This window comes from Mycobacterium sp. IDUB_24 (genome assembly GCF_055419385.1).
The window spans coordinates 1-57,424 of sequence record NZ_JBVAXO010000010.1; the positions used below are offsets into that span (position 1 = coordinate 1).

Sequence of the window (57,424 nt, forward strand, 5' to 3'; positions counted from 1 at the left end):
CCGCCAACAAACCCACACCCAACGCATCAACACCGAACGCCGACTCAACACCGAACAAGACAAACCCCCGCCCTACTGATCGAACCGGCAAAGCGCGACAATCGGCAGCCCACTCCAGTGCTGGCCGACGCGGCGCAACGCCGGAGCCCCCTAGGCTCGTCGGTATGCCTGACGCACAACCCACAGACCCGCGGCCCACCAACTGGGCAGCCGGCCGCTACGAGGCCGTCGCCGAACGCATCGCCGTGATCGCCGGTGAAGTCGTCGCCGCGGCCGACGCGCTGCGGCCGATCCGTGACACCGCGCTGGTCGATCTGGCCTGTGGCACCGGAAGCGCCGCGTTGGCCGCCGCCGACGCCGGGGCACGCGTCACCGGAGTGGACCTCACCGCCGAGCTGATCGCCATCGCCTCCGCGCGGCCCGGAGCCGACGCGGTGCAGTGGGTGGTCGCCGACGCCGCCCGCACCGGCCTGCCCGACAGCGGATTCGGTACCGCGGTGTCGAACATGGGCATCATCTTCGTCGAGCCCACGAGCCTGGTCGCCGAGGTGACGCGGCTGCTGGCCCCGGGCGGGGTGCTCGCGTTCTCCACCTGGGTCCGCGACGAGGCGGGCAGCCCGTTCTTCACCCCCGTCATCGACACCCTGGGGCAGCCGCCTGCCGGTGCCTACTCTCCCGACCAGTGGGGCGATCTCGATGTCGTGCACTCACGCCTCAGTACCGGATTCGAGCAGATCAGCACCAAGACCGGTTCGCATACTTGGCAATTCGAGTCAGTCGAGTCTGCGGTGCGCTTCATCTCCGACGAGTCACCGATGCATGTCCACCTGTTGAGCCAGCTGGACGAGGCGACGCGGGACCGCCTGCTCGACGCCTTCACGGCCGCACTGGGCGCACGGGCCGACAGCACCGGGCAGGTTGCCTTCGAGGCGCCTTATGCGGTGGTGACGGCATCCCGCCGGGCATGAGAAGGAACGTCTAGCGCGGACGCGTCCCGCCGGACAGCATGGTCTCGACGCTGTCGGCGAAAGCCGCTGTGGTGAAACACGTCGGCTCGGCGAACTCTTCGAGCATGAGCGCGTCGTTCCAGCTGGCGTCGGCCGCGGCACGCAACAGGGGTTTGGTCATCGCGACCGCGTGCGGCGGCAACGCTGCCACCCGCGAACACCATTCGTCGGCGGTTGCGAGCAGCTGCTCGTGGACGACGACCTCGTGCACCAGGCCCAGCCGCTGCGCGGTTTGGGCGTCGATGTGTTCGCCTTTCAGGTAATAGGCCAGCGCGCCCTGATAGCCGAGGCGCCGGGTCAGCGCCCAGCTGGTGCCGACCTCCGGGATCAGTCCGAGGCGGGCGAAGGCAGGCACGATGACGGCCCTCTCGCTGGCGATGGCCAGATCGCAGGTGAGCGCCCAGGCCAGCCCGACACCGGCGGCTGGACCGTTGAGCGCAGCCACGAAGACGGTGTCCGAACCCGCGATGAGTCGGGCGATACCTCCGAATTCGCGTCGTATCCAGCGCCATACGTCCGCGGTTCCCTCGGCCTGGTACCGATTTTCGATGGCCGCACGCATCATGCGCAGGTCGCCGCCTGCGCTGAAGCCCGGATCGGCGCCCGTCAACACCACGGCACGAATGTCGTTGTCCGCCACCAGATCCTCCAGCGCCCGGCGCAATTGCCGGACCAGCGGTGCGGACAGGACGTTCAGCCGGTCGGGTTCGTCAAGAGTCACCACCGCGCGATCGCCGCTGCGGTCGACGAGAATCCGTTGTGGAGCAGCCGGGTCGTCGCCCTCGGCGACCATGCTGCGATACAAGGGCTCATCCATCAGAAATCCTCCTCAATTGGTTTGGCATGCAATACGTTCCAGGCCGCGTCGGCAAATATCTCGACGACCTCACTGTCCATCTCGGCGACAGCGCCGGCCGCCCAGTGGCGGGCGTACTCTTGCGCCGGGCCGAACCACAGGGCGGCCGTGACGCCGGGCTTGATGGCCACCAGCACGCCGTAGGCGTGGTGTGGACGCCACCAGTCCGCGATCCCTGCAACGAAGTCCTGGTTGGCCGCCCGCAACGCGTCGCTGTCGAACCGGTCGCCCAGCAGGAGCGTGGCCTCGCCGCGGTGCGTTGCGATCCAGTTCAAGTGATGCCGGACCCCACCGCGGATCCCGTCCTCGGCAGTGGCCTGGTCCCGCAGCATCGCCAGGAAGCCCGCCTGATACTCGGCCATCACCTGTGCATAGACCGCGGCCGCCAATGCCGGCTTGTCCGGGAAGTGGTGATAGAGCGATCCGACGCTGACCTCGGCCTCACGCCGCATCTCGTCGAGCGTCGGAGCGATGGTCCCCTCCGCGGCGAACCGTCGTCGCGCGACCGTCAGCAATCGGTCCCGCGCGCCCCTACCCTTTGACGGAGTCACGAGGATTACTCTAGCAAAACCGAGCAATCCTCTAAAGAGTCGTCATTCGGCCTGATAGAGGATTCCGCGGCCGATGGCCTCCCGCACCTCGGGCAGCGCAGCCTGCGCCAGCGCGTCGGCATCCACTCCGTGATGAGTGGCCAACAGCTGGATCAAGGTGCCCAACGGCACTTCGCCGCGGCAGCCGGCCAGCAGCGCGCGCAGTACCTCGTCGACCCCGATGACTGCCGCCGGACCACCCGGGCGGCGCACCGCGGCCCCGACCTCCTGCCAACCCTCCGGTCCGGGAAGAGACTGCGCCTCAAGGAATACCGGCGCGGTGGAGAGTCGGGCCGCCAGCAGCGCGTCGTCGGAGGTGTCGCGCAGATAGGCCTGCCGGGCGAAGAACGCGTCCACCTCGGCTCCGGTGAGCGCCTCGTCGGCACCGGTGATCACCTCAAGGATCCGCTCGGGCGCTTCGCCGGCGCGCGGCACCCGCAGCGAGATCATGCCCATGCCGATACCGGCGATATCTTCCTCGGCGAACCAGTCGAGCCATTGCCCACCGCGCTGCGCCTGCCGTTCGAGGTCCTCCCCGGCGTCGGCCAGCCACAGCGACACGTAGCTGACCGGGTCGGCCAGTTCGCGCTGCACCACCCAGGCGTGCAGGCCGGTGCCCGCCAGCCAGCCGCGGACGCGGTCCCGCCAATCTCGGCCGTCACGCACGATCCAATTCGCCATCACGTGTGCGGTGCCGCCCGGCAGCAGATGATCACCCACCTGCTCGATAAGGCTCTGGCACAACGCATCTCCGGCCAAGCCAGAGTCGCGATAGATGTAGTCCCGGGCACCTGAGCCCACCACGAACGGCGGATTGGAGACGATCAGATCGAAACGTTCACCAGCGACCGGCTCGAACAGGCTGCCGCGCCGCAGATCCCATGACATGCCGCCCAGCCGCGCCGTCATCGCGGCCAGCGCCAGCGCCCGCTCGTTCGTGTCGGTCGCGACGATCTCGTCGCAGTGGGCGTCCAGATGCAGTGCCTGGATCCCGCATCCGGTTCCGAGATCGAGGGCGCGGCCGACGTGGTTGCGCGTGACGGCGCGCGCCAATGACACCGACGCCCCGCCGATCCCGAGCACGTGATCGTGGCGCAACGGCCCGCGGCGCACCGCGGCATCCTGATCGGATACCACGTAAAAATCTCGCGTGCCGTCGCTGTGCGGGCGGATGTCGAGGGCGGCCCGAACCTTGTCGGCGGTGAATTCGAGAACGCCGTTGGCCGCGAGCGTCTGCAGGCCGGACGACGGGAACGCCGCCTCGACCGACTCCGGTGATTCCTCCGTGCCCAGCAACAGCAGACGCACCAACACACCCAGGCGCTGACGGTCGGCCGGAGCAGCGTGGGTGGCCCGCAGCGCCGGCCACCACACGCCACGGCCCAACGCGGCATTGGCGTCGGCGCCCAGAAGCTCGGCCACCCCGTCGGTGGTGAATCCGGCCGAACGCAGGTCGGTACCGATCGCGTCGACGAGACCGGTGTCGACGGCAGCCCCCTCGACGCCGGTCAAAACAGCCCCGGCTCTTCCGCCTCGTCCGCCTCGGCCGGCTCGATGAGCTCCGGACCGTTGTTGCGGACGCTGTTGACCAGTCGCGACACCTCACGAACGGCGATCCGGTCCAGGTCACCGTGGCCCCGCAGCAGTCCCTCGTCGATGGGGGCGTCGGGATCCATCCAGCGGTCCCAGTCCGGAGCGCTGATGGTCAGCGGCATCCGATCGTGGATCTCGGCGAGCGGACCGGCCGCGTCGGTGGTGATGATGGTGCAACTGAGCAGCGGCGACGCATCTTTGGGTGCGCCCTGTGGTCGCCACGTGGTCCACAGCCCCGCCATGAACAGCAGCTCACCGTCGGCACCGTACATGTAGAAGGGGGTTTTCTCGCCCTTCAGGCCCTTCCACTCGTACCAGCCGTCCATCGGGATCAGACAGCGCTTGTTCTTGGCGGAGTTGCGGAATGCCGGTGAGCTGGTGACCTTGTCGGCGCGGGCGTTGATCAGCAACGGGCCCTTGGTGTCCGGGCCGCCGCCCTCGGCCGTCTTCACCCACGGGGGGATCAGACCCCAGCGCATCGACCTGACCCGGCGCGTCGACTCGTCCTCGGGGTCGGTGTGCCGTTTGACGACGCTGGAGATGGTCGTCGTGGGAGCCACGTTGTAATTGGCCGCCGGAGCATCTTTGGCTGCGCTCTCATCGAGCGCCTGGATTTTCTGCGCAAGCAGGGCCGGATCGGTGGTCACCGCGAAACGTCCACACATAGTGCCCATGGTTGCAGAGTCCGCGGACAAGGCAGGATGTAGTGCGTGAGCGCACGTGAGGAGCAGATGACACATTGGCCGGCTCCGTCGGCCACGACCCCCGTTGACGCCACCGTGACGGTGCCCGGTTCGAAGTCTCTGACCAACCGTGCGCTCGTGCTGGCCGCTCTGGCCACCGCACAGGGTCCCTCCACGATCCGCGGCGCGCTGCGCAGCCGCGACACCGACCTGATGATCGACGCCATCCGCACCCTGGGCGTGACCGTAGACGACGAGGACGGCGACGGCACCGACCTCACCGTCAGCGGTCGCATCGCGCCGGCCCCGGGTGCGCGGGTCGACTGCGGACTGGCCGGCACCGTGTTGCGGTTCGTGCCTCCGGTGGCCGCATTGGGCACCGCGTCGGTCATATTCGACGGAGACGAGCAGGCCCGGGCCCGGCCGATCTCGCCGCTGCTCGATGGGCTACGCGGGTTGGGAGTCGACGTCGACGGAGATGCGCTGCCTTTCGCCGTGCGCGGCCGCGGCGTGGTGGCCGGCGGCACCGTCGAGATCGACGCGTCGGGGTCCTCGCAGTTCGTCTCCGGGCTGTTGTTGTCCGGTGCGACATTCACCGACGGGCTCACCATCGTGCACACCGGAGCCTCGGTGCCCTCGGCCCCGCATGTGGCGATGACGGTGGCGATGCTGCGCGACGCCGGGGTACAGATCGATGATTCGGCCCCCAATCGCTGGCGGGTCTCCCCCAGCCCGATCGCCGCGCGGGTGTGGGACATCGAGCCGGACCTGTCGAATTCGACGCCTTTTCTGGCCGCTGCGATCGTCACCGGTGGAACGGTGCGAATCGCCGGCTGGCCGTCGGACAGCATCCAGCCCGCCGACACCATCCTCGATCTGCTGACAAAGGTGAATGCGACTGTCCACCAGCGTGATTCACATTTGGAGGTCAGCGGCGCCCAAAGTTACGGCGGTTTTGACGCCGACCTGCACGACGTCGGCGAACTGGCTCCGACGGTGGCCGCACTGGCCGCACTGGCAACTGACGGCTCGACGTCACGGCTACGGGGCATCGCCCATCTGCGCGGACACGAGACCGACCGGCTGGCCGCGCTGACCACCGAGATCAACGCGCTCGGCGGCGAATGCGCCGAAACCGAGGACGGCCTGCTGATCACCGCACGTCCGTTGCACGGCGGGACCTGGCGGTCCTATGCCGACCACCGGATGGCCACCGCGGGCGCGATCATCGGCCTGAGGGTGCCCGGAGTGGCTGTGGAGAACATCGCAACCACCGCGAAGACCCTGCCCGATTTCCCGCTGATGTGGGTACAGATGCTGGCGGGCGACCCGCCCGCACGGGGGAAGTAAACCACCTTGGGAGCGCGGGAATACGACGAGTCCGACGTCCGGATCAGACCGGGCAAGGGTTCGCGTCCGCGCACCAAGACCCGGCCGGACCATGCCGATGCCCAGTCCGCGATGGTGGTGACCGTCGACCGCGGACGCTGGGGCTGCGCACTGGAGGGCGACCCGCATCACCGCGTGGTCGCGATGCGGGCCCGCGAACTCGGCCGCACCCCGATAGTCGTCGGCGACGACGTCGACATCGTCGGCGACCTGTCCGGACGGCCCGACACCCTGGCCCGGATCGTCCGCCGGGGTGAACGCCGAACAGTGTTGCGCCGCACCGCCGATGACACGGATCCGACCGAACGCGTCGTAGTGGCCAACGCCGATCAGCTGTTGATCGTGGTGGCGCTGGCCGACCCGCCGCCGCGCACCGGGTTCGTCGAGCGCGCATTGATCGCCGCCTATGCCGGTGGGCTGACGCCGGTGTTGTGTCTGACCAAATCCGATCTGGCAGCGCCCGAACCGTTCGCCGCGCAGTTCGCCGGTCTGGACCTGACCATCGTCACCGCGGGCCGCGAAGATCCACTCGACGTGGTCACGCCCCTGCTCACCGACCAGGTCACCGTGTTCCTCGGGCATTCGGGCGTAGGCAAATCCACCTTGGTGAATCGTCTTGTCCCGGAGGCAGATCGGGCCACCGGCGAGGTTTCCGGAGTGGGCAAGGGTAAGCACACCTCCACCCAGTCGGTGGCAATCTCCCTCGATGGCCAGGGCTGGGTGATCGATACCCCCGGGATCAGGTCCTTCGGGCTGGCGCACATTCAACCGGACGACGTCATCAGGGCGTTCTCGGATCTGGCCGACAGCATCGAGGACTGTCCGCGCGGCTGCGGCCACATGGGCCCGCCCGCCGATCCCGAGTGTGCGCTGGACACCCTCACCGGGCCGGCGGCGGGCCGCGTCGCGGCGGCCCGACACCTGTTGACCGCCCTACGGGAAGCCTGACCTGCCCCGACATCTCAGCGACTATGGTCGCTGAGCATGGCTACTTACGTTCTCACCGGCAGCGCCTCAGGGCTTGGGGCGGCGACCAAGAAACGGCTGGAATCCGACGGGCATCGGGTGATCGGCGTCGACCTGCGCAGTGCTGACGTGAACGTGGACCTGAGCACCGCCGACGGGCGCGCGGAGGCGATCGCCAAGGTCACCGAGCTGGCCGACGGCGGTATCGACGGTTTCGTCCCGTTCGCCGGCCTGGCCGCAGCAACCGGCCGTCCGGCGCATCTGCTCATCGCCGTCAACTACTTCGGCGCGATCGAGCTGCTCGAAGGCCTGCGCCCGCTGCTGGCCGGCCGCGAGAACGCGTCGGTGGTGCTGATCAGCTCGAATTCGGCTACCAGCCAACCTAATTGGCCGGTCGAGCTGGCCGACGCCTGCCTGGCCGGTGATGAGGTGGGCGCCAATACCGTCGCCTCCACCTTCGGCGATTTCGCGGCATTGCAGGCCTACCCCGCCACCAAGGCCGCGCTGGCGTATTACGCCCGCACCAAGTCCGCGGAGTACATCGCCGACGGCATCCGGCTCAACGCGATCGCACCGGGGCTCATCGACACCCCGATGACCAAGGAGGGGCGCACGGACCCGCTCACCGGTGAGGGGATGGAGCAGTTCCTCAAGACCATCCCCGCCGGGCGCGGCGGGCGGCCCGAAGAGGTGGCCGCTCTGGTGGCGTTCCTGCTGAGCCCCGAGGCGAGTTACTTCGTCGGGTCCGTCATCTTCGTCGACGGCGGTATCGACGCCGTGCTCCGCGGCAAGGACTGGCCGAAGGTGTGGGAACTCAACATGTGACGCAGAACGGGGTCAGGCTTTGGGCTTGGCCTGGTCGGCCGCTGCCTGCTGCTGCTCCTGCTCGGCCTGCTGCTTGGCCGCCGCAATAGCTGCGCGCCCTTCGGGGCTGGCCGCCGAGTTGCCCGGGGTCTTGGCCGTGGCCACCCCGGCGTTGCAGTTCAGGTCCAGCAGCACGGTGTCGGTGACCGGTGCGAAATCGTCACCCTTGTGCCAGTGCGCCTTCTCCGAGTGGGTCACCACGCAGTCGTCGTCGGCCTCCGAATCGCCCGATCGGGCGGCGACCACACCCTTCATCCCGGCGTCGGACAGCGCTGACTGCACGTCGGAGTATTTCTGCCCCGCGTAGTCGTCGGCCGCGGCGATACCGGTGGCCACTACACCAACGGGGACGGCCGAGGCGCCGAGCACCATCGCAGCCGCGAGCATCTTCTTCACGAGCGAAGAATATGAGCGCGGGCTGCCAGCAACCTGGGAATACGTGGGGCGGTTGCTTGGAATCCGAGCGTTCGAGCAGATCAGCGGCGGCGCCAGCCCCGCACGGTCTCGATGGCCGTCTTCAGGCCACGTCGACGCCCGGTCGCCGGGTCGGTGACACCGAACCCCTCGAGCTCGCTGAACATCCGCTCGCTGCGGGTTTCCGGCGCATTGTCGGCGGTGTCACGCAAGAACCGGTCCGGCAACGACAGTTTGGCGATGGTGCGCCAGGTCTTGCCGTACTGCACCAGGAAGGGCCCCGTCGTGTAGGGCAGGTCGTACTTGTCGCACAGCGCCCGCACCCGGATCGCGACCTCGGCGTAGCGGTTGCTCGGCAGATCCGGGAACAGGTGGTGCTCGATCTGGTAGCTCAGGTTGCCGCTCATGAAGGCCAGCGCCGGGCCCGAGTTGAAGTTGGCACTCCCCAGCATCTGCCGCAGATACCACTGACCGCGCGACTCGCCCACCATGTCGGTCTTGGTGAATTTCTCTGCGCCATCGGGGAAATGGCCGCAGAAGATCACCGCGTTGGCCCACACGTTGCGGATGACGTTGGCCACCGCATTGGCCTTCAGAGTCGACGTGAAGGTCGCGCCGGGCGACAGTGCGGTCAGCGCGGGCCAGACGACGTAGTCCTTGGCGAGCTGGTTGGCGGCCTTCACTCCGAACTCGCGAACCCGGACCAGCGTCGCCTTCCGGTCGTCGCGACCCTTGGAGATCTTTCCGAGCTCCAGGTGCTGCAACCCGACTCCCCACTCGAAGCCGATGGCAAGCAGGGTGTTGAACAGCAGGTTGCCGACGAGGTTGAACGGCTTCCACCTCGCATCGCGCGTCACGCGGATGACGCCGTAGCCCACGTCGTCGTCCATGCCGAGAATGTTGGTGTACTTGTGGTGCATGAAATTGTGGGTGAAGCGCCAGTGCTTGGACGCCCCGCTCATGTCCCACTCCCACGTCGAGGAGTGAATCTCGGGATCGTTCATCCAGTCCCACTGGCCGTGCATGACGTTGTGGCCGATCTCCATGTTCTCGATGATCTTGGCCACGCCCAGGGTCGCGGTGCCCGCCCACCATGCCGAGCGGCGCGAACTCGCCGCCAGCAGCAGCCGCCCGGTCAGCTCGAGGGCACGCTGCGCGGCGATGGTGCGACGGATGTAGCGCGCATCGCGCTCACCGCGGGAATCTTCGATGTCCTGACGGATCGCATCTAGCTCGATGCCCAGATTTTCGATGTCGGCATCGGTGAGATGCGTGAACTCGGGAACGTCGGTAATTGCCATCGTCGGCCTCCTCTCGCTTACCTACGGTAGCGTAACCTACGATGCCGTAGGTTACTAGCCGGTAAAGGCTAAACGTCCAGAGTGCAGTCGCCGGACGCCGCCGAAACGCACGTCTGAATCCGGGTGCCGGGCTCATGCTCGACACCGGTGCGCAGATCGCGCACATGCCCGTCGACCAGACTCACCACGCACGACTGACAGATACCCATCCGGCAGCCGAACGGCATCTGGATACCCACCTGCTCGCCGGCGTCCATCAACGGCGTCGCGCCGTCGATGGTGGCCTCCTTGCCGCTGCGCTCGAACGTCACCGTGCCCCCGGCGCCGTGCGGGGCAGCCCGCGACACCGCGAACCGTTCCAGGTGCAGATGCTCGGCGATACCAGCGGCCGCCCACACCCGTTCGGCATCGTTGAGCATGCCTTCGGGCCCGCACGCCCACGCTTGACGGTCACGCCAATCGGGAACCACGTCGCCGATCTGCGCCAGATCGAGCCTGCCCTCGGCCCGGGTGCTGCGCAACAGCAACTGATAACCGGGATGCTCATCGTGCAGCGCGGCCAACTCCGAACCGAACATCACGTCGGATTCCGTTGGCGCGGAATGCACATGCACGATGTCGGTGATCTGGTCACGGCGCGCGAGGGTGCGCAACATCGACATCACGGGGGTGATGCCAGAACCCGCGGTCACGAACAACACCGTGGCCGGCGTCGGATCGGGCATCACGAAGTTGCCCTGCGGTGCGGCCAACCGAACCACGGTTCCCGGTTGCAGGCCATCGACCAGGTGGGCTGACAAGAACCCCTCGGGCATCGCCTTGACCGTGATCGTGATGGTGCGCGCACCCACCCCGGAAGCGGTTGTCTCCGGCGTCGAGGTGAGCGAATACGAGCGCCAGCGCCAGCGCCCGTCCATCAGCACGCCGATACCGACATACTGACCGGGCTGATAGTCGAACGAGAATCCCCAGCCCGGTTTGATCACCAATGTCGCGGAATCGGCAGTTTCCCGCCGCACCTCGACCACTCGGCCGCGCAACTCCCGCGCCGACCACAACGGGTTGGCCAACTTGAGGTAATCGTCGGGCAGCAGCGGCGTGGTCACCTGCCCGACGATGCGACGCAGGGCGTTCCAGCCGGGACGTCGCTCGGCACCGGCAATGGTCGGGCGGACCGTATCGGCCACATTGGCCGAGACCTTGATCGAGTTCTTGGCCATGAACCTACGGTACCGTAGGTTACTGCCCCGTAGCTAGTCGTACGACGGCCATCGCACGTCAGGACACCAAAGTGTTCTTGTACGTTTTCCCGTCCTTCATGATCACTTTGAAGTTGCGCTCCGGGTCGGCGACCAGGTCCAGGCGCGCCAGCGGGTCGCCGTCGACCAGCAGCAGATCCGCCAGGGCACCCTCCTGCACCACGCCCAGCTTGCCCGCATACGGACTGCGCTTGCCCGACATCGCCAGCAGTTCGGCGTTGGTTGCGGTGGCCATCGTCAACGTCTCGGCGGGCGAGAACCACTTGCCCAGCCCCGCCAACAGCGCCCCTTGCCTCGGCGCCAACTGCGGCGAGAACAGGATGTCGGTGCCGAAGGCGGTCTTGAGCTTGTACTTGCGGGCCAGCTGGTAGACGTTGCTGACACCGTCGACGATCTCCTTGGCCTTGGCGGCCTCGTCGGAACCCGGCGGGAACGCACCGACCATCTCGGCCGGGATGGGCTGCGTGCTCAGCCAGATGTTCTTGTCCGCCATCTCCTTCGCCGTTGCCTCGTCCATCAGATGCGCATGCTCGATGCAGGTGACGCCGGCGCGGATCGCCTGCGCGATGGTCTGCGGGGTGTAGGCGTGGACTGTCACATAGGTGCCCCAGTTGCCTGCCGCTTCGGTGGCCGCCCGCAGTTCGGGTTCGGTGAAGGTGGTGACGTCGAGCGGGCTGTGCGGTGAGGACACGCCGCCGCCGGCAGTCAGCTTGATCTGCGACGCGCCCTGGAACAACTGCTCGCGTGCGCGCATCCGCACCTCGTCAGGGCTGTCGGCCACCATGCTCGCCCCCAGCGCCTCCTGCTGTGACGGCGGGCCACCGGGGCGGCGCGGGAGATCGTGGCCGGTACGGAAGTCACCATGGCCACTGGTGACGGTGATGATCGCGCCCGACGGGTAGATGCGCGGGCCGTCGATGACGCCTTCGTCGATGGCCTGTTTGAGACCGAAGCTCGGGCCACCGAGATCGCGGACCGTGGTGAACCCGCGCATCAAGGTGTCGCCGGCCTCGGCACCGGCCAACAAATTGAGGTATCCCGGATCCAAGGTCGTCAACTGCGTCACCGGTGGCCGCACGAGCATCGTGTGCCAGTGGTTGTCGATCAGGCCCGGCATCAGCGTGCGGCCACCCCCGTCGATCACCGTGGCAGCCGGATCGGCCGGCAGCTCCGCTGTGGAGATCCGTTCGATCCGGTTGCCCTTGACCCGCACATTCGACGGTGCCGACAGCCGATCACTATGGCCGTCAAAGATTTTGACGTTGCGGAAGTCGGTCGTGGCCATGTTGCTGCCCGGGCCCGGCGGCGTCGGAGGCTGCCGTGACTCTGCCGGAGCGGCCGGCTCGGTCGAGCCTGCCGGCGGGTCACCACCGCCGTCTGAGCACGCTGTACTCGCCAAGACCACGGCCAGCACCGCCAACAGCCCGAATGCACGCATCAAATCCCCCGTCTAGTCGGTCAGAGCAGTTCGAGCAGGAACGGCAACTCCTGCGGGGCGTACCACGCCAGGTCGTGATCCTGAGCGTCTCCCACCGTGAGTTCGGCGTCCTCGTCCCCCATGTCCGCCTCGTCGATGACGTCGACGGCGGCCAGCACCGCCGACTCCGCATCGGCATTGTCGACGTACACCGCGACCACGGCGTCGATGGGCAACGGTCCGGACAACCGCACCACGGCGTCGTCGAGGTCGGGACGGATCGTGACGTCCCCGTCCTCCCCCGTATCGGCCACCACCACCGCGCGGCGCGGTGGCAGCCCCGAATCGGACGGCCCGCCGGCGAGCAACCGCAAGGACGCCAGCGCGGCTTCGCGCAGGGCCACCTCGGCGAGTTCGTCGTCGTCGCCCTCGGCGTAGGCCTCCCGCAGCGTCGGGGTGACCGCGAAGGCCGTTCCGTTCACGACGAGCAGGTGACGGTCGGCGACGAGCTGCTGCAGGGCGACCAGGGTCGTCGGGATGTAGACGCGCACACCGCGAGGTTAATCGTCCGCGGCGTCTACGCGGTCGTCGGCTTGCGGGTCCTTCTCCACCGAGATCACGAAATCGTCGCCGTGCTGGGTGACACCGGCGACCACCGCGTCGTTGACGGCTTCGAGCGCGTACTCGCGGCGTACTACCAACGGATCCTGCCGCAGGTCCCGGACCAGCGACACCGCGAGCCCGATCATCACCAGGACGAACGGTACCGCGACGATGATCGTGATCGACTGCAGACCGTTCAGCGCGTCGGCACCGCCGACCAGCAGCATGACCGCCGCCACCGCACCGGTGGCGACGCCCCAGAAGATCACCGTGGGGCGGGTGGGTTTGATGGTGCCCCGCTCGGACAGCGAACCCATCACGATCGACGCGGCGTCGGCGCCGGACACGAAGAAGATGGCGACCAGCACCATCACCACCACGCTGGTGACCGTCGCGATCGGATACTCGCCGAGCAAGCTGAACAGCTGCCGCTCCTGGCTGCCCATGCCGGCCAGATCCACTCCGTTCTGCTGCTCGAAGATGGCCGCGCCGCCGAACACACAAAACCAGATCACCGACACCACGCTGGGCACCAGCAGGACGCCCGTCACGAACTGCCGGATGGTGCGGCCACGGGAAATCCGGGCGATGAACATCCCGACGAAGGGGGTCCAGGAGATCCACCATGCCCAATAGAAGATGGTCCAGCTCTGCAGCCACGTGCTGACCGCGTCGCCTTCGGCGCCCGTTCGGGCCGCCATCTGCGCGAGATCTCCGACGTAACTGCCGATGGAGGTCGGGATCATGTTCAGCATGAACATCGTGGGGCCGACCACGAAGATGAACAGTGCCATCGCCAGCGCCAGCACCATGTTGATGTTGGACAGCCACTGGATCCCGCGCGCCACGCCGGACACCGCCGACAGGACGAACGCGACGGTCAGAACGGTGATGATGCCGATCAAGATGGCATTGCCGGTTTCACCGACTCCGGCGACGATGTGCAACCCGCTGCGGATCTGCAGTGCGCCGAGCCCCAGCGAGGCCGCGGACCCGAACAGCGTGGCGAAGATCGCCAGCATGTCGATCACCTTGCCCCACGGCCCGTTCGCATGTTTCCCCAGTAGTGGCTCGAACGCTGCACTGATCAGCTGCAGGCGGCCCTTGCGGTAGACGCCGTAGGCAATGGTCAGGCCTACAACGGCGTAGATCGCCCACGGGTGCAGCGTCCAGTGGAACATCGTGGTGGCCATCGCGGTCTCCGCGGCCTGGGGATTGCCGGGCCCGCCGGTGCCCGGTGGCGGGGAGGCGAAATGCGACAACGGCTCGGACACTCCGAAGAACATCAGACCGATCCCCATGCCGGCGCTGAACATCATCGCCACCCACGACACGGTGCGGAACTCCGGTTCGTCGTCGTCACGGCCGAGCGGGATGTTGCCGTAGCGGCTCATCGCCAGCCAGATCACGAAGACCACGAACCCGGACGCGGTCAGGACGAACAGCCAACCGACGTCGGCCATCACCCAACTGAGTGCGTTCGACGATGCCGCGGCAAGAGAATCCGTGCTGACGAATCCCCAGACCAGGAATGCGAGAGCGATGACGGCGGTGACCCCGAACACCACCCAGTCCACACCTGCCCGGCGGGTGTAGGCCTTCTGTTCGACCGGGATATCGAGCACCGGGTGATGCGGCACCACGTCCCCGGTCGGCGACTTCAGTGCCTTCTTTGTTGCTTCCTTGGCTTCTTGCGTGTGCTTGTCGGATCTACTTTTTCGTATCTCAGTGGCCATGGTGAATTCATCAGACCGCGATCCGAGCGTGAGGTCAAATACCTGGAGTATTTGCCAGGGCCTGCCCAGAACCTACTTGGCCGCCTCGAGCAATTCTTCGAGAGATTCACGGAACAGGCTCGGCAACACGTCGACGTCGCTCATCGCATCCCGGTCGGCATTGATCCCGAAGTACAACATGCCGTTGTACGACGTCACCCCGATGGCCAGAACCTGGTTCTGCAACAGCGGCGGCACCGCGTAGGTCTCCAGCAGCTTGGTGCCCGCGACATACATCTGCTTCTGGGCCCCGGGCACGTTGGTGATCAGCAGGTTGAACAGCCGCGCCGAGAAGCCGGTCGCCACCCGGATACCCATGGCGTGCAAGGTCGGCGGCGCGAACCCGGACAGGGTCACGATGGTCCGCGCGTCGACCAGGCTGGCCGCGGTGGAATGCGATTCGGTGGCATGGGCGATCTGCGACAGGCGCACCACCGCGTTGCCCTCGCCAACCGGGAGGTCGACCAGGAACGGCGACACCTCGCTGATGGCCTGGCCTGGCCCCGTGGAGTCCAGTTCGGCGTCCGGGTACACCGACATCGGCGCCATCGCCCGCACCGTGGTGGTCGGGCTGACGGGCTCCCCGCGCGACAGCAGCCAATTGCGTAGCGCGCCGGCCACCACGGCCAGGACGACGTCGTTGATGTCGCAGTTGTAGCGGGCCCGGACCAGCCGGTAATCCTCCAACCGGTGCTCGTCCACGGTGAACCTGCGGTTGCGCGAGACCGTGGTGTTGAGCGGGCTGCTGGGGGCGGTTCCGCGGGCCACCGTGCGGACCACGTCGGCAACCCGACGGCCCACCGCCGCCAGTTCACTGGCACTCGTGGCCACCTCGGTCACGGTGTCGCGCAGGGCGGCCAGCTGGGTGGTCGGCCGGGTGATCCACTCCCCGATCGCTCCGAGGACCAGCTGTCGGTCGCTGGGTTCGCGGGTCGGGATCCAGATGTCCTCGCCGAATTCCGGCGGCTTCTGCGCCCGGTCGACGATCACGTGCCCGATCTCGAGGGCGGTCATCCCGTTGACCAGGGCCTGGTGCGTCTTGGTGTAGATCGCGATGCGGTTCTTGGTCAGCCCTTCGACCAGATACATCTCCCACAGCGGACGGGTCCGATCCAACGGCCGCGAGCCGAGCCGGGCGATCAGGTCGTGCAGCTGAGCGTCGCTGCCCGGAGACGGCAGCGCCGAACGCCGGATGTGGTAGGTGATGTCGAAATCCCGATCATCCACCCACACCGGCCGGGCCAGGCCCAACGTCACCTCGCGCACTTTCTGGCGGTAACGCGGAATCTGCGGCAACCGATGCTCGACGGTCTCCAACAGGGTCTCGTAACTCAAGCCGGCACGCGGCTTTCGCAGGATCGACAACGACCCGACGTACATCGGCGTAGCGCTGTTCTCCAGATGGAAGAACGCGGCGTCGGACGCCGACAGCCTGTTCACCATGCGGCGCCAACCTCCCCTCGTCGCTCCGCTCGAACACGTCACGTTAACCGGCGATTCTGCTGTTGCGCATCACGGGTGCTGCAGCGCGTCAATTTCGCGCCTGAGCTACCCAGAATTCATGCCGTGATCACCGAGAGCTCCCAGCGCCCGCTGCCCTCCAGCTGCAGCCGCGACCGGTGATGACGGTCGATGGTGGACCGGTGCCCCACGCTGACCACCACGCAGTCGGGTAACCGTTCACGCAGGAGTCCATACATGGCGTCCTCGAGTCCCTCGTCCAACGCGGAGGTCGACTCGTCGAGGAAGACCACCCGCGGACGGACCAGCAGCACCCGCGCGAAGGAGACCCGCTGTTGCTCACCCAGGGACAGCACCGACGACCAGTCGCCTTCGTCGTCCAGGCGCTCGGCCAGATGCCCGAGGGCCACCGCGCGCAGCGTGTCCCGCAGTTCGCTGTCACTCACGTCCGCAATCGGCAGCGGGTACACCACCGAGGCCCGCAGATCCCCCAGCGGCAGGTAGGGCAATTGGGGCAGGAACAGCGTCGCCCATCCGGGCGGGTACTGGGCCAGTCCCGCTGTCCGCGGCCACAACTCGGCCAGGCTGCGCAGCAGGGTGGTCTTACCGCACCCGGACGGACCCTTGACCACCACACTGTCACCCGGGTTCAGCACCATCGACAGATCGGTGATCATCGGCCGCCCCTGCAGGTCATCCACCCCTACCTCGCTGAGCGCCAGCGAATCCCGGCTGGCCGCGACTGAGATGCGGGGCAACTCCCGCGCCCGATGATCGTGAGCGAGCATCTGGTCGACGCGCATCAGTGCGGCGCGGTAGACGGTGAACTCGTCATAGCTGTCGCGGAAGAATGCCATTGCGGCACAGACATTTCCGAAGGCCGCGACGGTCTGGAGCAGGCCACCGAGCGTGATCTGACCGGCGAAGAACCGGGGCGCCTGCACGATGTAGGGAATCATGCCGGTCGTCACGTCGCCGACCCCGCGGTTCCAACCGTAGAGCCGCAACTGGGCGAACACGATCCGCCACATGTTGGCGATGATCTCGGCGAACCGGGAGTGCAGCAGTTGCCGTTCACGCTCCCCACCGCGGTAGAAGGCGACGCGCTCGGCACTGTCCCGCAATCGAACCAGCGCGTACCGGAAACTGGCGCTGAACCTTTCGTTGAGGAAGTTCAGCCGCACCAGCGGGCGGCCGATCCAGAACGCGATCACGGTCACCGTGATCGAGAAGACGAACGCCACGAACACCATGGCCCGCGAAACGGTCCAGCCGCCCAACTGCAACGGACCGGACAGTTGCCACAGCACGCCGGTGAACATGACGATCAACAGCGACTTGTTCACCGCTGCGGTGCTCAGGTCCACCGATTTGGTGGTGACCGTCTCGACGTCGGTCTGGATGCGCTGGTCCGGGTTCTCCACCGGCTGGTCCAGAAAGCGGTTGCGATAGAACGCATCGCCGGTCATCCAGTCGTCGACGAGGCGGGTGTTGAGCCAGATACGCCAACGGATCGAGAAAACCCGGCGTAGGAGCAGATCGACCACCGTGTAGATCACGGTGAGTGCCACCAGAATCCCGCTGATCGCAAACGATGTCATGAACGCCTGCCGCGCGGCGTCCAGCTTCGCGCCATCATGGGTGGCCAGCGCCTCCGCACCGGCCTGCACCGCATTCATCAGGTCGGCGTACTGGTAGGTGAAAATCACGATCACCCGCGCCGAATACACGGTGTGCCAGAGGATGAATGCCAGCAGCGCCCAGGTGCGCCAACTGCCGGCCCCGCTGAAGAACGGCGCGTTGACCCGCCAGAACTGTTGTCCCCATCGGGTGAATCGCGCGATGAGCAGCGCGACTGCCAGGAACACCACCAGCGTGATCACCCACGCCTGCAGCGTCCATATCAGCGAGCGCAGCGGCTCGGCCGGCCAATCGATGCTGGGCTGAACCATTCCGCTCCCCCTGGTTCGACGACTCTCGTCACGCTAACCGGCGAAGCCGAGTGCGGAGATTATGCGTGCTTCCGCCACGCCGAACCCGTGCGATCATGGGTAGGTCTGCACCTCTCCAGCAGATGTCGTCCGTGATGCCGACCGCTGGAGGTTGCCTGTGCCCACCCCGAAACTGACCGCTCCGGTCATCGACTACGAGCCGCCGGCACTGCCGCTGGGAGTACAACCAGCTGACGTGTCGGCACCGATGCCGCTGTGCCCGGCACCGACGCTGCTACACGGGCACAGCCCGCGCCGGTTGCGGCTGGTCAGTTCCGGGACCGACGGGCAATTGCAGCCCGGTGCCGCGCAGTTCGCCGATATGGCCCTGCGCCGGGTCCTGGAGGTCGTCGATCGGCGCAGGCCACCGTCACAGCTGAAATCGTTGATGAGCCCGCTGCTGCTCGACGCGGTCATCGCCTCCACCGCGGCACGCCACGGCACCACCGCCAGCCTGCGCCGGGTGGGGCTGCGCCCGGCAGCCTCACCCGAGGCCGCCGAGCTGTTCGCCACCTACACCCGCGGGCCGCGGGTGCGCGCCATCGCCGGACGCATCGAATCACGCAGTGGCCGTTGGCAACTCACTGCGCTACAGCTCGGCTAGCTCTTGCGGTGCGACTTCGACGGCCGGCCGGTCTTGGCCTGCTTGCGGGCCGCTTCCCGACGCTCACGGCGGGTGCCGCCGCCCGCAGTCGCAGAATGCCGTCCGCTACCACCGGAGCGCTGCACCTCGGCGGTGCCGTCCTCGGACGGACCCGTGTAGGTCAGGGGCGGCGCGTCATTGTCGATGCCCTTGGCGCGCAGGGCCGGTGCCGGCGTCGGACGCTCCTTGGTTGCCACCGCACTCGACTCCGCATCGGCGGCAGTGGCCTCACCGGCCTTCGCAGCGGCCGCCGCGGCGAACTCGGCCAGCCCGCTGGGTGCGGCCACCGGAGCCACCTGGGCGCTCGGCTGCGAAGGTACAGCCTCGACCTGAACGTTGAACAGGAATCCGACGGACTCCTCCTTGAGCGCGTCGAGCATGCCGACGAACATGTCGTAGCCCTCGCGCTGGTACTCGACCAACGGGTCGCGCTGCGCCATCGCCCGCAGGCCGATGCCCTCCTTGAGGTAATCCATCTCGTAGAGGTGCTCACGCCACTTGCGGTCGATCACGTTGAGCAGGACGTTGCGCTCCAGCTGACGCATGGCACCCTCGCCCGCCAGCTCTTCCAGCTGCTTCTCGCGCTCGGCGTAGGCACGGTCGGCATCCTTGATCAACGCGTCGAGCAGTTCCTCGCGCGTCAGCTCACCGGGCTCGCCCACCGCATCGGAATCGACCAGGTCGTTGTGGTCGATACCGACCGGGTACAGCGTCTTGAGCGCATCCCACAGCTTGGCCAGATCCCAGTCCTCGGCGTAGCCCTCGGCGGTGGCACCGTCGACGTAGGCGGTGATCACGTCGACGAGCATGTCGTGGGCCTGCTGCTGGAGGTTCTCACCCTCCAGCAACATCCGGCGCTCCTTGTAGATGACCTTGCGCTGCTGGTTCATCACCTCGTCGTATTTGAGGACGTTCTTGCGGACCTCGAAGTTCTGCTGCTCGACCTGGGTCTGCGCGCTCTTGATGGCACGGGTGACCATCTTGGCCTCGATCGGCACATCGTCGGGCAGGTTCAGCCTGGTCAACAGCGATTCGAGCGTCGCGCCGTTGAACCGTCGCATCAACTCGTCACCCAGCGACAGGTAGAACCGGGACTCGCCCGGGTCACCCTGGCGGCCCGAGCGGCCGCGCAGCTGGTTGTCGATACGCCGGGACTCGTGACGCTCGGTGCCCAGCACGTACAGACCACCGGCATCGGTGACCTTCTCGGCCTCCTTGTTGGCCTCTTCCTTGATGGCCGTGAGGGTGTCGTCCCAGGCGGCCTCGTACTCCTCGGGGGTCTCCACCGGGTCCAGGCCCTTTTCCCGCAGCCGCTTGTCGGCCAGGAAGTCGGCGTTGCCGCCGAGCACGATGTCGGTACCGCGACCGGCCATGTTGGTGGCGACGGTGATGGCGCCGAGCCGGCCGGCCTCGGCGATGATGTTCGCCTCCTGCTCGTGGTACTTCGCGTTGAGCACGTTGTGCGGAATCTTGCGCTTGGTGAACTGCCGCGACAGGTACTCGGAGCGCTCGACGCTCGTCGTACCGATGAGGACCGGCTGGCCCTTCTCGTAGCGCTCGGCGACATCGTCGACGACGGCGATGTACTTGGCTTCTTCGGTCTTGTAGATCAGGTCGCCCTGATCGGCACGGACCATCGGCTTGTTGGTCGGGATGGGCACCACGCCCAGCTTGTAGATCTCGTGCAGCTCGGCGGCCTCGGTCTCGGCCGTACCGGTCATACCGGACAGCTTGTCGTAGAGGCGGAAGTAGTTCTGCAGCGTGATCGTGGCCAGCGTCTGGTTCTCGGCCTTGATCTCGACGTGTTCCTTGGCCTCGATCGCCTGGTGCATGCCCTCGTTGTAGCGGCGACCCAGCAGCACACGGCCGGTGAACTCGTCGACGATGAGCACATCGCCGTCACGGACGATGTAGTCCTTGTCGCGCTGGAACAGCTCCTTGGCCTTGATGGCGTTGTTCAGGTAACTGACCAGCGGCGAGTTGGCGGCCTCGTAGAGGTTCTCGATGCCCAGTTGGTCCTCGACGAACTCCACACCCAGCTCGTGCACACCGATGGTGCGCTTGCGGATGTCGACCTCGTAGTGGACGTCCTTCTCCATCAGCGGGGCCAGCCGGGCGAACTCGCTGTACCAGTTGGAAGCGCCGTCAGCAGGACCCGAGATGATCAGCGGGGTGCGGGCCTCGTCGATCAGGATCGAGTCGACCTCGTCCACGATCGCGAAGTGATGGCCGCGCTGCACCATGTCCTCGACCGAGTGCGCCATGTTGTCGCGCAGGTAGTCGAAGCCGAACTCATTGTTCGTGCCGTAGGTGATATCGGCCGCATAGGCTGCCCTGCGCTCCTCCGGGGTCAAGCCCGAGAGGATTACGCCCACCTCCAGGCCCAGGAACCGGTGCACGCGCCCCATCCACTCGCTGTCACGTTTGGCCAGGTAGTCGTTCACCGTGACGACGTGCACGCCCTCGCCGCGGAGCGCGTTGAGATAGGCCGGCAGCACCGCGGTCAGGGTCTTGCCCTCACCGGTCTTCATCTCGGCGACGTTGCCGAAATGCAGGGCCGCGCCACCCATGACCTGGACCTCGAAGTGCTTTTGGGACAACACCCGCCACGCCGCCTCGCGGGCCACGGCGAATGCCTCGGGCAGCAGGTCATCGACGTCCTCGCCGTCGGCGATCCGCTTCTTGAACTCGTCGGTCTTGGCTCGCAACTCGGCGTCCGAGAGCTTCTCCATGTCGTCGGACAAAGTGTCGACATAGTCGGCCACCTTCTTGAGGCGCTTGACCATGCGGCCTTCACCGAGACGGAGCAACTTCGACAGCACGCTATTTCCCCTGTGGGTTCGATGGATCCCGTGGGCGGGATCGCACGGGCTTAGTTGACGTCCATCGTAGGTGACCGGTCGAAGCCGCTGGTTCTGCTGGCGCGAAGAGACAGAATCGCACCCCGGAATGCTCCGAGGTGCGATTCTGCTGGGCCCCCCGACTTGCGGGGGATTGCCGGCGCTCAGGCCAGGCGGATCAGCCCGTAGTCGTAGGCATGGCGCCGGTAGACCACCGACGGGCGGTCACTCTCCTTGTCGTGGAACAGGAAGAAATCGTGGCCGACCAGCTCCATCTCGTAGAGGGCGTCGTCGACCGTCATCGGCTTCGCGGGGTGTTCCTTGGTCCGCACGATCCGGCCCGGCTCATGGTCGTCGAGACCGTCGGCCAATCCGGCGTCGGCCGTCGCCGTCGGCTGGTTCTCGAACAGCGTCTCGTGCGCCGTCGCTTCGGCCAGCGACACCGGGGTCTTGTCGCCGTAGTGGATCTTCCGGCGGTCCTTGCTCTTGCGGAGCCGGCTCTCGAGTTTGCCTGCCGCTGATTCCAGGGCGGCATAGAAGCTGTCTGCGCAGGCCTCGCCGCGCACCACCGGCCCACGGCCCCGGGCCGTGATCTCGACGTGCTGGCAGTTTTTGCGCTGACGGCGGTTACGTTCGTGATCGAGCTCGACGTCGAACAGGTAGATGGTGCGGTCAAACCGCTCCAGGCGCGACAACTTCTCCGAGACGTACATACGGAAGTGGTCTGGAACTTCGACGTTTCGACCCTTGACCACAACTTCTGCGTTCGGCTCCGGGGTGGCGTCGCCGATCTGCTCGTCGGGGTCGACCACCATGGTGGCGCTTGTTTCCGGGGAATGGGTTGACATACTCGGCAACTCGTTTCTCTCAGTTGTCACACGCATCGCGCGTGCCCTACTTCTCAACGAATCGTGATGGCGCCGATGGGCCGAATAAATTTGCTCCACCCGTCGGCGCAAGGTGTCGGGTACTCACCTCCTACCGTTAAGCGGTGAAGTGGCGCTGCATCGCTCTGAGCGCCGCCGTGAGTCATTCACGGGTGGTTGCTGCCGACGGTAGTCCGTGTTCACCCACTCGTGCCACCAATTTCAAATACGTGTTCTCAGTTCTTCACGTGGGTTTGATCTCAACGCAATGACGCGCACGTCAGGCGTGTGAAATCGCCAGTACAGCAGCCACGTCGGCCCCGGCGGTCGTGAGCATCCGCACCGATTCGGCCGCGGTGGCCCCGGTGGTGACAATGTCGTCGACCAGCACCACTTCACCCACGACCGGCCGGATCACACGCACCCGGCCGGCGATGTTGCGCTGGCGGGCGGCGCCCGACAGGCCCACCGAATCACGCACCCACGGCCTCAGACGCAGCGCGGGAACGACGCGGACACCGGGCAGCCCGGCAACCGCCGCCGTCGCGATCCGGCGGACCGGATCACCGCCGCGACGACGTGCCGCGGCGGCGCGGGTGGGTGCCGGAACCAGCGCCAGCGGAGTACCGACGATCCCCCAGGTCAGCAGATGCTGCAGGCCGACGTTCAGCGCCCCGGCCAGTGGCGCCACGAGGTCCATGCGCCCCTTTTCTTTGGCGGCGACGATTACGCGCCGACGGATACCTGCGTGGCGGCCCAGGGCAAACACCGGAACGCCCGGATCGGTGCGCGGGGTAACCAGGTGCGGCTCGTCGTCCCCGACACCGAGGAGCGCGGCACACGCCGCACACCACCGGGTCGAGGGTGCCCCGCAGCCGCCGCACTCCAGCGGCAGGATGAGGTCGAGCATGCGGGCAGTCTGCACGCCGGGGGTGACATCGCTGCTGCTCCGCCACGGCACCACCGCCGGTTTCTACCTGTGGGTCGCGATCCCGGCGGCGGGACAGCCCTGGGGTGGAAATCGGCGCACCGCAGGCTCGACCGCGCGCCGAAGAGTCAGCCCGGCAGCACCGGCAACGAACCGGCAACCATCAGCGGCCGGACCTCGACCCACCCGGGATTGTTCTCACTGACCGACGCGGACAGCTGCATCACCCCGCGCGGGTCGGCGACGTAGACCGTCGAAGGATTCGCGGCCACCGTGCCCACCGGGACCTGCAGATTGCGGCTGGGCCCGTCCGAGTTCACCCCGTCGAGGTTGACGTAGGACACCGGGTGCGCCGGATCGGTTCGGCTGACCACGATGTCGTCGCCGGTACGCCAGGACAGCGACACCACCGTGTTGCCCAGGCCGAAGCCGAGACGCCTCGGATAGGTCAGCAGGAACTGTCCCTCGGGGGTCCGCTCGATGCCCGCCAGGATCACCTGTCCACCGATCACCATCGCCGCGCGGGTGCCGTCCCGGGACAGCTGCAGTTCGGTGATCGGGCCCGGATAGCGGGTGGTCACCGCCGCCGCGTCGACGGGAATGCGGGCCGGCACACCCGAGGCATCGCGGATCGCGCGCACCACGTTGGCATCGTCGACCACCACCCACACGGCCTGATCCAGCGACCAGCTCGGCCGGCTGACGGTGCGGCCCTCGATGGCCTTGGCGGTGGGCCCGCCCAACGGCCCCATCCACAGCGAGGCGGCAGTGGCTTCCGGGGCGTCGGGCAGGACCACCACCGACGCCGCGTCCTGGCCGTTGCGCGACACCGCGGCCGAAATCTGATTGGGCGCCGAGCCGAACGCCCCCGGCACCCGGGTGGTCTGTTGCCCGTCCAACGCCACCAGAGAACCGCCGACCAGTGCGTGCAGACCGGCGGCCGCGCCGGGCACGGCCCCGGGATCGGTGGCCGCGACGTCCGAGGTCTCCCAGCCGTCGGCGAACCGGTCGTCCAGCGGTGCACCGTCGACGTTGATCACGTAGGGTCCACTGATCCCCGCCCGCGACAGAGTCCAGATGATCTGTGCGGCAAGCAGTTGCCGACTGTGCGGATCGGTGGTCGAGAGATTCTCGAGGTCGATCCGGGCACCACCGTAGCCGCGCCCCACCCCGGTCTTCCCGCCGTCGGCCCGGGTGACCGGACCGCGCAACCGCAACGGTGCGTCGAGCAGATTGCGTACCGCCCTGGCTATTTCCGGACGTGGGCCGGAGACCAGTTTGGAGATCAGTTCGGTGGCCAACTGGTCGGGATCGGACACCGCGACATAACGCGGGTCGGGCACGACCGTGGCACCGGTCGGGTCGACGAAATAGAGGGTGTTGCGCTTGTAGGTGGACTGAAACTGTTGCCAGTCGAGGAAAACCCCGTTGGGCAGCCGGTCGATGCGCCAACCGCCCGGAGTCTGGACGAGCTCGATGGGCCCGGGGTCGGGCAACGCGCCCTCCCCCGTCTCGAACACCCCCATGTCGGACAGCGATCCCAGGATGTCGGCCCGCATACTCACCGAAACCCGGTCCGCGCCGCGGGTTTCGACGAACACCACTCGGTCGAGCAGCAGTGCGCTGCCGGCGTCGTCCCACGAGCTGGACGCGGACTCGGTGAGGAACTGCCGGGCCGCCAGGTGTCGGTTCGCGGGATCGGCCGTGGCCTTGAGGAATTCACGCAGAAGCACGTCGGGATCCATGCCCGGCGCCGGTTTCGGCAGGTTCGGCGGTGCCGGTCTGTCGACGGTGCCGATCGCTTGCGGGGACGACGAATTCGGAATTCCCGCGCATCCTGACACCAGAACGACCAGACCGACGACCACCACCGTCAGCAGGCGCTTCACACGTTCTCCTCGGCATGCTCACGGTCACGGTTGGGACGCTGCCGCGACTTTTGCTGCTGTGAAGCAGGTTTCAACGGCAGCGGGCTGGTGGTCACCTTGTGGCCGCGCACCAGCGGCAGCGTCAGGCGGAAGCATGCTCCCTTACCCGGCTCACCCCAGGCCTCCAACCGGCCCTGGTGCAGGCGTGCGTCCTCGATGCTGATGGCCAGGCCCAGGCCGGTGCCACCGGAGCGGCGCACCCGTGACGGGTCGGACCGCCAGAACCGGCTGAACACCAGCTTTTCCTCACCGGGGCGCAGGCCGACACCGTAATCGCGCACGGTGACGGCGACGGTGTCCTCGTCGGCAGCCATCCGGATGCGCACCGGTTTACGTTCGGCATGATCGATGGCGTTGGCGATGAGGTTGCGCAGGATGCGTTCCACCCGACGCGGATCCACCTCGGCGATCACCCCATCAGCCGGCATGTTGAGGTCGAGCTCGACCTCGGCGTCGGCCGCCAGGTGCCCGACATTGTCCAGCGCGCTCTGCACCGTGGTCCGCAGATCCACCGACTCCACCGACAGCTCGGCCACGCCGGCGTCGTGGCGGGAGATCTCCAGCAGATCGGCGAGCAGGGTCTCGAACCGGTCCAGTTCGTTGACCATCAGCTCGGTGGACCGGCGCAGCGCGGGGTCGAGATCCTCGCTGTGATCGTGGATCAGGTCGGCGGCCATGCGCACCGTGGTCAGCGGGGTCCGCAGTTCATGGCTGACATCAGAAGTGAAGCGGCGCTGCAGGTTACCGAATTCCTCGAGCTGCTGGATCTGGCGCGACAAACTCTCGGCCATGTCGTTGAACGACACCGCCAGGCGGGCCATGTCGTCCTCGCCGCGCACCGGCATCCGCTCGGTCAGGTGGCCCTCGGCGAATCGCTCGGCGATACGTGAGGCCGACCGCACCGGCTGCACGATCTGACGGGCCACCACGAGGGAGATCGCCGCCAGCAGACCCAGCAGCACCACGCCACCGGTCGCCATGGTGCCGCGTACCAGGGAGATGGTGCTTTCCTCATTTTTCAGCGGAAAGATCAGGTAGAGCTCAAGATTGGGCACCGACGAGGCCGCCGGGCTCCCGACGATCAGCGCCGGTCCGGAGAACGCATCGGTGGCGACCGTGGTGTATTGGTAGCTGACCTGGCCGGCCTTGACAAAGTCACGCAGACCCTTGGGCACCTGTTGCACCGGCCCGGCCGCAGCGGCTTCGCGTGGTCCGTCGCCGGGAACCATCAGCACCGCGTCGAACGCGCCGGCCACGTCCGCGCGGGCGTCGGCCTTGCGATCGATCAGGGTGTTCCGGGCCAACTGCAGGCTGCTGTCGAGCGAACGGCTCTCTTCACCGCCGACGATGCCGCCGACCGTGATGCGGGCCCGTTCCACCTCCTCGGTGGCGGCCTTGACCTTGACCTCAAGGATCCGGTCCGTGATCTGGCTGGTCAGCACGAAGCCGAGCACCAGGATGACAGCGAGCGAGAGCCCCAGAGTGAGCGTCACGACCCGCAGTTGCAGCGAACGACGCCACACCAGGCTCACCGCCCGAACAAGCGTCCCCAATCCGCGCAACAGCGGGCCGGATCCTCCCCAGCGACCACGAATGCGCCGTCTGGAGCTGAAGATCACGGGGGTCCGGCCTTGTATCCCACTCCTCGAACGGTCAACACCACCTGCGGGTTCTCCGGGTCCTTCTCAACCTTGGCCCGCAACCGCTGGACATGCACGTTCACCAAACGGGTGTCAGCGGGGTGGCGATATCCCCACACCTGTTCGAGTAGCACATCACGAGTAAACACCTGGCGTGGTTTGCGTGCCAGCGCCACGAGCAGGTCGAACTCCAGCGGTGTCAGCGAAATCTGCTCGCCCTGACGGGTCACCTTGTGGGCCGGCACATCGATCTCGACGTCGTTGATCGACAGCAGCTCGGCAGGCTCGTCCTCGTTGCGGCGCAGCCGCGCGCGCACGCGGGCGATGAGTTCCTTGGGCTTGAACGGCTTCATCACATAGTCGTCGGCGCCGGATTCCAGTCCCAGCACCACATCGACGGTGTCGGTCTTGGCCGTCAGCATGACGATCGGGACGCCGGAGTCGGCACGCAGCACCCGGCACACGTCGATCCCGTTCATGCCGGGCAACATCAGGTCCAACAGGACCAGATCGGGCCGCAGTTCGCGGACCGCGGTGAGCGCCTGGCTGCCGTCCCCGACGACCGCCGTGTCGAATCCCTCGCCACGCAAGACGATGGTGAGCATCTCGGCCAGCGATGGGTCGTCGTCGACGACAAGGATCCTTTGCCTCATGGTGTCCATGGTGTCACCCGATCGCGATAAAACCGGGGTACCACACGCGGGTTTCTCGGCTTTATCTGCGGCTTAGCCGACCTGCGAGGGCGGCCGGGTCCACATCCGGGCCCGCGGTGGCCCATCGACCGCACCAGTCGGCGGCGGCCAGCGCGCCATAGACCGCCCCGGTGCGCCGCTGCAGTCCACCGTCGCGCTCGTAGGCGTCCTTCGCGCGATCGGCCTCGGTGTTGGCACGGTGCTCGGCCCGCTGGGCGGCCAGCTCGGTCGGCACGTCGAGCAGTACCTGCCAATCCGGCCTGGGGAGTTTGAGGCGGTCGAACTCGAGCTCGCGCACCCAGGCCACCGCCTCACCGTCGGCGTCCTGATGCAGCCTCGCCGCGCTGTAGGCGGCATTGGAGGCGACGTAACGGTCCAGGATGACGACGTCGTAGGCACTCTGCAGGTGTTCGATCTCCTCACGCGCGCCGGCGCGGTCGAGCGCGAACAGGGTGGCCATCGCGTACACGGATTCGGCCAGGTCGCCGTGGGCGCCGTGCAGCGCCTCGGCAGCCAGGTCGGCGGGCACCGACCGGTGGTATCGCGGAAATGCCAGGCTGCCGACGGACTTGCGATCGGCCTCGAAGGCTGCCCGCAGGCCGTTGGTCAATGTACGTTTGCCTGCGCCGTCGACACCTTCGATCGCAATGAGCACACTGGCGAGCTTAGCTTTGACGCCCCGCCCGTTGCTCCGGCGGCACGTAGCCCGGCGTGAATCCCCGTTCCTGCACAATGAGATTCAGGCCACCGAGCGAGCATTCCTCGATGTCGTCGGATGCGATGTCCGGTTTCAGGTCGGCATGGAAGATGGGCCGCAGGCGGGAGAGCGACGCAACTACTCACCGCTGGAAGCGCAACACACCTCACGACACCTCACGACGACATAAGTGTGACGGGCTTTCTCCTGATTGGCGGGATCGCATAACGGGAATCGCTCGCCACCCTCATTGCGCGGACCAGTTCGGCACCTGTGAGGTCTTGAATCGTCTTGCGCTCCAGGAGGTCCAGGTCTGCCGGGAGGGTAGGTGCTCCATCGGCAGGCTGCGTGAATTTCTCGAACATGCCCAGTATCACGAAAACCGGATACATTGGCACGGCCATACCCGGAAACAGGACCTTCGCCTGGACCGCATATCTTGGGCCCAGCGAATCGCTTGCCATGCTTGCGATCAGACCAGTCAACAGACTCAGTACTGCAAGCGCCAACAAATATCCCAACGAAGTCGCCCCCAGTCCGTGCCACTGTATACACGCAATAAGCACAAGCGGGAGCAGATGGATGCAGTAGGCAAGCGCGAGAGATGCGAATAGCATCATCAACCATATATCCGGCCGCGGCGACAAAAGTACTTTCTGGATCCAGCCGGGGATCGAGATGCCCACTTGGGTCAGATAACTCAGCATCCAGTCGATCGGCCCCTTGTGTACCGCAGAGTCCTGGTTAGCGAAGACCACCCATGCCAGCAAATATGAACTTGCCACGCCCATCAAGAACGATGAGTCGTCGCGTGCAAATTGGTACATGTCCTTTATCGACACCATGAATACAGATTAATTCGGGGGTCCGACAACCTTTCTCGCTTACCGATCGCGATGCGCTAGAACTTCCCGCAATCGGGGGTGTCGGTAATCCGTTGAACCGGTCGACGGTTCCAGCACGAGGCGTGACGGCTCGGACTTGATCAGGTCACCCGACGCTCCCGGCAACGGGCCCGGCGGTCCGCTTACGTCGGCGCGGAAGTGCCGAAAAGACGCAAAAACCCCCAAATCCACAGGGAAATGGGGGTTTCGCGACTGCTCGCGCAGAAGAAGCTACCTCGGGTAACTCAGTAGCGGTAGTGCTCCGGCTTGTACGGACCTTCGACGTCGACGTTGATGTACTCGGCCTGCTCCTTGGTGAGCTTGGTCAGCTGACCACCGAGTGCCTCGACGTGGATGCGGGCCACCTTCTCATCGAGGTGCTTGGCCAGGCGGTAGACCTCGTTGTCGTACTCGTCGTTCTTGGTCCACAGCTCGATCTGGGCGATCACCTGGTTGGAGAAGCTGTTGCTCATCACGAATGACGGGTGGCCCGTGGCGTTTCCGAGGTTCAGCAGCCGACCTTCACTCAGCACGATGATCGACTTGCCCGAGTCACCGAACGTCCACTCGTCGACCTGCGGCTTGATGTTGATCCGGGTGGCGCCCGAGCGCTCCAGGGCGGCCATGTCGATCTCGTTGTCGAAGTGGCCGATGTTGCCCAGAATCGCCTGGTCCTTCATCGCCTTCATGTGCTCGAGCTTGATGATGTCCAAGTTGCCGGTCGCGGTGACGACGATGTCGGCGTTGCCGATCGCCTCCTCGACGGTCACCACGTCGAAACCGTCCATCAAGGCCTGCAGCGCGTTGATCGGGTCGATCTCGGTGACCTGAACGCGGGCGCCCTGGCCGGCCAGCGACTCCGCACAACCCTTACCCACGTCGCCGTAGCCACAGATGAGCACCTTCTTGCCGCCGATAAGCACGTCCGTGCCACGGTTGATGCCGTCGATCAGCGAGTGCCGGGTGCCGTACTTGTTGTCGAACTTGCTCTTGGTCACCGAGTCGTTGACATTGATGGCCGGGAACGCCAGCTCACCGGCAGCGGCGAACTGGTAGAGCCGCAACACACCGGTGGTGGTCTCCTCGGTGACACCTTGGACCGACTCGGCGATCTTGGTCCACTTGTCCTTGTCGGTCTCGAAGCGCTTGCTCACCAGCGCCAGGAACACCTTCCACTCGGCCGGGTCGTCATCCTCGGCGGGCGGCACCACACCGGCCTTCTCGTACTGCGCGCCGCGCAGCACGAGCATGGTGGCGTCACCGCCGTCGTCGAGGATCATGTTGGCCGGCTCGTTCGGCCAGGTGAGCATCTGCTCGGCGGCCCACCAGTACTCCTCCAGGCTCTCGCCCTTCCATGCGAACACCGGGACGCCCTTGGGCTCCTCGGGAGTTCCGTGCGGTCCGACGACAGTCGCCGCCGCGGCATGGTCCTGGGTCGAGAAGATGTTGCAGGAAGCCCATCGGACTTCAGCACCCAGTGCCACGAGGGTCTCGATCAGCACAGCGGTCTGCACGGTCATGTGCAGTGAGCCGGAGATACGGGCACCCTTGAGCGGCTGCACGTCGTGGTATTCGCGGCGCAGGGACATCAGGCCGGGCATCTCGTGCTCAGCCAGGCGGATCTCCTTGCGGCCGAACTCAGCCAGCGACAGGTCGGCCACCTTGTAGTCGATACCGCCCCGGATGTCGGCCTTCAACTCGGTCATGTAGAGCCCTCTTTCAGTCGTGATTGCTTGCAAGCGCAGGGGTGCGCCGGACACGGCGACGCCACACGCAGATACCTCTAGCCTGCGGGCTCGCGGGACAGGCGCTCATGCGTTTTCAACAGCGGCGGCGCTCTGACAGCTACGGGGTATCTATGACACCGTAGCGCTCGGCGAATGGCGTCATCAGTCGGGCCAGGTCACCGGCCACATCGTGGTCCGCTTCGGGCGGCATCGACACGTAACTCATCGCCAGCCGCACGATCGCCCGGGCCAGAACGCCGGCGTCCTCATCGCTGGCTTTCATCCAACTGTTCTGAAAGGTTCCGGTCAGCCGCGTCGAGCATCGGGAGATGATCGGCCCGCTGCCGGTGGTGATGATCTGCAGTAGGTCGGGCTTGGAGGCCCCGGTGAGCAGTGAGATCACCAGAGGGTCGGCGGCCGACTCGAGGAAGAACGCGCGGAAGCCCTCAAGAAACGCCGCGTGTACTTCGCCGACGTTGTTGTTGATCGCCTCGTCGACGGCGTCGACGAGGCGATCCGCCAGGCGCATCGCATATCCCTCGGCCAGGCCCTGCCGAGAGCCGAACTCGTTGTAGATCGTCTGACGGCTGATCCCGGCGACCTGGGCCACGTGCGAGAGCGTGATGGCCGACCAGTCGCGGGTCAACAGCAGCTCCCGCATGCCGTCGAGAATGGAGTCGCGCAGCAGCACCCTGGATGCCTCCGCATACGGGATGCGTTGTTTGTCTCGCGGCCGACTCACACGGGCGACAATATCGCTTTCCGGGCGGGTTTCGAGCGCGTCGCCCGAAGCGGTCAAGGCCGTGCGACCTCGACCATCTCGAAATCGGTCTTCGCAGCACCACAATCGGGACAGCTCCAGTCCTCCGGGATGTCGTCCCATCGGGTGCCCGGGGCGATGCCGTCCTCGGGCCAGCCCTTGGCCTCGTCGTACTCGAATCCGCACTGCACGCAGATGAACAGCTTGTAGTCGCTCACTTGCTCACTCCTATCACCTCGAAATCGACTTTCTCTCGCACCGCGCAATCCGGGCAGCACCAGTCGTCGGGTACCTGGTCCCACGGAGTTCCGGCCGGGAAGCCTTCTCGCGGGGCGCCTTTCGACTCGTCGTAGGTGTAGCCGCAGCCGGGGCACTGGTAGGCGCTCACTGCTGCGCCCCCTCGCTGCCTGCGCCGTAACGGGCCAGCACCTTTTCGCGCAGCCGCGGCTGGATGTTCACCTTGGTGATGTCACCGTCGTAGTGCTCCAGCACCCGGTGGTCCATCAGCTTGCGCCACAACGGCGGCAGGTAGGTGAGCCCGATCAGCGACGCGTACCCGCTGGGCAGGTTGGGCGAGCCGTCGATGCTGCGCAGGGTCTGGTACCGCCGGGTGGGGTTGGCGTGGTGATCGCTGTGCCGCTGCAGGTGATACAGGAACAGGTTGGTCACGATGTGGTCGGAGTTCCAGCTGTGCACGGGTGCGCAGCGCTCGTACCGACCGGTCGGGAGCTTCTGCCGCAGCAGCCCGTAGTGCTCGAGATAGTTCACCGATTCCAGCAGGCTGAAGCCATAGATGGCCTGGATGACGATGAACGGGATCAGCGCGGGACCGAACACCGCGATCAGGATGCCGAAGAACACGAACGACATGGCCCACGCGTTGAGTACGTCGTTGGACCAGTGCCACGGTGACTTGTCCTGCCGGCGCAACCGCTGGGCCTCCAATTCCCAGGACGAGCGCAGGCTGCCGAACACGCTGCGCGGCAGGAACTCCCAGAATGTTTCGCCGAAGCGGGCCGACGCGGGATCCTCGGGGGTGGCGACGCGGACGTGGTGGCCACGGTTGTGCTCGATGTAGAAGTGGCCGTACCAGGTCTGAGCCAGCGTGATCTTGGACAGCCAACGCTCCAGCGAGTCACGTTTGTGGCCCATCTCGTGGGCGGTGTTGATGCCCACGCCTCCGAGCACACCCACCGACAGGGCGATGCCGATCTTGGCCGGCCAGCTCAACGCGCCGTCGAACCCGAGCCAGCTGAGGTCGGACGCGGTGAACAGATACGCGCCCATGATGACGCTCGCGTACTGGAATGGGATGTAGACGTAGGTGCAGTACCGGTAGTACTTGTCGTTCTCCAGCTGCTCCATCATCTCGTCGGGCGGGTTCTGGCCGTCCGGCCCGAACCTCAGGTCTAACAGCGGCAGCAGTACGTAGAGCAGGATCGGCCCGATCCACAACGGTGCCTGAGCGGCGGTGTGCCAGCCGAGCTGGTTGAGCGCCCAGACCAGCGGCAGCATCACGAAGATCGCCGTCGGGGCGATCAGTCCCATGAGCCACAGATGTCGTTTTTTGTCCCGCCACTGCCCGACATCTGCGACGTCCGGTCCATTCGAGAGTTCCGCCACCACGATGCGCCTCCTTTTGTGAGAGCTGTCACTGCAATGACTTGACTATAAGTGGGACTATGTCCGCTGTCTAGACATTTGACCATGTTTTGTAAAGATCGATGGGTGTGCGGGGTCACAGTCGGTGCCAGGTTCAGTTTGGTGTGGTGCGGGCGCTCCCCCGCCTCAGCGTCGCGATGCTCAGACGGTGGCGGCGTCCCGCTTGGCCAGCATGGAACGCCGACGGCCGTAAGCGAGGTACACCACTACTCCGATCACCATCCAGAGCAGGAACCGGATCCAGGTCAGCCCGGTCAGGTTGAGCATCAACCACAGGCACGCCAGGATCGCGGCGACCGGCAACACCGGCACCCACGGCACCCGGAATCCGCGCGGTAGGTCAGGCCGGGTCCGACGCAGCACGATCACCCCGGCCGAAACCAGCACGAAGGCGAAAAGCGTGCCGATGTTGACCATCTCCTCTAGTCGGCCCATCGGGAACACCGAGGCAGCGATCGCCACGAGAACACCGACGATCATGGTGATCCGGACCGGTGTGCCGTGGCTGCCGGTGACGGCCAGCCGACGCGGCAGCAGACCATCGCGCGACATCGCGAACAGCACCCGGGTCTGTCCCAGCATCAACACGATCACCACCGTGGTGAGCCCCGCGAGCGCGCCGATGGAGATGACCTTCGCCGCCCAGTGCACACCGTTGGCCTCGAATGCCGTGGCCAGGTTGGCGTGCCCGTCGGGTGCATCGCGCAGCACGGTGTAGGACACCATGCCCGACAACACCACCGACACGGCGACGTACAGCACGGTGACGATGCCGAGCGAGGCCAGGATGCCGCGGGGCACATCGCGCTGCGGATCGCGGGTTTCCTCGGCGGTGGTCGCGACGACGTCGAAGCCGATGAACGCGAAGAACACGATCGAGGCGCCGGCCAGCACGCCGTACCAGCCGTAGTGGCTGCCCGCCGCCCCGGTCAACAACGAGAACAATGATTGGTCGGCCCCGCTGGCGCCCTCACCGGCCTCGTTCGGGGGGATGAACGGGGTGTAGTTGGCGACGTTGATGTAGAACGCGCCGACGACCACAACCAACAACACGACCGACACCTTGATGATCGTGATCACCAGACTGAAGTGCGCCGACAACTTCGTGCCGACCACCAGCAGGACCGTCACCAGCGCGATGATCACCAGGGCGCCCCAGTCGACCGCCAGGCCACCAAAATCCGCTATGCCGCCGCCGAACCCGAACACTGTCCCGAGGTAGCTCGACCATCCCTTCGCCACCACCGCGGATGCGACGGCGAACTCCAGGATCAGGTCCCACCCGATGATCCACGCTGCGAATTCACCGAACGTGGCATAGGAGAAGGTGTACGCGCTGCCGGCAACGGGCACGGTGGAGGCGAACTCGGCGTAGCACAACGCAGCCAACCCGCATGCCACGGCAGCGATGAGGAAGGCAATCGAGATCGCAGGCCCGGTCAAGTTGCCCGCCGTCGAGGCGGTGATGGTGAAGATACCTGCGCCGATCACGACTGAAACACCGAAAACTGTCAGGTCCCACCACGTGAGGTCCTTGCGGAGCCGGGTCGACGGCTCATCGGTGTCGGCAATCGACTGCTCGACAGATTTGATTCGCCGAAGGGCAGACATAATCGGTTTGCCTCTCATCCGGGCCGGGGTCACGCAATGTTCCCATCACGGTGGCCGCCAACTGAGTAGGACGCACAAAGTTTCCACGGGAACGATCCCGTCGCACCTGTGTGGGGCCTACGTCACACTCGATGCCGATCGTGATACGGTCCGCGCATGGCTGAGCTCCCCTACTTTGACCTGCTGATAGACGAACGGCAGGCTGGTGGCGAAACCGGTCAGCTGTGGGAAAACCAGGTGCACTGGGGTTACTGGGAAAACCCCAAGGACGCCAAGGGCACCCGAGCCGACTACATCGCTGCCATGGAGCAGATGGACCACGTGCTGTTCGCGGCCGGAGAGGTTGCCGACGGGCAGAAGGTGCTGGACGCCGGCTGCGGGTTCGGCGGCACCATCCAGCAGATCAACGGCACCTACTCCAACATGGACCTCACCGGTCTGAACATCGACCCGCGCCAGCTCGCGGCGGCCGAGGCCCAGACCAAGCCCGTCAACGGCAACAAGATCGGCTGGGTCGAGGCCGATGCCTGCCAGCTGCCGTTCGAGGACAACTCCTTCGACCGCGTCCTGGCTGTCGAGTGCATCTTCCATTTCCCGTCCCGCGAGAAGTTCCTCGCGGAGGCAGCGCGGGTGCTCAAGCCGGGCGGCTACCTGGCGGTGTCCGACTTCGTGCCGACCCTGATGTTCTTCGGCAAGACCCCGATCTGGATGGCTATCCGTCCCCGGATCGCAAAGTCCTACGGAACGCTCGGAAACGTCCCGCTGCGGGGCTACAAGTCAATGGGCAAGCGTGCCGGGCTCCAGCTCGCGGCGAAGCGCAACATCCGCAAGAACACCTTGCCGACATATCCCTTCCTGCTCAAGTTCTTCCGCGAGCAGGGATCGGCGGATGCCCAGCAGACGATGATCGTCGGCACCCGGTGGATGAAGTGGCTGTCCAAGGTGGGCCTCATCCAGTACCGGGTGTACACGTTCCAAAAGCCCGCCTGACGGCGGCTACCACCATCTGAAACCGCTGAGCCACGTCGGTGCTCGTCGCCGACGTGGCTCATTGGTGCGAGGACTTGACGTCCCGTCACATGGTGGGCATGAATTCGGCAAGTGCCAGAATCATGAACACCACCAAGGCGAGGCCGATCAGCCCGCCCGCGGGAATCATGGCCACGCACACCACGACCCACACGAAAAGCCGCGGCCATTCAAAGGCCTGGTTCCCCGTCACGCCACCACGGCGTTCCCGGAGAGTGTGGTAGGCCGCCCATACACCCGCCCCGGCGGCGGCGCACGCGATGATCTTGGGACCGTCCGGCGCCACCAACAGGGCAACGCCCGCCATGATCGCCACCGCCGTGAGGCGTGCCGTCAGCGCGGTGTGAAGGCCGATCACGCGCGTGATCGCAGAACCGCGGTCCGGCTCGCCGCGGTACCGCGGTAGGCGCCCGTCGATACCCAGCATTCGCCAGATCCAACGCGACCATGCCGTCCGCAGTCCCAGATCCTCGGCTACTCGCCGAACGTCGGCGGCCGATTCCGCCATCATCTGGCGCGACTGATCACTCCGCCAGAACGCAGCCTTGAAAACCCGTCGCGGAACGCCGAATTGCCGGGCAAACGTGCGCGGCGGCCCCACCATCTCCCCGATCAGCCACCGCAGGAAGAACGGGAAAAGAATCGCGTACCACGCCCGCTTCCGCCGGCTGACGCTTTGCATTCGCTCGGCCAGTAGATCGTCGGCGAACGATATGTGGCGGGCTTCCTCCGCCAGGTGAATATAGGTGATCTTGTTCAGCAGCGGGGGCACGTGCGCTGCGCCACGATGCTGCAGAGTCTGCTGGAAGTGCAGCGGCTGTTCACCGCAGAGCACCCCGATGAACAGAATGAAGTTGGCGTAACCACCGATGAAGCCGAGGATCGGCCCGATCACCCGGGAACCTCGCCGCATTCCGGGCACATCCTCGCCGGTGCGGTTGATGAATTCCTGGAACATCTGGATGTGATTGCATTCGTCGATCAGTTCGTGGAGCAGGTACTGGAATACCGGCGAACCGTTCGGCATTTTCCCGGCGTAATGCACCACACCGCGGATCAGCATCATCTCGAACTGGAGCGTGACCTTTAGGGTGTTCGCGGTTACCCAGCGGCCCATGTCGATACGGCGCTGCAACGGCTGTTGGGCGTACCAGTCGGTCGCCGCGAGCGGAGCGCTCTCCGGGTCCAGTTGCCACCGCGGATCGTCGTCTTCCAACGCGTTGTCGGGTGCATCCCAGTCGATGTCAATGTTGGGATCGAAGCGTCGTCGGACCGTCGCACGAGAGAGGGCCTCCACCCTGTCGAAATAGAGGTCCCCTGCTGCTACGTCGTCCGAGTCGCTGACCGTTGTCATGTCCCTATCCGTTGATGCTGTGAGGTTCCTTGCAGAGGGTAGCAATCTGAGAGCCGAATCACGCCGTCAGCCACGGTATTGTGCCACGAGTTGTTGCACGTTCGTTAGACGTACGCCGCTGGGCAAACTCGGACGGCCCGGAACCCGGCCGCTGCAGCCCATCCGCCCGCAGGTGAACGGGCGCGGATCGCCGGCGCTGCGAGTGGCGCGGCAACCCCTGACCGCCTGGGCCCCCGCGCCTTTGGGGCGCGGCAGGTGCGCGATGCACCTTGGCGAGGTCCTAAGAATTCTTCTCATTTCACGGACACCGTAATGGGTACGCGCCGTCCGCGGGACCAAATGAGTGGCAACGTCAATTTATTGCGGTGCCGGACTTGGCGAGGCCGCTCAGATCCCGATGGTGACGCGGAACAGTTTCGTCGGCTCGGCGGCGGTCAACCGGATCGGACCGTCCTCGGCTGCCACCCAGGCCGCCATGCCGCGCTCTACGGTCAGCTTGTCGTCATCGGCATATATCACTGCCGCGCCTTCGATGCACAGCAGCAGCTGCGGACCATCGTGGTGGGAGTGCACGTCGATCTCGTCGCCGATGCGTGCGCCGTCGACCGTCAGCACCGACACCGCGAATTCCTGCGCGGGCGTCCGATAGATGGTTTCCGTTCCGTCCGTGACGGTTTCCGGGCGCAGCCGATCTTCAGGAGTCGGGCTGAAGTCCAGCACGCGTAGGAGTTCGGGAACATCCACGTGCTTCGGGGTCAGCCCACCGCGCAGCACGTTGTCGGAGTTGGCCATCACCTCGACACCGACACCGTGCAGATACGCGTGCAGATTTCCCGCGGGAAGGTAGATGCCCTCCCCCGGCTGCAGGCTGATGCGGTTCAGCAACAGGGAGGCCAACACACCGGCGTCACCGGGGTATCGCTCGCCGAGCTCCAGCACGGTCTTGACCTCGGCGGCGAATTTCTTTGCCCCGGAACGGATGTAGTGGACCGCCCCGTCGAGAACAGCCGGCACCAGCACGTCGAGATCGGGCTGGGGCGCGGTGATCCAGGTGGTGAACAGGGCTCGCAACCCGTCGGCATCGGATTGATCCGACAGCAGGTTGATGAACGGGTCGAGATCCGAAACGGCCAACGCCCGCATCAACTCCACCGTGCGGTCCACCGGGCGGAATCCGGCCAGCGCATCGAATTGCCCTAGCGCCACCAGCAATTCGGGCTTGTGGCTGCGGTCCCGATAATTGCGAATGGGGGAATTCACCGGAATGTCGAGCCGGTCCTCGCGGTCGAAGCCTTCCCTCGCCTGCACGGCACTGGGATGGGCCTGCAACGACAATGGTTCATCGGCGGCCAGAACCTTGACGAGGAAGGGCAGCGCATCGCCGAATCTGCCGATCGCCACGCTGCCCAGTTGCCCCTCGGGGTCGTCCTGGACCGCTTGCAGCAGCGACTCTTCACCGTGTTCGGTCTGCAGCCAGGCCGGGTCACCCGGGTGCGCACCGAGCCACAACTCGGCCTCCGGATGGATTGTCGGACTGGGCCTTCCGGTGAACTCAGCGATTGCAGTACGCGAACCCCAGGCATAGGTCCGCACCGCTCCCCGTAGAAGATGCACTTCTTATCCTCGAACCAGTTTCAAATATACGGCCGTCATCTCCATGCGGACAGCCAGAACCGCCAGTTGTTGTTCCGGGCGCCCGACCGGCAGGGGCGTCCCAGCCTGGTCCGGCAAGTCCTCGGCGCCGATCACCGCGATGTCGTCAAAGCCGCTGACCCTTGCCCCCACCAGTTGTCGTTCGGTGTCGGTGATCAAGGCGAACGTACGCATGCGGCGCGGCAGCGGGCCGTCGATCTCCTCGTCGTGGAACAGCGATCGGGCCCCGGGCAGCCCGACCGCTCCGCTGCCGATCGCGGCGAGAACGTCACCCAGTCCGGCGGCGGCCACCACTTCCCCGGCCACGCGCAGCATCACCGTCGCCCCGTGCCGGGCCAGCGCCACCGTGGCCGGATTGTCGCCTGCCAGCACGACAGCGCTGTCCGACATCCGTTCGGCCAGGGTCTTGGCCGGGTTGGTGAACAGTGTTCGCCCTGCGCTGTTACGCAGCGCCTCGGCGTCCAGTTCGTCTGCCAGCGCAGCCAGATCCACTCGCATACCGGGATCCACCACCTGGAGCGCGGCCAGACCGGCGGCCAGGTATCGGGTCAGTCCGAAGTCGTCGGGAACCCACAGCCGGGGTGCCAGTACCACCGCGCGCCCAGCCGCCACATCACGCAACGGGCCTTCGTGCGGCGCGACGATCAACACCCTGGCACCGCGGCGCACGCCGGCTGCCGCCGCGTTCACCAGAGCCGGATCGCCCGGATCGTCACCGGCCACGATCACCACGTCGAGTGCGCCCAGCCACGGCGGGGCCTCGGCGGCCACCACGATCGGGGCGGCGATCGATGCGCTGAGTGCACCCGCCAACATTGCACCCGCATGCTCGGCGGCGCCGCGACCGGCAACCCAAATCACTGTGCGCGGTGGATGATCGGCATGCAACGGGTCGAGCAAGCCTTCCGCCAGGGCTGCGGCGGTGGCCCGCGCCTGGGCACCCGCCATGGCCGCCGCCCGCAGCAGACCGTTGCGATCAGCGGCGAGAAGTCCGTCGCCGTCGTCCAGGTCTACCGTGGCGTCGACGGCGTTCACGGCACCGGCTCGCTCACCCCACGGATCTGTGCCGAAACTCTGTCGACGAGCGCGGCGACGTCCTCGGCAGTGCGCGCTTCCACGTTCAGCCGCAGCAGCGGTTCGGTATTCGACGTGCGCAGGTTGAACCAACTGCCATCGCCGATATCCACCGTGACGCCGTCGAGGTGATCGATGGACTGGATCGAGGTGGCGAACGATTTCAGTACGGCGTCCACACACGCGGGTGCATCGCTGACGGTGAAGTTGATCTCTCCGGACGCCTCGTACCGCTGATAGTCCGCCATGAACTCCGAGAGCGGGCGGTCCTGCTCGCCCAGTGCGGCCAGCACGTGCAACGCCGCGAGCATGCCCGAATCGGCGCCCCAGAAGTCGCGGAAGTAATAGTGCGCCGAGTGCTCACCGCCGAAGATGGCACCGGTCTCGGCCATCAGACCCTTGATGTAGGAATGCCCGACGCGGGACCGCACAGGAGTGCCGCCGCGCTCGATCACCAACTCGGGAACCGCGCGCGAGGTGATCAGATTGTGGATCACCGTGGCGCCGATCTCCCGCTTGAGCTCACGGGCGGCCACCAATGCGGTTACCGCCGACGGCGAGATCGGGCGCCCGAGTTCGTCGACCACGAAGCAGCGGTCGGCGTCACCGTCGAACGCCAGGCCGATGTCGGCGCCGCTGGCCAGTACGTGAGCCTGCAGGTCGACGAGGTTGGCCGGATTCAACGGGTTGGCTTCGTGATTGGGGAAGCTGCCGTCGAGTTCGAAGAACAGCGGGAGAACGGTGGCGCCCGGGATCGGCCCGAGGACCGCGGGCGTGGTGTGACCGGCCATGCCGTTACCCGCATCGACGGAGATACGCAGCGGACGAAGCGTGCTGAGATCGACCAGCGAGCGGAGGAAGGTGCCGTAGTCGTCGAGCACGTCACGATCGGAGATCACGCCCGCCGGGCCGTCATGGGCCGGTATCCCGGCGATCACCTCGTCGGCGATGACGGACAGCCCGGTGTCCTTGCCCACCGGCTTGGCCCCGGCGCGGCACAGTTTGATCCCGTTGTAGGCGGCCGGGTTGTGACTGGCCGTGAACATCGCCCCCGGGCAGTCCAACAGACCCGAGGCGAAGTACAGCTGATCGGTAGAGGCCAGCCCGATTCGGACCACGTCCAAGCCCTGGGCCATCACACCATCGGCGAATGCGGCCGCCAGCGTCGGTGAACTCTCCCGCATGTCATAGCCGATAACCGCCTGTGCGGCGCCTTCGGCGCGGACCAGACGAGCGAACGCACCGCCGACGTCGGCCACGAACGCCTCATCGATTTGGCTACCGACCAGACCACGGACGTCATAGGCCTTGATGACATCGTGAACAGCCGCCGCTGGCCTAGACATATAGCTCCTTGTGAAACGGGATCGTTGGCGCCAGCCTAACCGCCGGGCGGGGTCGACACGTTCACTACTCTTGGGCCGGCCGTCGTCTAATCAGGTCTTAATCGGTGGGATCCGGCAACACCCGCAGGTGCCCGCGACGGCGGCCGTTGGTCTCGGCGGGACGTGCCTGCGGTGCCATCACCGCGCTGGTTCCCACACCGGTGGCGGGATCGGAGAATCCGGCCACCACTCCACCGCGGGGAACGGCACCGGGCTGGCCTTCCCGGACCGCGTCGGCCAGGGCCACCAGATCGTCCTCGTCCGGATGGGTGGGCAACGGACCGGCATGACGGACCAACTCCCAGCCTTTGGGCGCGGTGATGCGACCGGCGTGGCCGACACAAAGGTCCCAGGAATGGGGTTCAGACACCGTGGCCAGGGGTCCGACTACCGCCGTGGAGTCGGAGTAGACGAAGGTCAACGTCGCCACGGCATAGTGCGGGCACCCGGGCCGGCAGCAGCGACGGGGAACATTCACGCAACAGAGATTACTTTGGACGATCGCTGTGCGGTGCCGGACACGCGCAGTGGTCGGGTCCCCGATCTCGAACCGTTACGATCATCGCCGTGGCCCAGCGCAACCCATGGCGATCGCGTCGCGGCCGCGACATGCGCGGACCGCTGCTTCCGCGCACGGTTCCCGGCTGGCGTAGCCGCGCCGAGCGGTTCGACATGACAGTGCTCGAAGCATATGAGCCGATCGAGCGGCGGTGGGCTTCACGGATCAAAGATCTCGATGTCGCCGTCGATGAGATTCCGCGGATGTCGCCGAAAGATCCCGACAGTGTGCAATGGCCACCTGAGGTCATCGCCGATGGCCCGATCGCGTTGGCGCGGCTGATACCTGCCGGGGTTGACGTCAGAGGAAATGCGACCCGGGCTCGAATTGTCTTGTTCCGCAAGCCCATCGAGCGCCGGGTCAAAGGATCCGATGAGCTAGCTGACCTGCTGCATGAAATCCTGGTGGCACAGGTGGCCACCTATCTGGGGGTTGAACCGTCAGTCATCGACCCAACGATCGACGACGACTGACGTCGAGCGCCGCATCATGCGATGAGCGCTCTGCCGGAGAGCGTCAGATGATGCCGCGTTTGAGCCGGCGGCGCTCGCGTTCGGACAATCCGCCCCAGATGCCGAAACGCTCATCGTGCGCGAGCGCATAGTCAAGGCAGGCATCCTTGACCTCGCAGCCTTGGCAGATGCGCTTGGCCTCGCGGGTAGACCCGCCCTTCTCCGGAAAGAACGCCTCCGGGTCGGTCTGTGCGCAAAGCGCACGTTCCTGCCATTGGTCGTCTTCGTCTTCCGGATCAACATCAATGTGTTCGGATACCGAACTCACCGGAACCAGACTCAATTGAGGACGTCCGGCCGCCTCCATCGGTGTCGTTCCCGTGTTGATGTGCGGTGCGTTGTCTACCGAGCCGAGTAGCCGATCGTCAAACCGGACCACATGATCGAAATCGCCGCTCTCATAAGACATTATCCCCCGCCTCCTCACTCGGTCTCGTAGATCCTAAGTGGAGCCCCACCCTTGCGATATGCGGTCACCCCATTCGAACAGTTGATCGAATCTCGGTCCGCGACACCGGAATCGGTCACCGACCGGGAAATGACACATATGTGATTACACACGTGTTAGCTGCCGGGGTCAAGCGCCAGAGCGCGAATTCATACCATCTCGTTATGTCAAATCGGCGCGTCGCGACATCGGCGTGTCCTGCCCGTGACGACGTCGTTTCCATCCGCGCGCCCTCAGCGCTTAGGGTCGGACGTTGTGAAGATCACCGTTCTGGTCGGCGGCGTCGGAGGCGCCCGGTTTTTGCTGGGGGTACAGCATCTGTTGGGCCTCGGCCAGTTCGCCGAGAGCGACAGCAAGCACGAACTCACCGCGATCGTGAACGTGGGTGACGACGCCTGGATGCACGGCGTCCGGATCTGCCCGGACCTCGACACCTGCATGTACACCCTGGGCGGCGGTATCGATCCCGAACGCGGCTGGGGTCACCGCGACGAGACCTGGCACGCCAAGGAGGAACTCGCCGCCTACGGCGTGCAACCCGACTGGTTCGGCCTGGGTGACCGGGACCTGGCCACCCATTTGGTCCGCACCCAGATGCTGCGCGCCGGCTACCCGTTGTCGCAGGTCACCGAGGCATTGTGCAAGCGCTGGTCGCCGGGAGCGCGGCTGCTGCCCGTCACCGACGACCGCAGTGAGACCCACGTGGTCATCACCGACCCCGAAGACGCCGAGAAACGGGCCATCCACTTCCAGGAGTGGTGGGTGCGCTATCGCGCGCAGGTGCCCTCGCACAGCTTTGCGTTCGTCGGTGCGGAACAGGCAACCGCGGCGCCGGGCGTCGCCGAGGCGATCGCCGATGCGGACGTGGTGTTGCTGGCACCGTCGAATCCGGTCGTGAGCATCGGGCCGATCCTGCAGATCCCCGGCGTCCGCGGCGCACTGCGCTCGACCAAGGCGCCGGTGGTCGGCTACTCCCCCATCATCGACGGAAAACCCTTGCGCGGCATGGCTGATGAGTGCCTGTCCATCATCGGTGTGGAATCCACCTCACAGGCCGTCGGCCGGCACTTCGGCGCCCGGTCGGGCACGGGAATCCTGGACGGCTGGCTGGTACACGAGGGTGACGATGCCGAGATCGAGGGCGTCCAGGTGCGCGCGGTGCCACTGCTGATGACGGATCCGTCGGCCACCGCCGAGATGGTGCGGGCCGGCCTCGACCTGGCCGGCGTCCCGCTGTGAGCACCGAGCACGGATCGGCCGATCGGGTCGAGATTCTGCCCGTACCAGGGCTTCCCGAGTTCCGCCCCGGAGATGATCTGGCCGCTGCGCTCGCCGAGGCGGCACCATGGTTGAGCGACGGAGATGTGCTGGTTGTCACCAGCAAGATCGTCTCCAAGTGTGAAGGCCGCATCGTCACCGCACCTTCCGATCCCGACGAGCGTGACGCCATGCGACGCAAGCTGATCGACGGCGAGGCGGTTCGCGTACTCGCACGCAAGGGTCGAACCCTGATCACCGAGAACGCCATCGGGCTGGTCCAAGCCGCCGCGGGAGTCGACGGCTCCAATGTCGACTCGAACGAGTTGGCGCTGCTGCCAACCGATCCCGACAGCAGCGCGCAGGCGTTACGTGAAGGCCTGCGTGAGCGACTCGGCGTCACCGTCGCTGTCGTGATCACCGACACCATGGGCCGCGCCTGGCGCAATGGCCAAGCCGATTTCGCGATCGGCGCCTCCGGGCTCACCGTGCTGCACGGTTACGCGGGCGCTCATGACCGGCACGGCAACGAACTGCTGGTCACCGAGGTCGCAGTGGCCGACGAGATCGCCGCCGCAGCCGATCTGGTGAAAGGCAAGCTCACCGCGATCCCCGTCGCAGTGGTACGCGGGCTGGATCTGACCGATGACGGTTCGAACGCGCGCACGCTGTTGCGCTCCGGCGAGGACGATCTGTTCTGGCTCGGTACGGCCGAGGCAATCGAGATGGGGCGCAGGCAAGCTCAGCTCCTCCGTCGTTCGGTGCGCACATTCTCCGATGAACCGGTCGATCACGCACTCATCGAAGCTGCCGTCGGCGAGGCACTCACCGCGCCCGCACCACATCACACCCGCCCGGTGCGTTTCGTCTGGGTGCGCGACGGCGCCGCCCGCGTGCGGCTGTTGGACCGGATGAAGGACAAGTGGCGCGCCGATCTCGCCGGGGACGGCCGAGATCCCGAATCCGTCGAACGACGCCTGAACCGCGGCCAGATCCTTTACGATGCTCCGGAACTGGTGATTCCCTTCATGGTTCCCGACGGAGCCCACAGCTATCCCGACGACGCCCGTACCCAGGCCGAGCACACCATGTTCACGGTCGCCGTGGGTGCGGCGGTCCAAGCCCTGCTGGTGGCGCTGGCGGTGCGAGAGGTGGGCAGCTGCTGGATCGGCTCCACGATCTTCGCCGGCGATCTGGTCCGTTCCGAGCTCGATCTTCCGTCGGATTGGGAGCCTTTGGGGGCCATCGCGATCGGTCACCCCGACGATCCGCAGCCACCTCGCGACCCGGTATCCACCGATGGCCTGCTGGTGGTGAAGTGAGCGCCGAGAGCCTGCATGCCTCCGCCGTCGAGGTGCTGACGCATTGGCAGACAGCCGATCCCGGCCAGGACACGCTGCGGCATGCGGTGCTGTCGTTTCTCGCGGCCCGTCCCGATGCCTGCCTGCGGGCGTGCGTCCCCGGCCACATCACCGCCTCGGCACTGGTCGTCGACCACACCGGGACCCAGACGTTGCTCACGCTGCATCCCCGCTTCGGCCGGTGGCTGCAACTCGGCGGGCATTGTGAGGAAACGGATTCCGACATTCGCGCAGCTGCATTGCGCGAGGCCACCGAGGAGTCCGGCATCAGCGGGTTGTCCATCGACCCGCAATTGGCCGCACTGCACGTACATCCGGTGACCTGTTCACTGGGTGTACCGACCCGTCATCTCGACATGCAGTTCGTGGTGCGGTCTCCGGCGGGTGCCGAGATCGCGTGCAGTGACGAATCTTTGGATCTTCGGTGGTGGCCCCTGGACGCGCTGCCCGAGGGTACCGACTTCGGCCTGACCCAACTGGCCGCCGCGGCAGCGGAATCCGCCTAGCCCGGAGCCTGCGTACAGTACGCCCGGCGGGCAGCGCGCAGTGCAACCGCGGTCTGCTCCGGTGTGGCCCCGTACTGGGCCGCAGTCTGGTCGATCACCGCCTGGGCGGGCTGGCCGGTGTAGAGATCGCGGCACATCTGGCGGCCCACGGTCAGCAACTGGTCGTCGTCGCCGGGAAAGACGCCGCGCGTGGCTTTGAGATAGTTCGTGTCCTGTGCGGTCAGCGGAATGGGCCAGGCACCCGCCTCTGGCGCGGTAGCCCCCAAACCCGCTCCGAGCACCACCAGTGCCGCAAGCGGCGCCACCACTGTGCGCCGGAAGACCTCCCGTACGATCCGGTGTCCGATGAACATGGCCCTCCCCTTTCGACCATCAAAGCCTAAGGCTCCGCGGGGGCCCGCAAATACACTTTCTCGATCGCCGAGACTACGGTTTCTGACGGATTTCCGCCCAAACTCGTCAGAAGGCGTAGTTTCGGCGCGAGGCAACGCCAACGCAACCCCGCCGACAGCGCGGTCTACACGTCGGTGGAGTACCGGATACCACCGTCCGGGATGGCCACGCCGGGCCATACCCTGGCACCGCGCAACAGTTCGCAGCGCGCACCGATGTCGGCGCCGTCACCGATCACGCCGTCGCGGATCAGTGCCCGCGGGCCTATGCGGGCACCGAAGCCGATGATCGAACGTTCAATCACCGCACCGGCTTCCACGCGCACCCCGTCGAAGATCACCGCGCCGTCCAGCCGTGCGCCGGCACCGATCTCGGCGCCGCGCCCCACCACGGTGCCACCGATCAGCAATGCGCCCGGGGCGACCGCCGCCCCTTCGTGCACCAGTGACTCACCGCGTTGCCCGTTGAGGGCCGGCGTTGGTGCGATGCCACGGACCAGATCGGCGGAGCCGCGGACGAAATCCTCGGGTGTACCCATGTCGCGCCAATAGGAGGCGTCGACATATCCGCACACCTTCAATCCGTCGGTGAGCAGGCCGGGGAACACCTCGCGTTCGACCGACACCGGCCGGCCCTTCGGAATCTGTTCGATGACATGCTTTTTGAACACGTAGCAGCCGGCGTTGATCTGGTCGGTCGGCGGGTCCTGGGTCTTCTCCAGGAATGCCGTCACGCGTCCGTCGGCGTCGGTGGGCACACAGCCGAACGCACGCGGATCACTGACGCGCACCAGGTGCAGCGTGAGGTCGGCCTGGTGGGTGTCGTGTGACTCCAGTAACGCGCCGAGGTCGGCCGCCGACAGGACGTCACCGTTGAACACCATCGCCGTGTCGTAGCGCAATTTGTCGGCCACGTTCGCGATGGCACCACCGGTGCCGAGTGCCTCTGTCTCGGTGACGTATTCGATCTCGAGCCCCAGCTCGGAGCCGTCGCCGAACGCCTCCTCGAATACCTCGGCCTTGTACGAGGTGCCCATCACCACGTGTGTGATACCGGCCTCGGCGATCCGCGCCAGTAGGTGAGTCAGGAACGGCACGCCTGCAGTCGGCAACATCGGCTTGGGCGCCGAGAGGGTGAGGGGCCGCAGCCTGGTGCCTCGTCCACCGACGAGGACGACAGCGTCCACCTCCGCGGGATTGATCACGTCAGTGCCCTTTCGCCTGTTTACGTCGAGAACTACCGACCACCAGGCCCGCACGTGCTGCCAGCGCGCCCCGAATTGTCCACCGTAACGGCGCCTGCCAGGCTGCCGGGTATCGATCGGCCAAGAAAGTGTAGGTACTGCGGTGATGGGCGGCCAAGTTGCGCGCCGGATCACGGCCGGTGGAGTGCCCCTTGTGATGCAGCACCTCCGCCGACGGCACGTAGACGTTCTGCCAGCCGGCCCGGGCGACCCGGTCGCCGAGGTCGACGTCTTCCATATACATGAAGTAGCGCTCGTCGAACCCGCCGACCGCGTCGAAGGCGGCCCGGCGCATCAGCAGGCACGAACCGGACAGCCAGCCCACTTCACGCTCACTCGGCTGTTGCCGGTCCTGCCGGTAGGCCGCGGTCCACGGGTTCGATTTCCAGAACGGGCCCACCACGGCGTGCATGCCACCGCGGATCAGGCTGGGCTGGTGGCGTGCCGACGGGTAGACCGACCCATCGGGATCATGGATCAGCGGTCCGAATGCCCCGGCCTGCGGCCACCGGTGGGCGGCGTCGAGCAGCAGGTCGATCGAATGAGGCCCCCACTGCACGTCGGGGTTGGCGATGACAAAAAATTCCGAGCACTCGGCATCCGATATCTGGGCCGCGCCGCGGTTGACCGCACTGCCGTAACCCAAATTGCCGCCGGTGCGCAGGAGCTGCACGTTCGGGTAGTGCTTTTCGGCCTGTTCAGGCGTTCCGTCCGTCGAGCCGTTGTCGGCCATGATGACCTTCACCGGCCGATCGGTGGCCAACGCCAGCGACGCCAGGAAACGGTCAAGGTGTGGGCCAGGCGAGTACGTCACCGTCACCACCACGAGCGGGCGGACCGCATCCTCAGTCACGGCGTAGAGGGTAGCGGGCCGGACGGGTCCTCATTTCCAACCGCTGCCTCCAGCGCTTCCCGCCAATCCCGCAACGGGGTCAGCCCGGCCTCGGCGGATCGGAGCGCCGACAGCACGGTGTAGGCGGGGCGCGGCGCGGGCCGTGGATGGCGGCCACTGTCGACCGGACGGACCCGCTCGGGATCGGCCCCGACTGCGGCGAAGGTCTGTCGCGCCAGATCGAACCGGCTGGCCGGTCCGGTGTTGACGGCATGCAGCACGCCGGGCCGCACACCGCCGTCGGCGATCTGCAGCAGCGCCGTCACCAGGTCGCCGGTATAGGTCGGCGACCCGGTCTGGTCGGCGACCACATCCACCGGGCCGTCTCCGGCCGCCAGCCTGCGCATGGTCGCCACGAAGTCTTTCCCGTCGCCACCGCGATACACCCAGGCGGTGCGGACGACGTGCGCGTCCGGTTTGGCGGCCAGCACTGCGTGTTCCCCGGCCAGCTTGGTGTGGCCGTAGACGTTGACCGGGCCGGTCACGTCGTCGACCTCATACGGCGTACGACGCTCCCGTGAGATGCCGAACACATAATCAGTGGAGATGTGCACCAGACGGGCGCCGACGTGCGCGCACACCGTAGCGATGTTGCCCGGACCGAGTGCGTTGACGGCGTTGGCCGTGGCCTGGTCGGTTTCGGCAGCATCCACCTGCGTATATGCCGCGCAGTTGATCACCACATCGCCGGGTTCGACGAATTGCCGGACCGAGTCGGGGTTGGTGACATCACATTCAGCAGAGCTCAGGGCCAGCACGTCACGGCCCTCACGACGTCCCTGATCAGCCAATACCCGGCCGACCATGCCGCCGGCCCCGGTGATCACAATCCGTTTCGCCATGCGCCGAGTCTGGCACGCCGGTCCGCGTTACCCGGCTCACGTCCGAGCCGCAAGTAGCCTGGGCACCGTGCGTATCCCCCTCCTCCGCTCCCTTGCTGTCGCCACGGCGTCGGCCGTGGTGCTCGGAACAGGGGTGGCCTGGACCCAGATCCGCTCGTTCGAATCCGGCATCAACCACATCAGCTCGGCGGCGCTCGGCGGCGGCGGCGAGGACGGGGCCATCGACATCCTGCTGGTAGGCATGGATAGTCGCACCGATGCCCACGGCAACCCGCTGTCGCAGGAAGAGCTGGAAACGTTGCGGGCCGGAGACGACGTCTCGACCAACACCGACACCATCATCCTGGTGCGTATCCCGAACAACGGGAAGTCGGCCACCGCCATCTCCATCCCCCGCGACTCGTATGTCGAGGCGCCGGGCTGGGGCAAGATGAAGATCAACGGCGTGTTCGGCGACGTCAAGCTCGAGCGGATGAAGCAGCTGGTGGAGGTCGAGGGCGAGGATCCCGCCGTCGCCGAGCCCAAGGCCACCGAGGCCGCCCGCGAGGAGCTGATCCAGACCGTCGCCTCGTTGACCGGCGTCACCGTCGACCACTACGCCGAGATCGGGTTGCTCGGCTTCGCGTTGATCACCGACGCCCTCGGTGGCGTCAATGTCTGCCTGAAAGATGCTGTCTACGAACCGCTTTCGGGTGCCGATTTTCCGGCCGGCTGGCAGAAGCTCAACGGCCCGCAGGCGCTGAGTTTCGTTCGGCAGCGTCATGACCTCCCGCGTGGCGACCTCGACCGGGTGACCCGCCAGCAGTCGGTGATGGCGTCGCTGGCCCATGACGTGATCTCCAGCAAGACGCTGTCCAGTCCCGGAACCCTGGGGCGGCTGCAGAATGCCGTACAGCGCTCGGTGGTGATCTCCGATGGCTGGGACATCATGAACTTCGTCGAGCAGCTGCAGAAGCTGGCGGGCGGCAGCGTCGCGTTCGCCACCATCCCGATCCTGCGCGAGGACGGCTGGAGCGACGACGGCATGCAGAGCGTGGTCCGGGTGGATCCCGACGATGTTCACCAGTGGGTGTCGGGCCTGTTGCAGGACCAGGACGCGGGCAAGACCGAACAACTCAGCTATTCACCGGAAAACACCACCGTCGAGGTGGTCAACGGCACCGACATCAACGGCCTGGCCGCCGCGGTGTCGCAGGTGCTCGGCAACAAGGGGTTCCTGCCCGGCCCCACCGGGAACCACGAAGGCGCCCCGCCGACGTCCAGCCAGGTGCTGGCCGCCAAGTCCGACGACCTCGGCGCCCAGGCCGTGGCCAAGGATCTCGGCGGGTTGCCGGTGAACGAGGATTCGTCGCTGCCACCCGGCGCGGTGCGGGTGGTGCTGGCCGCCGACTACACCGGGCCCGGCTCCGACGGCATGGACCCGTCCGCGGGCATCGTGGATCCGGCTGCCGCCGGCGACACCTACAGCGATACCGGCGAGCAGAGCCCGCCACCACCGCCGTCGCCGATCCTCAACGCGGGTTCGGACGATCCCAAGTGTGTGAACTGATCGCCGTCGAGTAAAACCAGAGGCTATGAGCACAGTCAGCGCTGCGGTCCTGGACCCGTTGTTGGCCGCGGACCCGGCCGGGCCGCGGATCACCTATTACGACGACGCCACCGGTGAGCGGATCGAATTGTCCACGGTGACCATGGCCAACTGGGCCGCCAAGACCGCCAACCTGTTGCGCGACGAGATGGGAGCGGGCCCGGGGACGCGGGTGGCGGTGATGCTGCCCGCGCACTGGCAGACCGCCGCGGTGCTGCTCGGGATCTGGTGGATCGGTAGCGAAGTGGTGCTGGACGGGGACGCGGACGTGGCTCTGTGCACGCGGGACCGGCTCGACGAGGCCGACGAGGCGGTGTCCGGAGGCGAGGTCGCGGTGCTGTCGCTGGATCCGTTCGGCAAGCCGGCCGCAGATCTTCCCATCGGGGTCACCGACTACGCCACCGCGGTGCGGGTACACGGCGATCAGATCGTGCCCGAGCGTGTCCCCGGCCCCGCGCTGGCCGGGCGATCGGCTGCCGAGGTGTTGGAGGCAGCTCAGAATGCCGCCGCCGCACAGGGTTTCACCGCCGGCGACCGCGTGTTGTCCACCGCGGGCTGGGATACTCCCGACGAGCTCATCGCGCATCTGGTCGCGGTATTCGCCGCCGGTGCGTCGCTGGTACAGGTGGCCAATCCCGATCCCGGCGCGCAGGAGCGGCGTCGCACCACGGAGAAAGTCACCCGCGGCTGACGCTCTCTTGCCGAGCAGACAGAAAACTGCCCCTTTTCGCGTGAAAAAGGGCAGGTTTCCGTCTGCTCGCGGGCCTACTTGAGCAGGGCGCGGCTCATCACCACGCGCTGAATCTGGTTGGTGCCCTCGTAGATCTGGGTGATCTTGGCGTCACGCATCATCCGCTCGACGGGGAAGTCCACCGTGTAGCCGGCGCCGCCGAACAGCTGTACCGCATCGGTGGTGACCTCCATGGCCACATCCGAGGCGAGGCACTTGCTGGCCGCCGAGATGAATCCGAGGTTGCCCTCGCCTCGCTCGGCCCGCGCTGCGGCTGAGTACACCATCAACCGTGCGGCTTCCACCTTCATCGCCATGTCGGCGAGCATGAACTGCACGCCCTGGTTGTCGCTGACCGGACGGCCGAACTGCTTGCGGTCCTTGGTGTAGGCGATCGCGGCGTCCAACGCACCCTGAGCGATACCCACGGCTTGCGCGCCGATCGTCGGACGGGTGTGGTCCAGCGTCGCCAATGCGGTCTTGAATCCGGTACCGGGATCGCCGATGATCCGGTCCCCCGGAACGCGGCAGTTCTCGAAGTACAACTCAGTGGTCGGGCTGCCCTTGATGCCGAGCTTGCGCTCCTTGGGGCCGACGACGAAGCCCTCATCGTCCTTGTGGACCATGAACGCCGAAATACCGTTGGCACCCTTGTCGGGGTCGGTCACCGCCATGACGGTGTACCAGGTCGACTTGCCGCCGTTGGTGATCCAGCACTTGGTGCCGTTGAGGATCCAACCGTCACCGTCGGCCTTCGCGCGCGTCCGCATGCCCGCGGCGTCGCTGCCCGCCTCACGCTCGGACAGCGCATAGGAAGCCATCGCGTCGCCCGAGGCGAGCGACGGCAGCACCTGCTTCTTCAACTCGTCCGAGCCGCGCAGGATCAGGCCCATGGTGCCCAGCTTGTTGACCGCAGGGATCAGCGAGGCCGAGCAGTCCACCCGGGCCACTTCCTCGATCACGATGCACGCCGCGACCGAGTCGGCACCCTGGCCGCCGTACTCCTCGGGCACGTGAATGGCGTTGAAACCCGAGGTGGTCAGGGCCTGCAGGGCTTCGGACGGGAAGCGCGCATTCTCGTCGACGTCGGCGGCATACGGCGCAATTTCCTTCTCCGCCAGTGCCCTGATCGCCGCCCGAAGCTCCTGGTGCTCCTCCGGCAGCTGAAACAGATCAAAAGATGGGTTTCCGGCCCAGCCAGCCATGATCTTCTCCTTCGTTTTCAGCTCTTGGTTTCCATCGTTGCCCGGACCGCACATCGAGTGCATCGCCCTGCTAGTTTTGGTACTCAGTACCATACCATCGGCACTCAGTCCCACGAAAGGTTGCGCTCATGCCCGAACTGCCAAGCACTCGGGAGCGCCTGGTCAGCGCGGCATTCGAACTGTTCGAAGAACGTGGGTACGAGGCCACCAGCGTCGACGACATCGCCGCGCGGGCACAGGTGGGCCGCACCACTGCGTTTCGCCAGTTCGGGTCGAAAGAGGCGCTGATCTTTCCCGATCACGAAACGCTCTTGCGGCGCGCCGACGAGAGGTTGTCGGCATCGCCGACCGAGACGCTCCCCGCGGAAGTCATCGCGGTGGCAACCACCTCGGTATTCGAGAACTATCTCGCCGAGGGCGAGCGGGCCCGGACGCGGTATCGGCTCACTCGCTCTGTACCGGCGCTGCGCGACTTCGAAACCGCCGTGGTGTCACGGTATGTCCGGCTGTTCACCAAACACCTGCGGGCCGCGCAGACCGGGGATTGGACGGCGGGCCTGCGCGCTGAACTGTTCGCCAACGCCGTCGTCGCGGCGCACAACCATGTTCTGCGCCGATGGCTGCGCGGCGACGTGACCGACCCACGGTCGGACCTGGCCGAGGCGCTGGCCGCGACCTGGCCGATCTACCGGGGCGGTAGCGCCCGCACCGCAGTGGTGGTGATGTCGACCGATGAACCGATCGAGTCCCTGACCCCGCGCATACGCGGGCTCATCGGAGACTGATTCAGCCCTCGTCTCGTCAAGCGTCGCCCAACAAGCGATCACGCAAGGCGGCGTCTTTCGCCAAGACCATGGTTTCCAGGTCTGCCTGAAACTTCACCATCCGAGCCCGCAGCGCGGTATCGGACGAGCCGAGGATCCGAACGGCCAGCAAGCCCGCATTGCGCGCTCCGCCAATGGAAACCGTGGCCACCGGCACGCCGGCGGGCATCTGCACGATCGACAGCAGCGAGTCCATGCCGTCCAACCGGGCGAGTGGCACCGGAACCCCGATGACCGGAAGCGGCGTGGCAGAAGCCACCATGCCGGGCAGGTGTGCCGCGCCTCCGGCGCCCGCGATGATGACCTCGATGCCACGTTCGGCCGCGGTCCTGGCGTAGTCGAGCATGCGTTGCGGGGTGCGGTGCGCGGAGACCACGCCGACCTCGAACGGCACCTCGAACTCGGCGAGCGCGTCGGCTGCGTCGGACATCACCGACCAGTCGCTGTCGCTGCCCATGATGAGCCCTACGCGGGGGTTACTCGCCATGTTCATCCCATCCGTCGGTCCACTCGCCGTGTGACAACCAGTGCGCCGCCCGCACTGCACGCTCGCGGAGTTCGTCCATGGTCGCGCCGATGATGTTGACGTGCCCGAGCTTGCGCCCGGGCCGTTCGCCCTTGCCGTACAGGTGCACCTTCGCGTCGGGGATCCGCGCGAAGAGGTGGTGCAACCGCTCGTCCATCGACATCGTCGGCGTCTGCGGCGCTCCGAGCACGTTGGCCATCACGATGGCAGGCGCGATCGCCGAGGTGTCCCCGAGTGGGTAGTCCAGGACCGCCCGCAGGTGCTGCTCGAATTGGCTGGTGACCGCGCCGTCCATGGTCCAGTGCCCGGAGTTGTGTGGACGCATCGCCAACTCGTTGACCAGCAGCGTGCCGTCGACGGTCTCGAACAATTCGACCGCGAGCGTCCCGACGACGCCCAGCTCGTTCGCCACGCGCAGGCCGAGTTCCTGTGCGGCCGAGCCGAGTTCGTCGGAAAGTCCGGGGGCCGGTGCGTACACCTCGACGCAGATGCCGTCACGCTGAACGGTTTCGACGACGGGCCAGGCCGCGCCCTGCCCGAACGGCGAGCGCGCCACCAGCGCGGCCAACTCCCGGCGCATCGCGACACGTTCCTCGGCCATGACCGCGACCCCGTCGGCCAGGTAACCGGCCACGGTCTCGCGCGCGGACGCCAGATCGTCGGCCATCACCACGCCCTTGCCGTCATAGCCGCCGCGCACGGTCTTGATCACCACCGGACCGTCGATCTGCTGCACGAACGCCTCGATGTCGGCGACCGAGGTGATCTCGGCGAAGCGCGGCACCGGGACGCCCAGCCCGTACAGCTTGCGCCGCATCAGCAGCTTGTCCTGGGCATGCACCAGCGCCTGCGGTGGTGGATTGACCGTGATCCCCTCGGCCACGAGTTGCTCCAGGTGCTCGGTCGGCACGTGCTCGTGGTCGAACGTCAGTACCGACGCACCGGCGGCAGCCTGCCGCAGCGCGTCCAGGTCTGTGTGGGAGCCGATGACGACGTCGGGCGTGACCTGGGCAGCGGATTCCTCCGGCCCGGCGGCCAGCACCCGCAGGGTCTGCCCCAAAGCGATGGCCGCCTGGTGGGTCATCCTCGCGAGCTGGCCGCCACCGATCATCACCACGACGGGAGATGCCCCGCTCGCGGGGGAAGGCGGCTTCTTGGGAGTTGTCGGCACGCACTCTATGGTGTCATGCGCGGATTCCTGTGCTCGTCATGACCGGCGCATTGACCTGCGGTTAAGGTTCGACGTCCGCAACGATGCGGCATCGGACCGTGCATTTACGTACACTGCCTAGCTGTGTCCTTCGCCGATGCGACAATCGCTCGATTGCCGCGATTCGTCCGTCCTTATGCCGAGCGGCATCACGAGCTGATCAAGTTCGCGATCGTCGGCGCGACGACGTTTGTCATCGATTCGGCGATCTTCTTCACCCTCAAACTCACGGTGCTGGAGCCCAAGCCGGTGACCGCCAAGATCATCGCCGGTGTGGTCGCGGTCATCGCGTCCTACATCCTCAATCGTGAGTGGAGCTTCCAGAACCGCGGTGGCCGTGAACGCCACCACGAGGCGCTGCTGTTCTTCGCGTTCAGCGCGGTTGGTGTGCTGCTGTCGATGCTGCCGCTGTACTTCTCCAGCTATGTGCTGGGGCTGCGGGTTCCCGAGGTCTCACTGACCGTGGAGAACATCGCCGACTTCATCTCCGCCTACGTCCTGGGCAACCTGCTGCAGATGGCGTTCCGATTCTGGGCGTTCCGCCGCTGGGTGTTCCCCGACGAATTCGTCGACAAGCCCGACCTGGCGCTCGAATCCACCCTTACCGGCGGCGGCTTCGCCGAAGCGTTCGAGGATCATGCCGAGCACAAATCCGCCACCGTGACGCCGCTACGCCGTCCGAGCCGCCGCGCCAAGGCGCGTCAGTTGGGCGATGATTCCGACCCGGTGTCGAAGAGTTCCTGACATCACGACCAGACATCGTCGTGGCGTCAGTCCTTGAAGACGTCCTTTATCTTCTCCCCGGCCTGCTTCAGGTTGCCCTTGGCCTGGTCCTTGTGACCCTCGGCCTCGGTGTCCCTGTCCCCCGTTGCCTGGCCGGCCTTCTCTTTGGCCTTTCCTGCCAACTCTTCGGCCTTGTTCTTTGCCTTGTCGACGGCGCTCATGTGCTTCTCCCTCAAGTGGTGGTTGGGCCGCGGGTTCGCGGCACAGGAATGACGCAGCGTAGTAACGAATTTCGTCACGCAGGCACTCATCGGATACCCAACCCGGCGATATCTAACCCTCCGCGGAGATCCACGGCACCGGGTCAACCAGCTCCCGGCACACCGTTGCGCGCGGCGACGGATGCAGCGCTGTGGGTGTCGAAAACTTCGATGACCACATCGCGGTCGCGGTAGCCGCCGATCGAGATGAGCCCCGGCGTCGCCGCGATGACCCGGTTGGCCTCATCACCGCTGAGCGGATAGTCAGCCACCTCGTGACGCCAGTGCGCCGCTATCACCGTTGCACTGCAGGCCAACTGCGGACACTCGCGGCGGAGCAGCCCGGCCAGCAACTCCTCGTCCAGGTAGTACGCCACTTCAGAAAGCACAACTAGGTCGAAGGGCCCTGGCGGCCAGGGATCGTCGAGAGAGCCACGCGTCAGGGTGACACGATCCCGCGTCCCGGCACGGCTACCGTCGGCACGCAGCCGCGCGTCGGCGATCTCCAGCGCGGCGCCGGCCACATCCATTGCGGTGACGTGATCGCAGCGCCCAGCGAGCAGCGCGGTGAGGGTGCCGATGGAGCAACCCGGCTCGAAGGCATGCCGATAGCGCCGCTGCGGCAGCATCGACATCGTGATCGCGTACTTGCGTTCCTCATACCAGCGGGTCGCCAGCTGCCAGGGGTCGGCCGAGGTCGCGTACATGCGGTCGAAGTATGAGTCGGGCAGGCGACCCGTCAACGGAACACCACCTCCCCGACCGCGAGCAGCCGAGGCAATACGAACGGCGGCAGCACTGGG

General features: G+C 66.3%; 56 protein-coding genes (1 of these 56 cut by a window edge). 14 read left to right on the plus strand and 42 right to left on the minus strand.

Going from position 1 to position 57,424, the window contains the following annotated elements:
- Positions 1-164: 164 nt before the first annotated feature.
- Positions 165-968 (plus strand): class I SAM-dependent methyltransferase, encoded by an 804-nt coding sequence (locus ACZYZF_RS28260; protein ID WP_463837465.1) that lies wholly within the window; start codon positions 165-167, stop codon positions 966-968.
- A 10-nt stretch (positions 969-978) separates the two neighbouring features.
- Here ACZYZF_RS28260 and ACZYZF_RS28265 read toward each other — a convergent pair whose 3' ends face one another.
- From ACZYZF_RS28265 to ACZYZF_RS28280, 4 genes are read right to left on the minus strand one after another with little or no spacing between them, the layout of a single operon-like run.
- Positions 979-1,824 (minus strand): enoyl-CoA hydratase/isomerase family protein, encoded by an 846-nt coding sequence (locus ACZYZF_RS28265; protein ID WP_463744609.1) that lies wholly within the window; start codon positions 1,822-1,824, stop codon positions 979-981.
- Positions 1,824-2,414: a TetR/AcrR family transcriptional regulator gene (locus ACZYZF_RS28270; RefSeq protein WP_463744610.1), complete on the minus strand. Its 591-nt coding sequence runs from the start codon at positions 2,412-2,414 to the stop codon at positions 1,824-1,826. The genes ACZYZF_RS28265 and ACZYZF_RS28270 overlap by 1 nt, the downstream gene beginning before the upstream one ends.
- A 42-nt stretch (positions 2,415-2,456) precedes the next feature.
- Complete coding sequence (locus tag ACZYZF_RS28275) at positions 2,457-3,965, minus strand: DUF7782 domain-containing protein (protein ID WP_463744611.1); 1,509 nt, start codon at positions 3,963-3,965, stop codon at positions 2,457-2,459.
- Positions 3,962-4,711 (minus strand): SOS response-associated peptidase, encoded by a 750-nt coding sequence (locus ACZYZF_RS28280; protein WP_463744612.1) that lies wholly within the window; start codon positions 4,709-4,711, stop codon positions 3,962-3,964. The genes ACZYZF_RS28275 and ACZYZF_RS28280 overlap by 4 nt, the downstream gene beginning before the upstream one ends.
- Before the next feature lie 66 nt (positions 4,712-4,777).
- On the opposite strand from ACZYZF_RS28280, the gene aroA reads away from it, so the two are divergent.
- Genes aroA through ACZYZF_RS28295 form a run of 3 tightly spaced genes read left to right on the plus strand, consistent with a single transcriptional unit; the run spans position 4,778 to position 7,909 of the window.
- Positions 4,778-6,079, plus strand: coding sequence for a 3-phosphoshikimate 1-carboxyvinyltransferase (gene aroA, locus ACZYZF_RS28285; RefSeq protein WP_463745269.1), 1,302 nt, complete (start codon positions 4,778-4,780; stop codon positions 6,077-6,079).
- 6 nt (positions 6,080-6,085) lie between these two features.
- A complete protein-coding gene (gene rsgA / locus ACZYZF_RS28290; RefSeq protein WP_463744613.1) occupies positions 6,086-7,066 on the plus strand; it encodes a ribosome small subunit-dependent GTPase A in 981 nt (326 codons plus the stop codon).
- 36 nt (positions 7,067-7,102) lie between these two features.
- The gene (locus tag ACZYZF_RS28295) at positions 7,103-7,909 is read left to right on the plus strand and encodes an SDR family oxidoreductase (RefSeq protein WP_463744614.1); all 807 of its coding nucleotides are present in this window, start codon (positions 7,103-7,105) and stop codon (positions 7,907-7,909) included.
- 12 nt (positions 7,910-7,921) lie between these two features.
- Here the strand turns inward: ACZYZF_RS28295 and ACZYZF_RS28300 are convergent, their stop codons facing one another.
- The 8 genes from ACZYZF_RS28300 to ACZYZF_RS28335 form a co-directional block, all read right to left on the minus strand.
- Complete coding sequence (locus ACZYZF_RS28300) at positions 7,922-8,335, minus strand: hypothetical protein (RefSeq protein WP_463745270.1); 414 nt, start codon at positions 8,333-8,335, stop codon at positions 7,922-7,924.
- An 89-nt stretch (positions 8,336-8,424) separates the two neighbouring features.
- Positions 8,425-9,663 carry a fatty acid desaturase family protein gene (locus tag ACZYZF_RS28305; RefSeq protein WP_463744615.1) on the minus strand — a complete coding sequence of 413 codons (1,239 nt, stop codon included), beginning with the start codon at positions 9,661-9,663 and terminating at the stop codon, positions 8,425-8,427.
- Between the two features lie 68 nt (positions 9,664-9,731).
- Positions 9,732-10,883 (minus strand): ferredoxin reductase, encoded by a 1,152-nt coding sequence (locus ACZYZF_RS28310; RefSeq protein ID WP_463744616.1) that lies wholly within the window; start codon positions 10,881-10,883, stop codon positions 9,732-9,734.
- Positions 10,884-10,941: 58 nt separating this feature from the next.
- Positions 10,942-12,360, minus strand: a complete 1,419-nt coding sequence (locus ACZYZF_RS28315; protein ID WP_463744617.1) for a metal-dependent hydrolase family protein — start codon at positions 12,358-12,360, stop codon at positions 10,942-10,944.
- A 20-nt stretch (positions 12,361-12,380) separates the two neighbouring features.
- A complete protein-coding gene (locus ACZYZF_RS28320; RefSeq protein ID WP_463744618.1) occupies positions 12,381-12,890 on the minus strand; it encodes a DUF6912 family protein in 510 nt (169 codons plus the stop codon).
- A 9-nt stretch (positions 12,891-12,899) separates the two neighbouring features.
- Entirely contained in the window at positions 12,900-14,678 is a 1,779-nt protein-coding gene (locus tag ACZYZF_RS28325; protein WP_463744619.1) for a BCCT family transporter, read from the minus strand.
- Between the two features lie 72 nt (positions 14,679-14,750).
- A complete protein-coding gene (locus ACZYZF_RS28330) occupies positions 14,751-16,160 on the minus strand; it encodes a WS/DGAT/MGAT family O-acyltransferase (RefSeq protein ID WP_463744620.1) in 1,410 nt (469 codons plus the stop codon).
- Between the two features lie 116 nt (positions 16,161-16,276).
- The gene (locus ACZYZF_RS28335) at positions 16,277-18,130 is read right to left on the minus strand and encodes an ABC transporter ATP-binding protein/permease (RefSeq protein ID WP_463837466.1); all 1,854 of its coding nucleotides are present in this window, start codon (positions 18,128-18,130) and stop codon (positions 16,277-16,279) included.
- Between the two features lie 157 nt (positions 18,131-18,287).
- Here ACZYZF_RS28335 and ACZYZF_RS28340 point away from each other — a divergent pair, with 157 nt between their 5' ends.
- Positions 18,288-18,773, plus strand: a complete 486-nt coding sequence (locus ACZYZF_RS28340) for an Rv3235 family protein (protein ID WP_463744622.1) — start codon at positions 18,288-18,290, stop codon at positions 18,771-18,773.
- On the opposite strand, the gene secA is transcribed toward ACZYZF_RS28340, so the two are convergent.
- From secA to ACZYZF_RS28410, 14 genes are all read right to left on the minus strand, one after another.
- The gene (gene secA, locus ACZYZF_RS28345) at positions 18,770-21,634 is read right to left on the minus strand and encodes a preprotein translocase subunit SecA (RefSeq protein ID WP_463744623.1); all 2,865 of its coding nucleotides are present in this window, start codon (positions 21,632-21,634) and stop codon (positions 18,770-18,772) included. The two genes, ACZYZF_RS28340 and secA, sit on opposite strands and share 4 nt — an antisense overlap.
- A 182-nt stretch (positions 21,635-21,816) precedes the next feature.
- Entirely contained in the window at positions 21,817-22,467 is a 651-nt protein-coding gene (gene hpf, locus ACZYZF_RS28350; protein WP_463745271.1) for a ribosome hibernation-promoting factor, HPF/YfiA family, read from the minus strand.
- A gap of 331 nt (positions 22,468-22,798) precedes the next feature.
- Positions 22,799-23,428, minus strand: coding sequence for a ComF family protein (locus tag ACZYZF_RS28355; RefSeq protein WP_463745272.1), 630 nt, complete (start codon positions 23,426-23,428; stop codon positions 22,799-22,801).
- A 146-nt stretch (positions 23,429-23,574) separates the two neighbouring features.
- Positions 23,575-25,335, minus strand: coding sequence for an MtrAB system accessory lipoprotein LpqB (gene lpqB, locus ACZYZF_RS28360; protein ID WP_463744624.1), 1,761 nt, complete (start codon positions 25,333-25,335; stop codon positions 23,575-23,577).
- On the minus strand, positions 25,332-26,993 hold the full coding sequence (gene mtrB / locus ACZYZF_RS28365; protein WP_463744625.1) for an MtrAB system histidine kinase MtrB: 1,662 nt from the start codon (positions 26,991-26,993) through the stop codon (positions 25,332-25,334). Before mtrB ends, lpqB begins: the two co-directional genes overlap by 4 nt.
- Positions 26,990-27,676, minus strand: a complete 687-nt coding sequence (gene mtrA / locus ACZYZF_RS28370) for a two-component system response regulator MtrA (RefSeq protein WP_463744626.1) — start codon at positions 27,674-27,676, stop codon at positions 26,990-26,992. The genes mtrB and mtrA overlap by 4 nt, the downstream gene beginning before the upstream one ends.
- A 52-nt stretch (positions 27,677-27,728) precedes the next feature.
- On the minus strand, positions 27,729-28,361 hold the full coding sequence (locus ACZYZF_RS28375; protein WP_463744627.1) for a dTMP kinase: 633 nt from the start codon (positions 28,359-28,361) through the stop codon (positions 27,729-27,731).
- Between the two features lie 218 nt (positions 28,362-28,579).
- The gene (locus tag ACZYZF_RS28380) at positions 28,580-29,248 is read right to left on the minus strand and encodes a hypothetical protein (protein WP_463744628.1); all 669 of its coding nucleotides are present in this window, start codon (positions 29,246-29,248) and stop codon (positions 28,580-28,582) included.
- A 284-nt stretch (positions 29,249-29,532) separates the two neighbouring features.
- A complete protein-coding gene (gene ahcY / locus ACZYZF_RS28385) occupies positions 29,533-30,993 on the minus strand; it encodes an adenosylhomocysteinase (protein ID WP_463744629.1) in 1,461 nt (486 codons plus the stop codon).
- Positions 30,994-31,132: 139 nt separating this feature from the next.
- Positions 31,133-31,756 carry a TetR family transcriptional regulator AlkX gene (alkX, locus tag ACZYZF_RS28390; RefSeq protein WP_463744630.1) on the minus strand — a complete coding sequence of 208 codons (624 nt, stop codon included), beginning with the start codon at positions 31,754-31,756 and terminating at the stop codon, positions 31,133-31,135.
- Between the two features lie 53 nt (positions 31,757-31,809).
- Positions 31,810-31,992: a rubredoxin gene (locus ACZYZF_RS28395; RefSeq protein ID WP_463837468.1), complete on the minus strand. Its 183-nt coding sequence runs from the start codon at positions 31,990-31,992 to the stop codon at positions 31,810-31,812.
- The gene (locus ACZYZF_RS28400) at positions 31,989-32,162 is read right to left on the minus strand and encodes a rubredoxin (RefSeq protein ID WP_463744632.1); all 174 of its coding nucleotides are present in this window, start codon (positions 32,160-32,162) and stop codon (positions 31,989-31,991) included. Before ACZYZF_RS28400 ends, ACZYZF_RS28395 begins: the two co-directional genes overlap by 4 nt.
- Positions 32,159-33,322: an alkane 1-monooxygenase gene (locus ACZYZF_RS28405; RefSeq protein WP_463745273.1), complete on the minus strand. Its 1,164-nt coding sequence runs from the start codon at positions 33,320-33,322 to the stop codon at positions 32,159-32,161. Before ACZYZF_RS28405 ends, ACZYZF_RS28400 begins: the two co-directional genes overlap by 4 nt.
- Positions 33,323-33,577: 255 nt before the next feature.
- Positions 33,578-35,047 (minus strand): amino acid permease, encoded by a 1,470-nt coding sequence (locus tag ACZYZF_RS28410; protein WP_463744633.1) that lies wholly within the window; start codon positions 35,045-35,047, stop codon positions 33,578-33,580.
- Between the two features lie 156 nt (positions 35,048-35,203).
- On the opposite strand from ACZYZF_RS28410, the gene ACZYZF_RS28415 reads away from it, so the two are divergent.
- Positions 35,204-36,037 carry a class I SAM-dependent methyltransferase gene (locus ACZYZF_RS28415; protein ID WP_463744634.1) on the plus strand — a complete coding sequence of 278 codons (834 nt, stop codon included), beginning with the start codon at positions 35,204-35,206 and terminating at the stop codon, positions 36,035-36,037.
- A gap of 85 nt (positions 36,038-36,122) precedes the next feature.
- On the opposite strand, the gene ACZYZF_RS28420 is transcribed toward ACZYZF_RS28415, so the two are convergent.
- The 5 genes from ACZYZF_RS28420 to ACZYZF_RS28440 form a co-directional block, all read right to left on the minus strand.
- Positions 36,123-37,430 carry an AurF N-oxygenase family protein gene (locus tag ACZYZF_RS28420; RefSeq protein ID WP_463744635.1) on the minus strand — a complete coding sequence of 436 codons (1,308 nt, stop codon included), beginning with the start codon at positions 37,428-37,430 and terminating at the stop codon, positions 36,123-36,125.
- 387 nt (positions 37,431-37,817) lie between these two features.
- Entirely contained in the window at positions 37,818-39,044 is a 1,227-nt protein-coding gene (manA, locus tag ACZYZF_RS28425; RefSeq protein WP_463744636.1) for a mannose-6-phosphate isomerase, class I, read from the minus strand.
- Between the two features lie 3 nt (positions 39,045-39,047).
- A complete protein-coding gene (locus ACZYZF_RS28430) occupies positions 39,048-40,118 on the minus strand; it encodes a TobH protein (protein WP_463837469.1) in 1,071 nt (356 codons plus the stop codon).
- Positions 40,115-41,503, minus strand: a complete 1,389-nt coding sequence (locus ACZYZF_RS28435; RefSeq protein WP_463744638.1) for a phosphomannomutase/phosphoglucomutase — start codon at positions 41,501-41,503, stop codon at positions 40,115-40,117. The genes ACZYZF_RS28430 and ACZYZF_RS28435 overlap by 4 nt, the downstream gene beginning before the upstream one ends.
- A 97-nt stretch (positions 41,504-41,600) precedes the next feature.
- Positions 41,601-42,020: a DUF3499 domain-containing protein gene (locus ACZYZF_RS28440; RefSeq protein ID WP_463744639.1), complete on the minus strand. Its 420-nt coding sequence runs from the start codon at positions 42,018-42,020 to the stop codon at positions 41,601-41,603.
- A 131-nt stretch (positions 42,021-42,151) separates the two neighbouring features.
- On the opposite strand from ACZYZF_RS28440, the gene ACZYZF_RS28445 reads away from it, so the two are divergent.
- A complete protein-coding gene (locus ACZYZF_RS28445; RefSeq protein ID WP_463745274.1) occupies positions 42,152-42,574 on the plus strand; it encodes a metallopeptidase family protein in 423 nt (140 codons plus the stop codon).
- 43 nt (positions 42,575-42,617) lie between these two features.
- Here the strand turns inward: ACZYZF_RS28445 and ACZYZF_RS28450 are convergent, their stop codons facing one another.
- On the minus strand, positions 42,618-43,022 hold the full coding sequence (locus tag ACZYZF_RS28450; RefSeq protein WP_463744640.1) for a WhiB family transcriptional regulator: 405 nt from the start codon (positions 43,020-43,022) through the stop codon (positions 42,618-42,620).
- A gap of 294 nt (positions 43,023-43,316) precedes the next feature.
- Here ACZYZF_RS28450 and cofD point away from each other — a divergent pair, with 294 nt between their 5' ends.
- From cofD to ACZYZF_RS28465, 3 genes are read left to right on the plus strand one after another with little or no spacing between them, the layout of a single operon-like run.
- Positions 43,317-44,300, plus strand: coding sequence for a 2-phospho-L-lactate transferase (cofD, locus tag ACZYZF_RS28455; RefSeq protein WP_463837470.1), 984 nt, complete (start codon positions 43,317-43,319; stop codon positions 44,298-44,300).
- Positions 44,297-45,640 carry a coenzyme F420-0:L-glutamate ligase gene (locus ACZYZF_RS28460; protein ID WP_463837471.1) on the plus strand — a complete coding sequence of 448 codons (1,344 nt, stop codon included), beginning with the start codon at positions 44,297-44,299 and terminating at the stop codon, positions 45,638-45,640. Before cofD ends, ACZYZF_RS28460 begins: the two co-directional genes overlap by 4 nt.
- The gene (locus tag ACZYZF_RS28465; protein WP_463744643.1) at positions 45,637-46,185 is read left to right on the plus strand and encodes an NUDIX hydrolase; all 549 of its coding nucleotides are present in this window, start codon (positions 45,637-45,639) and stop codon (positions 46,183-46,185) included. The genes ACZYZF_RS28460 and ACZYZF_RS28465 overlap by 4 nt, the downstream gene beginning before the upstream one ends.
- On the opposite strand, the gene ACZYZF_RS28470 is transcribed toward ACZYZF_RS28465, so the two are convergent.
- The 4 genes from ACZYZF_RS28470 to rfbD all read right to left on the minus strand — a co-directional run bounded on the left by ACZYZF_RS28470 (position 46,182) and on the right by rfbD (position 49,555).
- Positions 46,182-46,538: a DUF732 domain-containing protein gene (locus ACZYZF_RS28470; RefSeq protein ID WP_463744644.1), complete on the minus strand. Its 357-nt coding sequence runs from the start codon at positions 46,536-46,538 to the stop codon at positions 46,182-46,184. The genes ACZYZF_RS28465 and ACZYZF_RS28470 overlap by 4 nt on opposite strands.
- A 164-nt stretch (positions 46,539-46,702) precedes the next feature.
- Complete coding sequence (gene manB / locus ACZYZF_RS28475; RefSeq protein ID WP_463744645.1) at positions 46,703-47,782, minus strand: mannose-1-phosphate guanylyltransferase; 1,080 nt, start codon at positions 47,780-47,782, stop codon at positions 46,703-46,705.
- A 1-nt stretch (position 47,783) separates the two neighbouring features.
- Positions 47,784-48,674 carry a glycosyltransferase family 2 protein gene (locus tag ACZYZF_RS28480; protein WP_463744646.1) on the minus strand — a complete coding sequence of 297 codons (891 nt, stop codon included), beginning with the start codon at positions 48,672-48,674 and terminating at the stop codon, positions 47,784-47,786.
- On the minus strand, positions 48,671-49,555 hold the full coding sequence (gene rfbD / locus ACZYZF_RS28485) for a dTDP-4-dehydrorhamnose reductase (RefSeq protein WP_463837472.1): 885 nt from the start codon (positions 49,553-49,555) through the stop codon (positions 48,671-48,673). Before rfbD ends, ACZYZF_RS28480 begins: the two co-directional genes overlap by 4 nt.
- A 67-nt stretch (positions 49,556-49,622) precedes the next feature.
- Here rfbD and ACZYZF_RS28490 point away from each other — a divergent pair, with 67 nt between their 5' ends.
- On the plus strand, positions 49,623-51,104 hold the full coding sequence (locus tag ACZYZF_RS28490) for an LCP family protein (RefSeq protein WP_463744648.1): 1,482 nt from the start codon (positions 49,623-49,625) through the stop codon (positions 51,102-51,104).
- A gap of 25 nt (positions 51,105-51,129) precedes the next feature.
- Complete coding sequence (locus tag ACZYZF_RS28495) at positions 51,130-51,834, plus strand: TIGR03089 family protein (protein WP_463837474.1); 705 nt, start codon at positions 51,130-51,132, stop codon at positions 51,832-51,834.
- 74 nt (positions 51,835-51,908) lie between these two features.
- Here the strand turns inward: ACZYZF_RS28495 and ACZYZF_RS28500 are convergent, their stop codons facing one another.
- Complete coding sequence (locus ACZYZF_RS28500) at positions 51,909-53,078, minus strand: acyl-CoA dehydrogenase (protein WP_463744650.1); 1,170 nt, start codon at positions 53,076-53,078, stop codon at positions 51,909-51,911.
- A 128-nt stretch (positions 53,079-53,206) separates the two neighbouring features.
- Between ACZYZF_RS28500 and ACZYZF_RS28505 the strand changes: the two genes are divergently transcribed.
- Complete coding sequence (locus ACZYZF_RS28505) at positions 53,207-53,863, plus strand: TetR/AcrR family transcriptional regulator (RefSeq protein ID WP_463744651.1); 657 nt, start codon at positions 53,207-53,209, stop codon at positions 53,861-53,863.
- A 16-nt stretch (positions 53,864-53,879) separates the two neighbouring features.
- On the opposite strand, the gene purE is transcribed toward ACZYZF_RS28505, so the two are convergent.
- Positions 53,880-54,395, minus strand: a complete 516-nt coding sequence (gene purE / locus ACZYZF_RS28510) for a 5-(carboxyamino)imidazole ribonucleotide mutase (RefSeq protein ID WP_463837475.1) — start codon at positions 54,393-54,395, stop codon at positions 53,880-53,882.
- Complete coding sequence (locus ACZYZF_RS28515; protein ID WP_463837476.1) at positions 54,379-55,599, minus strand: 5-(carboxyamino)imidazole ribonucleotide synthase; 1,221 nt, start codon at positions 55,597-55,599, stop codon at positions 54,379-54,381. Before ACZYZF_RS28515 ends, purE begins: the two co-directional genes overlap by 17 nt.
- A 123-nt stretch (positions 55,600-55,722) precedes the next feature.
- On the opposite strand from ACZYZF_RS28515, the gene ACZYZF_RS28520 reads away from it, so the two are divergent.
- Positions 55,723-56,382 (plus strand): GtrA family protein, encoded by a 660-nt coding sequence (locus tag ACZYZF_RS28520; protein WP_463744654.1) that lies wholly within the window; start codon positions 55,723-55,725, stop codon positions 56,380-56,382.
- Positions 56,383-56,408: 26 nt separating this feature from the next.
- Here ACZYZF_RS28520 and ACZYZF_RS28525 read toward each other — a convergent pair whose 3' ends face one another.
- The 3 genes from ACZYZF_RS28525 to ACZYZF_RS28535 form a co-directional block, all read right to left on the minus strand.
- The gene (locus tag ACZYZF_RS28525; RefSeq protein WP_463744655.1) at positions 56,409-56,582 is read right to left on the minus strand and encodes a CsbD family protein; all 174 of its coding nucleotides are present in this window, start codon (positions 56,580-56,582) and stop codon (positions 56,409-56,411) included.
- A 143-nt stretch (positions 56,583-56,725) separates the two neighbouring features.
- Positions 56,726-57,364, minus strand: a complete 639-nt coding sequence (locus tag ACZYZF_RS28530; protein ID WP_463837477.1) for an SAM-dependent methyltransferase — start codon at positions 57,362-57,364, stop codon at positions 56,726-56,728.
- Positions 57,361-57,424, minus strand: partial view of a PIG-L deacetylase family protein gene (locus tag ACZYZF_RS28535; RefSeq protein WP_463837478.1) — the 3' end only. Its footprint extends 716 nt past the window's final position; the window shows 64 of its 780 coding nt (coding positions 717-780); its start codon lies beyond the right edge, outside the window; the stop codon is at positions 57,361-57,363. The genes ACZYZF_RS28530 and ACZYZF_RS28535 overlap by 4 nt, the downstream gene beginning before the upstream one ends.

Bases quoted from the DNA above. Each gene is read 5' to 3' on its own strand.
- ACZYZF_RS28335 (WP_463837466.1), bottom strand. From the start codon at position 18,130: ATGGTTCAGCCCAGCATCGATTGGCCGGCCGAGCCGCTGCGCTCGCTG.
- ACZYZF_RS28280 (WP_463744612.1), bottom strand. From the start codon at position 4,711: ATGTGTGGACGTTTCGCGGTGACCACCGATCCGGCCCTGCTTGCGCAG.
- ACZYZF_RS28420 (WP_463744635.1), bottom strand. From the start codon at position 37,430: ATGACAACGGTCAGCGACTCGGACGACGTAGCAGCAGGGGACCTCTAT.
- ACZYZF_RS28470 (WP_463744644.1), bottom strand. From the start codon at position 46,538: ATGTTCATCGGACACCGGATCGTACGGGAGGTCTTCCGGCGCACAGTG.
- ACZYZF_RS28495 (WP_463837474.1), top strand. From the start codon at position 51,130: ATGAGCACAGTCAGCGCTGCGGTCCTGGACCCGTTGTTGGCCGCGGAC.
- ACZYZF_RS28410 (WP_463744633.1), bottom strand. From the start codon at position 35,047: ATGTCTGCCCTTCGGCGAATCAAATCTGTCGAGCAGTCGATTGCCGAC.
- ACZYZF_RS28445 (WP_463745274.1), top strand. From the start codon at position 42,152: ATGCGCGGACCGCTGCTTCCGCGCACGGTTCCCGGCTGGCGTAGCCGC.
- aroA (WP_463745269.1), top strand. From the start codon at position 4,778: ATGACACATTGGCCGGCTCCGTCGGCCACGACCCCCGTTGACGCCACC.
- ACZYZF_RS28330 (WP_463744620.1), bottom strand. From the start codon at position 16,160: ATGGTGAACAGGCTGTCGGCGTCCGACGCCGCGTTCTTCCATCTGGAG.
- purE (WP_463837475.1), bottom strand. From the start codon at position 54,395: ATGAACATGGCGAGTAACCCCCGCGTAGGGCTCATCATGGGCAGCGAC.
- hpf (WP_463745271.1), bottom strand. From the start codon at position 22,467: ATGGTGGTCGACCCCGACGAGCAGATCGGCGACGCCACCCCGGAGCCG.
- ACZYZF_RS28265 (WP_463744609.1), bottom strand. From the start codon at position 1,824: ATGGATGAGCCCTTGTATCGCAGCATGGTCGCCGAGGGCGACGACCCG.
- ahcY (WP_463744629.1), bottom strand. From the start codon at position 30,993: ATGACCGAGTTGAAGGCCGACATCCGGGGCGGTATCGACTACAAGGTG.
- ACZYZF_RS28450 (WP_463744640.1), bottom strand. From the start codon at position 43,022: ATGTCTTATGAGAGCGGCGATTTCGATCATGTGGTCCGGTTTGACGAT.
- ACZYZF_RS28525 (WP_463744655.1), bottom strand. From the start codon at position 56,582: ATGAGCGCCGTCGACAAGGCAAAGAACAAGGCCGAAGAGTTGGCAGGA.
- ACZYZF_RS28500 (WP_463744650.1), bottom strand. From the start codon at position 53,078: ATGGCTGGCTGGGCCGGAAACCCATCTTTTGATCTGTTTCAGCTGCCG.
- ACZYZF_RS28305 (WP_463744615.1), bottom strand. From the start codon at position 9,663: ATGGCAATTACCGACGTTCCCGAGTTCACGCATCTCACCGATGCCGAC.
- ACZYZF_RS28295 (WP_463744614.1), top strand. From the start codon at position 7,103: ATGGCTACTTACGTTCTCACCGGCAGCGCCTCAGGGCTTGGGGCGGCG.
- ACZYZF_RS28300 (WP_463745270.1), bottom strand. From the start codon at position 8,335: ATGCTCGCGGCTGCGATGGTGCTCGGCGCCTCGGCCGTCCCCGTTGGT.
- ACZYZF_RS28415 (WP_463744634.1), top strand. From the start codon at position 35,204: ATGGCTGAGCTCCCCTACTTTGACCTGCTGATAGACGAACGGCAGGCT.
- ACZYZF_RS28355 (WP_463745272.1), bottom strand. From the start codon at position 23,428: ATGCTCGACCTCATCCTGCCGCTGGAGTGCGGCGGCTGCGGGGCACCC.
- ACZYZF_RS28325 (WP_463744619.1), bottom strand. From the start codon at position 14,678: ATGGCCACTGAGATACGAAAAAGTAGATCCGACAAGCACACGCAAGAA.
- ACZYZF_RS28505 (WP_463744651.1), top strand. From the start codon at position 53,207: ATGCCCGAACTGCCAAGCACTCGGGAGCGCCTGGTCAGCGCGGCATTC.
- ACZYZF_RS28260 (WP_463837465.1), top strand. From the start codon at position 165: ATGCCTGACGCACAACCCACAGACCCGCGGCCCACCAACTGGGCAGCC.
- ACZYZF_RS28405 (WP_463745273.1), bottom strand. From the start codon at position 33,322: ATGGGACTGATCGCCCCGACGGCGATCTTCGTGATGCTGCCGCTGGTC.
- ACZYZF_RS28310 (WP_463744616.1), bottom strand. From the start codon at position 10,883: ATGGCCAAGAACTCGATCAAGGTCTCGGCCAATGTGGCCGATACGGTC.
- ACZYZF_RS28315 (WP_463744617.1), bottom strand. From the start codon at position 12,360: ATGCGTGCATTCGGGCTGTTGGCGGTGCTGGCCGTGGTCTTGGCGAGT.
- mtrA (WP_463744626.1), bottom strand. From the start codon at position 27,676: ATGGACACCATGAGGCAAAGGATCCTTGTCGTCGACGACGACCCATCG.
- ACZYZF_RS28380 (WP_463744628.1), bottom strand. From the start codon at position 29,248: ATGGTGTCGATAAAGGACATGTACCAATTTGCACGCGACGACTCATCG.
- ACZYZF_RS28435 (WP_463744638.1), bottom strand. From the start codon at position 41,503: ATGTCTAGGCCAGCGGCGGCTGTTCACGATGTCATCAAGGCCTATGAC.
- rfbD (WP_463837472.1), bottom strand. From the start codon at position 49,555: ATGGCGAAACGGATTGTGATCACCGGGGCCGGCGGCATGGTCGGCCGG.